Raw genomic sequence first — 46773 nt, forward strand, 5'->3', positions numbered from 1 at the left:
CTACGAACAGTCACTCACCGTGCCCGTCATGGCCGCGTGACCACTGTCCACTTTTTGGGGTGAACCTCAACGTGCGCTGCTACCACCTTGTTCTGCCACACCTTGCGGACCCATGAACTGTATAGAGCGAGCCACCGACAACCATTACTGGAGACACCATCCATCAATGGTTGGTACCTTATCCATTAGCACTGGGCGCTCAGATTAAGGGATACCGCGATGGCTGAAACCGCTGCGATGTGGTGGGAACCTGCCGACGGATTAGTCGCCCGCGACCGCCGCGGTGGCCGTTACCACGCGTATACACCCGACCTCCTGTGCACTCGGCCTCTCATGCTCCCCCAAGAACTGTCAGAGAAGGCCAGTCGAGCAGAGCGGGCAATTCGCAACCTCAGTGCAGGTCCAGGCGCTCAGCGACTGGGCGGCATCGCACGATTCCTTCTTCGGTCCGAAGCAATCGCCAGTTCCATGATTGAGGGAATTTCGCCGTCACCCGGTCAGGTCGCGCTAGCCGAATTGGCACAGGACGAGGATGTGCGCGGGTTCAGTGACCAGGCACGCCTCGTCGCCAACAACATCACAGTCCTACGACGCGCCTCTCAAGACCTAGTCGATGCCGATCTGGTCACCGTCGACGACGTCGTCACGCTGCACAGTGCACTACTACCCGATGATCGTCATCACGGCCTCCGCGAAGTCCAGAACTGGATCGGCGGGTCCAACTGGAACCCACTGGACGCAGAATTCGTGCCGCCTACATCCGACCAGGTCCATCCGTTAATGGCCGATCTCGTCTCGTATCTGAATGGATCCGCCCACGGACCACTCATCCAAGCGGGGATTCTGCACGCCCAGTTCGAGACCATCCACCCCTTCACCGACGGAAACGGCCGCGTCGGCCGAAGCCTCATCCACACCGTCCTGGCTCGCAGAGGACTTGCTCCCGGGACGGTGTTGCCCATCAGCCTGGTCCTTTCGACGCTCAGCGACCGCTACGTCGACGGGCTGACCGCATATCGATACATCGGGGACCCACTCTCCGGCGACGCCACCGTCGGCATCACGACATGGCTTGAAACATTCATCGACGCCGCCTCCATCGCCGCGGAGCACGCCGGTCGGCTAGCTGCGGATCTCGAAGAACTCCACGCGGAATGGGGCACTCGACTCCGCACGCACCGATCAGCCCAGGGACTCCGCGAAGAACCTCGTGCAGGATCGGCAACGTCGAAGATTCTGCACTACCTACCGGAAGCTCCGGTAATGACGGCAAAAACCGTGCAACGCATCCTCGGAATTTCCTTTCCGCCGGCCCGCGCGGCGCTCGAAGAGCTCGCGGATGCTCACATCCTCACGCGGAAGAGCGTGGAGAGGGGCACCACCGGGTACTTGGCATGCGAAGTTCTAGATCTCGCCGCTGCCGTCGCCCGCTCGTCCTGACTGAAGGTTTCCGCTCGCGATATGGTTCTCACCACGCACCACCTCCCTACCGATCGATAACTCGAGGAGCAAACGAAGTGGAAATCAAGGGAACCGCAGCACTGGTCACCGGCGCAGCTTCCGGACTAGGCGCAGCTACCGCCAAGCGCCTTGCCGAGGCCGGAGCCACCGTCTTCGGCTTGGACCTGCCCGCCTCCATCGAGCGGGCCGGCGACACTGTCCCCGCAGGTGTCACGCTCATCCCCACGGACGTGACCAGCGGCGAAGAGGTCGAAGCTGCAATCAAACAGATCGTCGAATCGGGCTCACCCCTGCGCATTGTCGTCAACTGCGCCGGTGTCGGCTGGGCGGGTCGCATCCTGTCCAAGAACGGCCCGCATGACCTGGAACTGTTCCGCACGGTCATCACCGTCAACCTGCTGGGCACGTTCAACGTGATGCGCCTGGCTGCCGACGCTATGTCCAAGACGGATACCGTCGACGAGTCCGGTCAGCGCGGCGTTGTCATCAACACCGCCTCCGTTGCTGCGTTCGAGGGCCAGATCGGCCAAATCGCGTACTCCGCTTCCAAGGGTGGCGTGCACGGTATGACGGTTCCCGCTGCCCGCGACCTCGCGCAGTTCGGCATCCGCGTCAACACGATTGCTCCCGGAATCATCGACACCCCCATGCTCGCAGGAGTCACGGACGAGTACCGCAAGGGCCTCGAAGCCGGCGTTCCGTTCCCGTCGCGTTTGGGCCAGCCGTCGGAGTACGCGCAGCTTGCTCAGATGATCATCGAGCACGATTACCTCAACGGTGAGACCATCCGGATGGATGGCGCACTGCGCATGACGCCGCGCTAGCCACGCACCGGCTAGTCATAAGAAGCACGCTAGGGGCCACTGCCCGGGAAACCTGCAGTGGCCCTGCTGTTTTCCAGGTAGTCCGCAACTTTGGACGCCGGAAGCGGACGGCTGATGTAGAACCCTTGGATGAGTTCACAACCGGCAGAACGAAGTTGATCGAGTTGCCCCTCCGTCTCCACTCCTTCGGCGAGGGACTTGATCCCCATCGAACGGGAAACTTCGACAAGCGATTCGACGACGGCGGAGTCGTGGTGAAGTTCCGAGACGAATAGGCGGTCGATCTTCAGCACGTCGAGAGGTAGTCGCCGGACGGTCTCGAAAGATGAATAGCCCGTACCGAAGTCGTCGAGTGCAATCGATATTCCAGATCCGCGGAACGCGACCAATTGTGCGATAGCGCGATCGTCGACGGTACCGGTTTCGGTGATCTCGAGCTGTAGTCGCGACCCCGGCAGCCCTGATCTGGCAAGTGCTTGAGCCACTGCCGCACCGAAATCCAAGGACGCCAATTGCATTGGTGAAACATTAACCGCGACCAGAATGTCGTCGGGCCAGGTCATAGCTGCGGCACACGCCATTTCCAATACCTGCACACCGAGCGGGACGATCAGTCCGGTTTCTTCGGCGACGTCAATGAAATGACCGGGCGCCAGCATTCCCCGGTCCGGATGGTTCCAGCGAAGCAACGCCTCGAACCCCTCGATTAGGCCTGTTGCCGCATGAATTTGGGGTTGGTAGTACAGTTCGAATTCACGCGCCTCGATCGCCCGCCCAAGCTCTTGCAACGCAACCGCTCGCTCGCTCGCTCGCGCTCGAAGTGCCGCCGAAAACCTGCCGACGCGATCCCGGCCCGCAGCTTTTGCGTCGTACAACGCCAAGTCCGCAAACATCACCAACCCATCCGATTCTTCGGAATCAACTGGGCTGCTGGCATATCCGATGCTTGCACGCACTTCGATTCTGTTGCCATTCACCAGGAATGGTTCACGCAATGCCTCCAGATAGTCTGCAAACCGAGCTGTGCCGACGTCTTCTGCCGGGGAACGGTGGATAAGCCCGAACTCGTCTCCACCGATGCGAGCACAGAGACCTTTCTCGGCTACTCCATCCAACCTCGCCGCGACTGCGATCAGCAATTTGTCACCGACCGAATGCCCCAGTGTGTCATTGACGGATTTGAAGTTGTCGATGTCGAGAATGGCGACGTGAACATGCTGGTCGTCCCGAGTGTTATCGAGCGCAGCGTCGAGTTCTTCGCTGAATGCTCTCCGGTTCGGCAATCCGGTCAACGCATCGGTTGCCGCCAGCCACAAGATCTTCTGTTCAAAATTGTATTTTTCCGTTATGTCCGATCCAATTCCACGCCAGCCACCGTTCGAATCATCGTGCGAAACAAGCGGATTACCTGACAACGACCACCACCGGTCAACGTCGTCAACACGAACCGGAACAACCACGTCGCGGAACGGAACCAGCGCCTCGAGGTGACCGACCAGCACCTCCAGTGCGTGCGCGCCGCCCCTGGTGGACCCGATCTCGAGCCGTTCGAGAAGTCCTCGAAATGTGAGCTCCCGCAACTCAGCGACAGGAATTCCCGATACTTGCGACAGCCGCGCCGAAGCGCGCGACATTCTGCCGTCGGTGCCGACTTCCCAGAGCCAATCGCGCGATCCACCCTCGAAGTCATCGAGGAGCAGTCCCACCGTTTCGCGCTCCGCCGCTGCCTCGAATTCTGCAAGACAACGAGCACGGAACGAAGATGACAGGTACACGGCCGCAACACACAATGCGAACGTATACATAACGAGTTGGAATGCCAGATAGCGGTATTCAACTTCCGGTCTCAGGAGTATGACGAGCAGGAGGCCTAGCCCGTGCACGAGGATCCACGCCAGACCGATCGACCGAACCGTCGACAGAGCCACGGCGCCGGCACCCATGAGCCCGGCTATCGTGGCCGTCAACACCATTCGGCGAGGGCCATCCACGACCGGAAGCATTTTTGCGGCAAATATGGTCATGAGAACCCCGAGAAGGATCACCTCGATCATCAACGCCCAGTAGTCGTACCGAGTTGTGTGCTCGCGTGCACGCCACACGGAGACATACTTACTCCGGGGCAGCCATACTCGAATCGAATTTCCTGCCACCAAAATGGCGGCGGCTCCCCAGAGTATTCGGAAGTTCTGATGGTCCGACGGTACGACGTACATCAGCAGCGCACACAAGCTGAAGATATTGGCGATGTTGGATAGTGGTGCAACAGTTGTCGCTTGGCCCATTTGCCTCGCAAAGAGATCTTGTCGCTCGATTTCCGACAATTCGGATACGGCTCCACCGGTAGCCCGGTTGCTCGACATTCAACAGTCCTCCCATACGCAGCTACCAACACAGGCGCCTACGGAAGTCAGTGTTCCAGACCTCTGACCAATTGCGGTCCCGAAAGTTATATCCATGCCCGAAACTCGGACATATCAACCAATTTGGGACTCTTAGCGACCTCGGTACACAATGCTGTCGAAAGCAGCGCCGATTCGGCTTCCACTATCAGTGCCCAGGACTCCCATCCTGGAAAACATCGTTTGACATCCTCCCCGCCCTCACGGACATGGACTCCCCGACAGCTCACGCCACCGAGACGGTTGATGCGGCACGTTTCCGTGACTGACACACCCGCTCCCCCAGAATGCCGACACAGTCGGCGGGTGCCGCCAACATGATCTTGATCGAGCTTTTTGTCCGGCAAGGTCGTGGCATTCTCCGACGCTTCTCGCTCAATGTCCTCGAAGGTCGCCTTCCGGCGGTCGTAGAGCGCACCACGCAGTGAGGTGGTATCCGTAAACGCCTCCTCTGCAGCCCTACGCATACCCAATGCCATGACGCCTCGCACTCTGCCCACCCCAGTCAGCAGTCGAGCAGATACCGGGTTGGCGATCTTGTTGACGTAGCGTCCCTCCACGGCCAACTGTTCGGCAATCATCGCCTGCTCAAATAGCACTCCAGAGTCCGGATCCATATTCATCAATGCGACAACGTTGATCGATCCGGCATACCGCTGGAGCGCCGGCGGATCAGCCCAGTCGCCCCCATCGAAGCCGGCGGTTCCTTCGGTTCAGATACACCAAGATTGATGTGCGAAACATTCTACGATCCAATCCATTCCGGATGGAGACGAGAGGTGGTGTGGCCGCGAGACCTCCCGCCATCGGTGCGGAAATCTGGATCGCCAGGCGACAGCCCGATATCTGAGTTACGTACCGCACCAAGGTAACCCGGATAGGTTGCACTAGGACCAGCCAGGTAAGTGTAGTCAACAGCTTCCTCGGTGGCACGGATCAACTCTGCTCCACGACCGAACAAATCGATACCCGGATCAGCCGACCACACCGTTGTGTACAGAATCTCCGAAACGCGCGGCACATCCGGCTCAGCCGCCGGAGTTTCGGCGCTGCCACACGCCGCCATTGTTGCCACACACGTCATGGCTAAAACTGGCGAAATCCCCACCCTCAAAATCATTTCCACGCCCGCTTACGACACATTAGCGGGACCGATCCACCCCGGGAACTGCACACCCAACGGCATCACCGGCGCCACAAAACCCTCCGGCTGACTCCGAAACTGATCAGTCGGAGACTCGTACGTCAACCCCTGAAACTGCTGCAACCACCAATCATGGCACCCCGGCGGAACACCTTCACCGTCTGCACCGGACCGTCCCGACGTGCCGAATAACCACGATCCCGATCGAATCTTCCACGACCCGAACACATCCCACGACGGCGTCCGATCGCTGATCGCCCCGAGCTCCGGATCGGAATCGACCACTCCCGGCAAACCCGGACCCTCGCCCTGATTCTCCAGCTCAATTCGGTACGCGGCGGTCGGCGGGTGCACCGATCCGTTGATTCCCTCCGATGTGCTGATCCAGTACTTGCAGATCGTGCCGGAGACAGTGCTATCGGTTGCCGAATAGTCGGTGATATGAGCAAAGAGTGTCTGACCTACTGGATCCAAAAATTCCGATCGAGTCTCGAACCTAGTGTTACCGAAGACATCACGGTCACTCCCCAGCGCCTTCGTGTATCCGGGAAAGAAGTCGTCGACTTCTTCGATGACAGACCAGTAATAGCCCGCCTCGAACGCTGCTCGCAACAATTCGGAACCGCGAGAAAACAGGTCGATATCGGTATCCGCTGACCATATATGGGGGGCAAAATTGTCGAATGCCGGAACTTTGTCAGACGCCTCACCGACATCGGAGTTCGATAAACCACAACCGGATACGATCACAACCGCAGAAATCGATAGAACCGCCCAATGCCGAAGATGCCTACCCATCGAGTCGCACCACATCTTCGTAGGTATCTCGAATCTGATGACCGTCATGCTTGCCACTCAGCATCTTGAGCATAGTCTCGTACGCGTTGTTCCGAAGCGTCGGATCCATGACCTTCGACGTAATCGAGTCCCAGTCCTTCAATGCTCCGGACTCGTCGAACAGATCCCCGTAGTCAGTCCTGAACTCCGCCGGAAGTTCCGGCACAGCACGCAGAATATTGCAGTAATCCCGATAAAAATTGGGAGGTGTCAACGTCGCATGGGCCGCCCCGTCCGGCGCCTTCCCGATAATCGACTCCTGCAAGGAATCACCCGATGCATCAACCATCAAATTAATGAACTCCCCGCCCGGAAGTTTATCTATGCCAGCCGAACCCAACGCGGAGAGCGCAGTGTACGCAGCCTCCTTGCGATCGTAGATTGCCTGCGCCTGAGCCGCCTTGTCGTCGTACTGATCCTGCACTGCCTCGAGCATGCCCCGATCCATCAGGCCGTGTAACCTGCCTGCCCCCATCAGTTCTGCCCCCGCATCCGGAGCATTCGGGGCGGCAGCATACCTACCCTCGGACGCCAATTGCTCCGCAATAGCGGCCTGAGTGAACATTCTTCCGGCCTCATCATCGGTATTCATCAAAGCGAACACGTTTGCCGAACCTTTGTACTGGTTGTTGCGATCGGCGTCCGCCCAGCCACTACTATCGAATCCGGCCACATCCGCCCCCGATCTCCCCGCCAGTTCTAGCATGTATGTGCTCAAACTTTTCGAAACTGTCTGCAAGAGATCAGGATTGAGCCGACCCGCCGATTGGCCGTCGACTTCGGGGACATTGGACAGAAGTTTCCACGAATCTTCAGCACTGACCGTCTTCGCGACAGCTTCCATAATGCTGCCGGCGTAAGTTGCAGTGGCCACGTCGGTGGGGTCATTCGGATTTTCGATCGTGGCATCGCCGTCCGCGAACTCGAAGAGCGTCGACGCCGCTTTACCGTCGTCAGTCCAGTTGTGGGACAACATATCCTTCACAAAATCACTGCGATGCTCCGGATTGCTCACGGCGGCTTCGACGGCAATCTTGTCATCTCCCACTGCGGCGAAGATCTGCTCGGTGAACCCCTTGTCCGGGGTGCCCCCGTCGGCAAAGAAGGCGGACCGATCAGAGGGCCTTAGCTGCTCCTGAGCGACCTCCGCATTCAGATATTGCCTACCCGCCTCCAACAGCGATTTGTCAAGTTCACTGCCGGTCTTGTACTGATCGTCTCCCATCGCGACTATGTCAGCGATGGCCAAATTGTCGGCAACGCCGTTGAGTTCAACTGTGCGGGTGAAGGTCTGGCCACTGACCTGAAAGTCGCCCGTCACCATGTCGTCCCGAGTCAAGGATTCACGCATCTTGTCGGGCAGTGAGTCCAGTCCGCCCTTCGTCGGAATTTCGGAATCACCTTCGACTGATGCGGTCACGTGCTCGTTGGAGAGAATCTGCAACGAGTTGGCGACCGACGCCCGCGCATCAGGTGGCAGTTTCGAGAGCAGATCTTCGATCTGCTGAGGCGATTTGCCGTCCAGCGACCTACTGAGTTGGTTGAGATATTCCATCTGCGAAGCCGGAATTGCAGCGGTATCAACACGTTCCAATGCAGCAGCCTGCTCCGGCGTCAGATGCCCACTTTCCGAGATTCGCTGCAGTTGCTCCGGCGTCATCGACCCCGGATGTTTGGCCATCGCGTCAAAATCACTGTTACCCTGCTGCCCACCCGAAGTAGCGGCCGAAATGAATTTCACGCGCAGCCCGTCTCGCGCAGCTGCCAGTGAACTTCGGATGTTGTTGTCGGCTGTTTCGGCCGCATTTGCAGCATCGGTCAATTCGCGTTGGCGCTCCTGCAACAGTGCCACGCGGGCAGCGTCCGGTTCTGCCGTCAAATCGGTGAGCGCAAGTGAGTCGGCAACCAAAAATCTGTCCGATTCGGCTGCGACGACGGCCAGTCGGGCCCTCCGCAACGGAGCGTCGATTTCGTGAAAACCCTGCTGCGCGGTCTTTGCCAGAGCCTCGAGCACGTCGATGACCTCTACTGCCGTCTTCTTGTCCGCGTTCGCTCTGTCCTGAGCCGCTTCGGCAGTCTTGCCTTCCCAGTAGGTACCGTTCACCTTGGTGACGCTGTCGACATACCGGGTGAACAGATCTTCCGACTTGCTATCCAAGGCAATCCAGGCGTCGGCAATAGCGTTCAGTGACGCTGGATTCCACGAGTCGATCTGCGCGCGCGTCGGGGTCACGCGGTGGGGTCCTGAGCGTTCCAGGTTCCGGTCGCATTGGTGTAGGTGGTGGCCAGGTCGGTAGCCGCCTGCTCGTCGCGACTCCGAAATTTTTCAGCGACGTTGACCATGATGTCTCCGGTCTCGCCCAGGCGTTCCTTCAATGCGGGAACCAGTGCGCCCTCAACAAGATCGGACGAAATGGACGCAGCTTCGAGGAGGGACTGCAAGACACCGCCGGCGCCGGACATATACGGACCCGCCGACGGTCCCACTCGCAGCAGTCCAGCTTCGTCGGCGAGCCCGTGCAGTACACCGCCCAGCATTACGAGTTCCTCGACATCTGCCGTAAACGTACCCACAAGCCCCCCTCGGACCTACGAGCCAGACCCCCCGACTCGCATAATTTCGCCCAGTATAGAACGGACGCTGCAGTTCAGAGATCCGACGCCAAAGGAATCTCCTTCACCGCCCGATCCGTCATCCATTCACGCAGGACCTTGGTAGCGATGACGTCGTCCTCGTTGTACTGCAAGATCCGTGTCCGTTGTGACTCGTCGGGCTCTCCGTCGTAGCCGACTGCTTCGCGGTACCAGGCCATGGACGCCTCACCGCCGGCTTCGGCGTCACGCCAATTGAATCCCGCGACCGGAGCAACCTTCTTGAGCCCCTTACCTTCTGGGCAAATGAACTGATCGCTGACTGCCTGGTAGATATCCACCCATTGCGGGCTGTCGATGAATTCCCGAATCTCGTCTTTGGTTGGAATTCCCGGTTCCCCGGCAAATCTCCGAGCCGAATCCAACAACCACTTGTCCTCTGCTGATCGCGAATAACAGTATGCGGCAAAGGTTTTACCGGAAGCAGCGGCAGCAGCGCGCTCCGCCATCAACCAACCCCAGAACTCGGCGAACGATCGCGCCTCGTCACGCGTCGGCAACGGATCCCACGTCGCAAAACCCCGATACATCGAGAAGCCACCAACATTGAGCAAAGTCCCCCACAGGTAGGCACCGTGCTCCTGGTAGCTCTCCATGTCCACGTCGATTTCGATATCGGCGCGAGTCACCGAAATTTCCTCGGAGCGTCGCACCAACGGAGCGCCCACCAGCCAGGCTTTCGCGATCACGACGGCGTCGTCGAAGTTCCCGTGCGGCCAATCCTCGAGCGGCTCGCCTTCCCACGCGGCAAGTTGATCGATGGTGTTGCAGCCGGCGTCACGCAGCAGTTCGGCACGCGAGCCGACGGCCACCAGACTGACATCACGGTTGCGAACCAATTCCTGCTTGCATTCCGTCCACCACGGGCACGATTTGCACTCACTGATCTGCGAAGGCGACGTCAAGATCTCACCGCGCGCCACCGCAATTCTGTCGTCGTAACGCTCATCGTAATCCTCGAGAATCGCGCTCAAGTCATACACGAGAATGCAGTCACCGTTGTAGCCGACGGCACCGGCTTGCAACGACGGACTCGCGAGGCCCCGACGCTCGAGCATCCGGTACACCTGGGCGACGCGCATCTGATCGCGGACCTGGCTTCGGACCTTGCGCTTCGGATCGGTCTCGGGCTCCCACTCGAACAATCCTGACGTGATTGCGCCCTGCCCGGGATCGGTGACTTTGTGGTTGACGACGATCACCGGGATGTAGCCGCCACCGTCGACATCGCGGATGAGCATTTCGCAACGACCCTTGCGTCCGGTGTCGCGCTCGACGGGCAGCACCGCGCCCCAGATTCTGTCCGCGCCGGCCTCACAGGCTGCAAGAGTGTCGCGGGCCTGCGCCGCCGTCGACTGATCGGAATCGATGCGCACCCACCGCTCCGGCTCCGCACCGATCACGAGGTCCGCGATCTCGGCACGCTTGGCGATCGCCGATTCCTGACGTTGCTTGACTCCGGTATCGACGGGTTCCGACGCCGCCTTCCCCGGAAATAATCCGTCGAGACGCACCCGATGACGACAACGAGTCAACGCTCCCGAATCGATCAGCGGGAGCTTGGGCGCGAGGTTGTTATCGGAACACACGATGACGAAGATTATGTGCTCCCCTAGGCTGAAGCCGAAGCGCAGGTACCTGGCAGCGCACAAACACCTGGAAACGGGGTCCTTTTCGATGGGGTTGTTCAAGAAGCGAAAGTCTCGTGCCACCCGCAAGGCAGAGGCGAAAGCTCTCAAGCACAAGGCTGAGGTCGAGGCGAAACTCAACGCCAAGAGCCAGCGCAAGCGCGACAAGGTCGAGACCAAGTCGATCAAAAAGCTGGAAAAAACCGAAATCGACTCGACACACAAGATCGAGAAAGCCCAGCTCGCAACACTGAAAGCTCAGGAAAAGGCTGCCGCGAACCAGGGCCTGACCGTCGCCAAGGTCCGTAAGTACCTCGGTGTCGCTCGCCTTCTGGCACCAGTCCTGCTGCCGATAATTTATCGAGCGGCAACCACCATTCGTGGCCAGTTGGACACCGCTCGCGCTCAGAAGATGGGCATTGCCGTCGACCAATTGGGCGACTACACCGGACACGGCGCCAAGCTGAGCGCCCGGATCGCGGGAGCCGAGAGCTCGGTCACCGAAATCCTCAGCCACAAGCCGAACGATGCCGAGACACAGCGTTTTGCCGCGGCAATCCGTGAGCGTCTGAGCGATCTGAGCACCGCAGTTCGGGCATCCGAGCAGATGCCCCAGGCACGACGCAAGGCTGCGCACCACGCCATCGCTACCGAACTCGACGGCGTCGAAGCAGATCTGCTTGCGCGCCTCGGCGTGCGCTAGAGAAAAGTGTCTTCACTCGGCGCGCCCGCGACAGCACCCCTTCGGGGCAGTGTTGTCGGGGCCGCGTCGGGTGCCCTGGCGATAGCAGCGCACGGGATTAGCGGCGGTGAGATTCCGCCGGCGTCGGCGATGACTTTGCTGATCGCCGTCTGCGTGGCAGTTGGCGCGATCACTGCAACACTCCCGTCACTGGCACGGGGCCCGTTGCCTCTGATTGCGGCACTCGGTGCCGGTCAACTGGCAGCGCACGCTGCCATGACCGTCTCCGTGCACTCTCATTCATCCGCTCCCGGCCTCACGATGCTCGGGGCGCATGCTGTGGCTACCGCGGTGTGCGCGGTAGCCGTCCTCGCCGCAGAGCGTCTGTTCGCCGTCGTCACCAATGCCGCCCGGACAGTCCTGACGACGCCGACACGGGCCGTTCGAGTTCGCAGCCTGATCCTTGCGACCAGCACCCACCCCAGCACCATCGACGCTCTCCTTCGCGCCAGCATCTCGCGGCGCGGTCCTCCTGTTCTGGATTGAAGAAACTATCCCCAAAACTTCACCAGACCGAAGAGGACACCTCCAGACATGAAGAACACCCTGATTTCGCGTGCACTTTTCACGGCAACAGCCACCGGCGGAGCCCTTCTGCTCGCCGGCGGAATTGCTTCGGCGCACGTCAGCGTCGTAGCTCCCGGAGCGGCGCAGGGCGGATACACCGTTCTGACCTTCCGCGTTCCCACCGAATCGGATGCCGCATCCACCACCAAGGTGACGGTGGCACTACCCGACCTGAAGTCGGCTCGCACCGAACCGATGCCCGGATGGACATCCGTCGTCGAGAAGGATCCGACGTCGCTGGTTGCCAAGTCCGTGACCTGGACAGCAGACCCCGGCGTCGGCGTCGGACCCGGCCAGTTCCAGCAGTTCGTCCTCTCTGCCGGCCCGCTCCCGACGCAGGACGAGGTCGAGTTCAAGGCAGTGCAGACGTACAGCGACGGCAAGGTCGTCAACTGGGATCAGGAAGCTCTCGCCGACGGCAGTGAGCCCGACAAGCCGGCACCGACACTCACATTGGCAGCTTCGACCGGCGACGCCCATGGGGCAAACACCGCAACTGCGACGGAATCTACGACAGAATCAACGAACGACAACACCGCCCGCTGGCTCGGAGGAGCCGGACTGGTGCTCGGCGCTCTCGGCGCCGCTCTCGGTCTGGGCGCACTGGTGAGGAGCAAGCGTTCATGAGTACACGCATCAAGGTAATTACGGTCGGCCTCCTCGCGATGCTCGCCTCGATGATCGGAGTGGGCACCGCCAGTGCACATTCCGCCGTGACCAGTTCCAACCCCGAGAACGGAACGTCGATCCAGGTTGCCCCGGACAACGTCTCCGTCAGCTTCAACGAAGCCTTGCAGGCGCAGTTCGCCGCGCTGACGGTCACTGGCCCCGGCGACAGTCGCGACCAGTGGACCAAGGGTGATCCCTCCGTGGAAGGTGCAACGGTGAGTGTGGATCTCGGAGATCTGGGACCCGCCGGCGTATACACGATCGCGTATCGCGTGACCTCTGCCGACGGCCACCCGGTTCAGGGAACTTTGAACTTCACGCTCACCGAACCCGGCCCGGGCACTCCTACCACTGCGGCAGCGGGGGCCGGTGACAGTTCGTCGTCATCCTCGTCGTCGAACAGCATTCCGGTGTGGGCCTTCATCGTCGCCGGTGTAGTCGTCTTCGGCGGTGCACTGTTCTTCGTGCTCCGCAAGCCCAAGTCGAGCTGATCCGGTGACCGGTACGGCAAACAGATGGTGGTTGCTGTTTGCCGTACCCACAGCTCTCCTGGGAGTGCTGATCGCCTGGTGGCTGGCAAGTCCCGCCGGCCCCGAGGCGTCGAGCACCGTCCGCGCCCTCGCCATCGGTAGTGGTTCTGTGACACTGGGAATCGCGACCTTGGCGTGGATGGGACGCGGGGAGCGCCGACCCGCAACACCCGCAGCCACCATGTGGACTCAACTCACTTCCCTTGCCGCAGTGTGGTTCGTTGCCGAAGTCGCACTCCTCGCATGGGGAGCCGCGGCCGCCGACGGAACGCCGATCACCTCTTTGACAGTCGGCAACTTCGGAACATTTGTCAGCGAAGTCAACGTCGGCCGAGTTGGTGTCGCCATCATCGTATGCGCGTTTGCCGTCGTCTGCTACGGCGTCTACGGGTTCAAGAACCCTGAAACAGTGCCCGTGGCACCGGCATTGGTTGTCACAGCGCTCGCGCTCGCCGCCCGTCCCATCACCGGCCACATGGCGCAGCAGAACTTCGGCTCCATCCTCGACGCCGTCCATGTGCTAGCGGCCGCACTGTGGTTCGGTGTCCTTGCCGCACTCGCGCTGGCAATGCCCGCCCGCGGCGCCTGGGCGCTCTGGTTGCCCAAATACTCCGAACTCGCCTGGCGATGCGTTCTTGCACTTGTCATCACGGGAACGATCAACGCTGCCGTGCGCCTCGGATCTGTAACCGCCCTCTATGACACCGCGTACGGGCGCGTCGTACTCGCCAAGATCATTGCCATCGCCTTACTGGTCGCTCTGGGGTGGTGGTGGCGTCGAACATGGGTGGTCGCGAGTGCCGCACATCGCGTAAGCGCCGACGGATCCCTGCGCCGCGCGATCGGTGAAGTTGCCTTTATGGCAATCGCTTTCGGCCTTGCTGCGGCGCTAGCGACAACTGCCTGATCCACCTTCGGGTATCAGCCGGATCGATGACGTCGTCCAACTCGAATGTTGTTGCCGCCATCAGAGCCTTACCCTGCGCATAAGCCAACTCCACGAACTGGCCGAACAGCGTCTCCCGAGCCGCGGGGTCTTCGATCGACTCCAATTCCTTCCGGAAACCCAACCGCACAGCGCCTTCCAGACCCATGGGGCCGATCTCGCCGGTCGGCCAGGCCACCGTGAACTCCGGAGCGCGGAACGATCCACCGGCCATCGCCATAGCGCCCAGCCCGTATCCCTTACGCAGGATGACGGTTCCGAACGGCACGGTAAGTCTCGCGCCCGCCACGAAGAACTTGCCGAACCTCCGAACCGTTGCCTCTTCCTCGGAATCGGGTCCCACCATGAATCCCGGTGTATCGCACAGTGTCACCAGTGGAATACGGTGGGCTTCCACCAATTCCAGGAAGTCCGACGCCTTGTCCGACGCCTCCGCGTCGATGGCTCCGCCGAGATGCTCACTACTGTTGGCGAGCACTCCGTACGCGACACCTTCGACGCGAATCAGTGCCGTCACAACCCCACGGCCGTAGTCGCGGCGCAGCTCCAAGTCCGAACCGACGTCGGCAATCGACGTGATCGCGGCGCGCACATCGTAGGAACGTAACCGGTTCTCCGGCACCACATGCCGCGACAGTCGTAGATCCGGAGCGGTCCACTCCGCCGCTGCACCCTGGAAGTAACCCAGATACTTCTTGGCCAGGGCAACCGCCTGGGCGTCGTCGTCCGCCACCAAATGTACGACGCCGTTGCGTCGTTGCACGTCGACAGGTCCGATGTCCTCGGGGCGGAAGTTTCCGAGTCCGCCGCCCTCGACCATTGCCGGGCCACCCATACCGATGTTGGCATCGGGGGTTCCGATCAGGACGTCACACGCGCCGGCCAGTGCCGCATTGCCGGCAAAACAACGCCCGGCTACCACGGCCACCAGTGGCACTCGGCCGCTCAGCGCCGCCATCGCCCGAAACGTACCCAGTTCGAGTCCTGAACCCGCTCCGGCGTCCGTATCTCCCGGGCGTCCGCCGCCGCCTTCGGCGAAGAGCACCACCGGAACTCGCTTGCGGCCCGCAATCTCGAGCAGTCGATCAGTCTTCGCATGATTGCGCAGACCCTGCGTACCGGCGAGAACCGAGTAGTCGTAGGAGATGACGACGCTCTCGCCGCCGCCGATGGTGGCGACGCCGCCGATCAACCCGTCAGCCGGAGTGTTGGCGATCAGGTCTTCTTCACTACGTCGACTACGTTGGGCCGCGAGAGCCAATGCACCGTACTCGACCAGACTGTTGTCGTCGACCAAGTCGTAGACGTTTTCGCGAGCAGTTCTGCGTCCCAGCTTGTGGCGCTTCGCCACTGCAGTGGGACGCGCCGCATCGAGCGTAACCTCTTGGCGAGCAATGATTTCGGCCAGATCTGGGCGCACCGCGTCGAGGTCAACCGTCTCGATGTCGGCCAGTTGCGCGCCGGCGGTTGCACTGCGGACGACGAGCAGTGGTTCACCGGCACTCACCGACCTTCCGGCGGACGAGAGCACCCGAACCACTTCGAGATCACCCTCGGCCGGCAGCACATGCTGCATCTTCATCGCCTCGAGTATCGCGACCTGGCCACCGGCGTGCACACCGTCACCGGCCGCAGCAAGTTCGACAACGATGCCCGCCATCTGCGCCCGTACGACAACTTCGTCGGACCCGACATCCACGCTCGGCACACGGCTGGGCGAACCGACTTCAGGAACCAAGTCCACCAGGCGAGAGCCGAGCCAGTCGACGTCGATCAGAGATTCACGGAAATCTTTGTCGGACAGTATCGCCCGCAGGAACGATATATTCGTCGAAACTCCGTCGATAGCAAAATCATCGAGAGCTGCGATCGATTTGCGCACTGCAGCAAGGAAATCAGGACGTCGGGCATGCGTGATCACCTTTGCCAGGAGGGAATCGTATCGGATGCTCGGCGTCAGTCCCGGCACACCGAAGGTATCCACCCGCACCCCCGGCCCGCTGGGTGGCGAGAATACGTCGAGCGTCCCGGAGGCCGGCAAGACGCTACCGTCGCGCGTCATGATTTCCATGTTGACCCGCGCCTGAATCGCAATTCCCGACGCCTTTGCCAACTCGCCATGATACTCGAAATCTCCTTCTGCCCAAGTGATTCCACTGGGCAGATCCAGATCCTCGAAATGCATGCCGTCCGCAATCATCAACTGCACTGCTACCAGATCTACGCCGGTAACCTCCTCGGTAACCGTGTGTTCTACCTGAATTCGCGGGTTGACCTCGAGGAAAACGAACCCGCGCTCCTCGAGCAGAAACTCGACGGTGGCAATCCCGCGATACCCGACCGCGGCACATAAGCGCGCTGCCGCCGAATGCAGACGCTCGCGCAGTGGGTCCGAAAGTCCTTGCGCTGGAGCAATTTCTATCAGTTTTTGGTGGCGGCGCTGAACACTGCAATCTCGATCGCCCAATGCCAGGGCGCGCGTTCCGCCGCCGCCGGGCGCCGCTACGACCTGCACCTCGATATGACGTGCACGTTCACTGAGCACTTCCGCGAACAGCGCCTCGGTGCCGAATCCAGCCAGCGCTTCGGCAGCACACACCCGGTAGGCCTCGCCGAGAGATCGCGCATCGGTAACAGCCCTCATCCCACGGCCACCGCCGCCGGCAAGTGCTTTGATCATGATTCCGCGAGGGTTGCGGGCAAAGAATTCTCGAACCTCGTCGAGACTTACGCCTCCTGCCGTTGCGGGCAGTACCGGAATTCCGGACCCGACGGCGGTCGCTCGTGCGCTCGCTTTGTCACCGAAAGTGCGGAGCACACCGGCATCCGGGCCGACAAAGACGACTCCCGCATCAGTACATGCCTGCGCGAAATCTGCATTCTCACTGAGAAAACCGTACCCCGGATGAATATGCGTAACACCGAAATTCGTTGCGATCTCCAACAAAGAATCCTGATCCAGGTAGGCGGCTGCGCCACTGCCTTTCAAGGGAATCGACTCGGTAGCGGCATCGACGTGCGGACTTCCCGCATCGTCTTCGGCATACACGGACACCGTTTCGATGCCGAATTCACGAGCAGTGCGAATGATGCGCAGGGCAATCTCGCCTCGGTTGGCGATCAGCAGTCTCATTCGAAAACGTCGCATTCAGTCACCGCCACAGTGTGTTTTGACATCGCCGTCAAAGTCAAGCAATAGCAACGTCCGGTGCCGAAGTGGGAGTCTTCGGCAGCCGGCGCCGGCACGTTCGGGGCACCTGAACTGACCGGCACTCCGGGGATCACCGGAATGACGGGAATGACGGGAATGATCTGGATGACAACCACATTCGGCTGCGTAATACCCGGCACAGTCACGGTGGTAGTCGGAACCGTGGTAGTCGGAACCGTGGTAGTCGGCGTAGTCGTCTTTGGTGTCGCACCCAAGGTTACCGCTGCGTCACCCCGAGTTTGTCGTGTTGCACGGTGTCGAAAGTTGCGAAGACCTGGTAGTCGGCACCGGCATTGTTCCAAGTGGATGCTCTCGTGCGAACTGGGCTCACACAGTTCGACCTCGGCGCCGGTAGGAACATTCACCGTGAGCCGCTTACCGTACAGATTGGCCGATACTGTGGAGGTGGCCTTGTCACCGTTCGCGACTGTTCCCGAGGTAGGGACTGTCAGCTCGATTCCCAAGGTGGGTTCGGCTTTCATGATCTCGAGAATCCGATCCTGCTCTGCAAATCCGAGGTCTGCGTCGCAGTCGACTATCTCGTTGCCGTCGCTGTTTGATGTACGCCGCCCCTCCAGCCGGAGATGCACCACACCAGCAGTTGGCGATTGACTCAATTTCCGCTGGTTGAATCGTCGGCAACACCGTTCAGGGTGTCGGTCGTGAACGGATGCGGATTTTGGAGGAGGTAACTGATGATCAGTTCCTGATCGTCGTCCAGGCGACTATTGCCGGAAACCGGGACTGTCGGCCCCACCGGCGGGAAGGAAGGTTCATCGTGCCGATCGTCATCAGGAGCAAAGCCTGTTCGATCGCCTTTGGTCTCATCACAGCGAGCGGGCACGGAAGTTGCCGGTCCTGCAAATCCGGCGACAATTCCACCGACCAACGTAAACGTCGCGAGTGCGGATATGGCAGTTAGTCCGATCGATTTCCGTTGCGCGACGGCCGATGGCGATGTGCTCATAGTTGATCTCCTCGAAAAGTAATCAGACGGGCAAACTGAAGACCGAGCCAGTCGATAACTGATAGATTGCCGGCTGATTGCGATGATTGCAGAATGTGGAAATATTCATGTCAACCAAGCCTCAACCGGCAAAGGGTTACATACGGTCACCCGCGTTCGGCGATCGAGGGTAACCACTGCACGAAGTTGATAAAATATGGTATATGCCGCGTATTTGATGCCAAATGTCAGATTCGTCCACACCAATTTGGGGGCGTGAGCGCCCATTGACAATCAGTCCGAATCATTCGAAGTCGATGCCACTGACTGAACCCCAAATTAGCCGAATAGTTACTAATCGATCTTCAGGTAATTCGACTATCGAACTCAACGCCACCGAATGCGTTACGGAAAGCAACACTCAAATTCTTCAATTCGGACTATTTACATAATTCGCCCAAGCGCGTTCGTGATCAGGACGCGCAATTCGCATACCGGACGCGCTGAATCAACGAGATAACCGTAATCTTTCCGACGATGGACCGACCGGTTCTGAACAGGTGCTCTACTCGTCTCTTCTGGAGCTCGGTATCCCTGTCAACTGCGCTTGCAGAAGGAGATCCACCTTATGCCTGAAAACTCAGGGCCGATGACGCCTCTTCAGATCAAGAGTGCTGCCGCAGATTTGATGCCGGCACTCAAATCCGAATTGACCGAACTGGTACGGATACCGTCGGTCGCAACAGACGGCTACCCCGCAGCGCCGCTCTTCGAAGCTCACGATCTGATCGTCTCGCTCTTGGAGAATGCCGGTGTCACCCAGATCGACCGTCTGGAGATTCCCGGCAAGACGGCGCCCGTCATCATTGCCACCGTTCCCGGCCTGGCAGACGCTCCGACCGTTCTCATGTATTCGCACTACGACGTGGTTCCCGCCGAAGATCTCGAACTCTGGGACTCACCTCCCTTCGAGCCGGCGGAACGCGACGGTGCGCTCTACGGCCGCGGAACCGCCGACTCCAAGGCGAACGTGATCGGCATGATCGGCGCACTCCGCGTATTCGACGGAAAACCGCCCGTGACGGTAAAACTCGTCATCGAGGGTCAGGAAGAATTCGGTAGCCCTTTCGACAATTACCCGCCCGAAGCGCCGGAGCTTTTTCAGTCCGACGCCATGGTGATCGCAGACGTCGGCAGTGTTCGTCCCGGCTCCCCCACTTTGACGGTCGCGCTACGTGGTTCCGCTCAGGTGATCGTGGAACTGACAACGCTGGGCGCCGACAAGCACAACGGCCTCTACGGCGGCGCCGCTCCGGATGCGCGACTCGCTCTGATCCGCGCGCTCGCGACCCTGCACGACGACAACGGTGACGTGGCCGTCGACGGTCTACTGCGTGAGCCCTGGACCGGAATCAGTTACACCGACGAAGAATTCCGCACCCTCGCCGAGGTTCGCGACGGACTTCCCTTGCTGGGCACCGGCGGAATCGGTGAACGAATCTGGTCCGGGCCGGCGATCACCGTCACCGGTATCGACGCACCTCCCGTCGACGGCGCGGTCAATGCCGTTGCCAGTACTGCTCGCGCAGTGATCAACCTTCGTGTGCACCCCCGCCAGCCGGCCGTAGAGGCCCAGACTGCACTGGTCGAACACCTGCAGGCGCTTCGCCCGTTCGGCCTCGAGTTGGACGTCAAGGCAGGCGAGACCGGCGACGGATTCGCTGCTGCCCAGGGCGGTCCGGCATTCGACGCCGCGATGTTCGCCCTGTCCGAGTCGTGGGGCGAAGAAGCGGGTCAGATGGCCGGCGGCGGGTCCATCCCCATCGTCATGGCTCTGGATACCGCTGTTCCTACCGCCGAAAAGTTGCTGTTCGGTGCCACAGACGGTTACGCGAACATCCACGGCCCCAACGAGCGGGTCCTTCTCGACGAACTCGAGAAGGCCGTCGTCGCAAAAGCACTGTTCTTCCAGGAGTACGCCCGCACATTCGAAGGGAAGAAATGAGCACCAAGACCGAAGAAGGCACCGCGCAGTCGCCGGTGAAGAAGAAATTCGAATTTCCCGGCGCCGTCACGATGCTTGCCATCGTCACGATTCTGGTTTGGGTTGCCGCACTGTTCATTCCGGCCGGACGATTCGGTGTCGACGTGGACGGCTCGCCCGTTCCCGGTAGCTTCGAAACGGTATCCTCGCCACTGACGTTCTGGGAACGCATTCAGCAGCTGATTCTCTCACCGGTGAACGGCCTCTACGGCGTTCAGGATTCTCTCACCGGATTTGTCGACACCGACAACATCGGACGGCTCTTCGGTTCCGTCGGCGTCGTACTGTTCATCATGGCGCTCGGCGCCTTCATCTCGGTCAGCTTCGCGACGCGAAGCCTCGAAACCGCTGTCTCGCAGCTTGCTACGAAGCTCAGCGACAAGGGCTGGCTGCTCATCACCGTCATCATGGTGCTGTTCTCGCTGCTCGGCTCGACGATGGGTTTCTCCGTCGAGACCTTCGGTTTCTACGCCCTTCTGATCCCGCTGATGACGGCACTCGGCTACGACCGCATGGTCGCCGCCACCATGATCATCCTCGGCGCTCTCATCGGCAACATGGCATCGACCGTCAACCCGTTCTCGATCGGTGTCGCGTCCGGTGAAGCCGGCGTCTCCATCGGCGACGGTATCGTTCTGCGTGTGATCCTGTGGATCATATTGACCGCTGTTGCAGTGGTATTCGTGCTTCGGTACGCAGCCAAGGTCAAGAAGGACCCCTCCGCATCCATCGTCGGATTCGACGTCGACGAGGACGACGAGGACGAGCCGGCCGAGCCCGTCGACGTCGACGGCAAGCTCACCGGTACGCAAAAGCTGGTCCTCGCCATCACCGGACTCACCTTCGGCCTGATGATCTTCTCGGTCATTCCGTGGTCGAGCATCTTCGGAGCCACCACCGGCCCCGCCGAGTACGACGCCTACCACCTCACCACAACCGAGCCGTACTGGTTCGAATTGAACTGGTGGTTCCCGCAACTGGCGATGCTCTTCATTCTCGCCGCAGTCCTCGTGGGCATCGTCGCCAAGATGGGTGAGAAGAAGATCGTCTCGCTGATCACCCGCGGCGCCGGCGACATGGTCGGTCCGGCCATCGTCATCCTGCTCGCTCGCGGTGTCTCGGTCATCATGACCAACACCGAAACCCTCGACACCATCCTCAATGCGATGGAGCAGTTGGTGAACGGCGCGTCCGCCGGCGTGTTCGCGATTCTCGTGATGATCGTCAACATCCCGCTGGCATTCCTCATTCCGTCCAGCTCGGGTCACGCCACCCTCGCGATGCCGCTCTTGGCGCCGCTGGGCGACTTCGCCGGAGTCAGCCGGTCTTTGGTGATCACTGCCTTCCAGATGGGCCATGGCCTGATGCTGATGGTTGCGCCCACCAATGTCGTCGTTGTCGGCGGTCTCGCGATGGCCAAGGTCGGCTACGACAAGTTCCTGCGCTTCGTCTGGCCGTTGGTGGCGATCAACTTCGTCATCGTCGTTGTCGTGATCGGTGCGGCAGCGATACTCGAATAGAGTCCGGATCAGGCGTGGTCGGCCGAACGGGCAACCTCTTCGAGGTGGTCACAGTAGTCGGCCCACCACGCCTGATCGCTCGAACCGAGATTGCTGTAATCGGGTCGCAGACCTGCACTGCCGTCGATCATTTCGCGAACGATGTCCGCGTGGCCGGCATGACGATGAGTCTCGGCGACGACGTGCACGAGGATCTGATGCAACGTCACCTCGCGTCGTTCCTCGGGCCACGGTTTGACCAAGCCCGGCGAATCCAGATCCAATTCGGAAATCGTCGTATCGGCGAAAGCCCAAGCACGACGGTATGCGTCGACGATGTCCTCGCGGGTTTCCTCGGAGGTTGCCCACATATCCACATTGGACTCGTCCGAACGCAACCACGACGGAAGATCATTTACTGCCCGGCCGAAAACCGGACCGAAGTACCCGTACTCCACACCGATCATGTGTTTCACAAGTCCCAAGAGATTGGTGCCGGTGGGTGTCATCGGCCGTCTGATGTCGTACTCCGAAAGACCATCGAGTTTCCAGAGCAAGGCATCGCGAGCCGTTTGAAGGTATTGCTGCAGATCCGCCTTGTCCTGAGTTGTCGTCACATCCGCCAGTGTTACACCTACCGAGGGGAATGAGCAGATGACTGCGGTCGAGGACCTGGCCGAGGTTGCATCCCGGGCCATCGCGGCTGAACGTGAAGCCCGTTCGGTCCGGTGGCAGAACCGAACCGCCGTGCAGAAAGCGGCAATGTCGGTTCGGGAAGCGTTGGACGACGAACGCTCGGCACTGAGCCAACCGACGTACAGCGGCCTCTCTCCGTCGCCGCACATGGCCCGCCAACTCGAGTTGATCACCCGTCTCCAACCGCCGTTGCCGGCCGACGCCACCATCGGCGCCGCAGCCCAAGCCGAAGCCGACGCGACCGCTGCGGTCACCACGGCACGGATCGCCTTGCGGGCAGCGCATCTGGCAGTCCTCGAAGCGCGAGTCGCCGCACTGGACGCCGGTGACAACGATGACGTTGCCGCGGCAATCCGCGGCTATGTCCCTCTCGCAGCGGGGAATCCGGCTGTGCGGCACTTCCAGGATCTCGGTCGGCGAATCGGCGAGGAATTCCGGCATGTCTTTGTCGGCAAACCTCGATCCATCGCCTTCCGGCTGGGCCTGAGTCTCGGACTCGGTTTCGGCTATCTCGCGTTCATCCGTATCTTCCAGTGGGACAGCAAGGAAGACCGCCTCCCCTACCTTGCGCTATACGCGTTGTCGGGCGTCATCGGAAGCGTCGTCTGTACCAATGCCCTGAGCTTCGACGCCGGACGCGTACGGGCTGCGCTCTCGGGTGGCACGCGTCTCTGGCATGTACTGGTAGCCAAGAACTTCGTCATGCTGATCTTCGTGGGTGCAGCCGGATTCCTGCTCAGCGCAGTCCTGTCGTGGCGCGCCGGAACCAGCACCGAATTGGTGAAAGCCTGCGGGCAGGTCCTGACGATGATCCTGCTCTGGCTGGGCGTAGCCAACGTGATGTCCGTCGTCTTGCCCCTACGCGCCGAACCGATGCTCGAACGCCGCTACGACGGCACCTGGAAGCCGTTTCTCATGTCCTTCGCCATCTCGTACGGCGTCGGCCTGATCGTCAATCTCATGCTCTACTGGCGTGTTTGGGCCAAGACAACCCTGCTCGAGCAGATGGGCGGACCGTGGATTCCGGTGGCCATGCTCATTGCGAGCGCCGCCGCGACCTGGCTACTGCTGACCGTGATGGCCGTGTTGCTGGCCGAGCAACCGCGGTTCCGCCGGGCACTGCAACGCGAGATGATCGTCTATCGGAGTGCTGCATCCGCAAACGAAGTCGAGACGGCTATCGTTAGCGACGAATACGCCAGCCGGACGGATGCCGAACGAATTCCCATACTCGTCGAACACACCGACCCCAAAGAAGGGTAAGAAGAAGCTGATGTCCAATCAAGGCCAGTTCGGTCCAATCGAATACATCGCTGTCGAATTTCCCGACGGCACAGTCACTGCCGATGGTTTCGAGCAGTTGCTCGCAGCCGTCGACAACGGAACCATTCGCATCCTCGATCTCGAGTTCGTCGCCAAGGCTGCGGACAGTTCACTGAGCGTGGTTCCGGCGTCGTCCTTCGACCTCACAGATTTTGATCTGTCCCAGTTCGACGGTGCCGCTTCCGGACTCCTCGACGCGGCTGACGTCGCGGCCGTCGGCGAAGACATCGCCGACGGAAGTGTTGCAGCAGTACTCGTTTACGAAGAGATGACCCTGCTGCCGGTACTCGACGCGTGGGCGCGGGCCGGTGGCCGAGTGATCACCGAAGGCCACATCTCACTCGACGAGTTGGCAACCGCTTTGAACGAGACGGAGAACGAAGCATGAGCTTTATCAGGCGAGCCAGCCGCGTAGCCGTCGCAAGCTCCATTCACGGAAATGTTCAGCGCCGTCAGCGAACCCGTTGGGCCGAAGCAGACCAGCGCGCAGAGCAGGCTCAGGCCCAGCAGGTCCCGGTGGTTCAGTCGATTCCTGATCTTCCGCCGCTTCCGGCAACGTCGGAAAATTCTATGGACGCCAAGATCGAGCAGCTCACCAAGCTCGGCGAACTGAAAGCTGCGGGCGTCCTCACCGACGCCGAGTTCGATGCACAGAAGGCTCGCATTCTCGGGTAGTCCAAGCCCGAGAACTGATCAAGCACACCACAAACGGCCCGAAATCCGCTCTTTCGGGCCGTTTGTTCTGCCCACCTCATTTTGTCCCGGTCGCTAGAGCTTCGCTCTGGAGCTAAGCTCCAATTCATGACGGGGGCAACAAGAATTACCGGGGATATTTCAGCGCGGACCAAGATCATCGAGGCAGCACGACGCGTCTTCGTGAATCCTGGTTATGCGGCAGCGACCATCAAACACCTCGCCGAGGCAGCCGAAGTTTCGGTGCAAAGTGTGTACTTCGTCTTCGGCAACAAACCGAGTGTCTTGGCGGCGCTACTCGATGATTCGGTGAGCGGCGACGAGGCAAGAGTGAACACTCTCGATCGGCCCTGGGTGGCAGCCGCGCTCGGTGCCCCACACCCGCTCGGACAACTCCGAATTCAGGTACATCACGGACGGCTCATCCTCGAAAGAACTGCAGATATCCTGCTGGCCTTGCGGGCTGCCGCATCCGCCGACGAAGACGCAGCACTTCTCTGGCACATCAATCGCGAACAGCGTCGAACTGTTCAGCAGCACCTCATGATCGGACTTGTCGAGAAAGCTCCGACCGTCGACCTCGAGACTGCGGTGAATACTGCACTCAGCTTGTCGAGCGCCGAAACCTTCACCGATCTGGTGATCGATGCGGGCTGGAGCGGTCAACGATACGAGGAGTGGGTAGTCGACACTCTCTCGGCAACCCTCGGCCTGGACCGACAACCGACATCCAGGCCGCGAAGCGGCTGATCAGCCGTTCGGATTGTCCAAGGTGTGACGCGGGTTGTTCCACAGACGCTCGGTCAGATCGTGGAGAACCGCCAGCGTGATCGTGTCGTCGTCGCGGCGAAGCAACGACTGACTGACCGTCGCACGCACCAAGGTGCTGTCTGCGTGCACAAATTCCTTGATGGACCCCGGCTCCGAACTCAACTCGCGGTGGGCCTGCTCAGCACTGACGTCGTCGGCATCCTTGTCATACAGGATGTCCTGCAAACGCAGTGCTGAGACGGCCTTTTTGGGATAACCCATCATGTCCGCGAACGACGGATTGGCAAAGACGATGCTTCCGTCACGGTGCACGGCCATCACCGGCACGGGCAATCTGTCGAGCAAGATCAGAGCCGGCATCTGCTCCAGATCAGCTATCGGTGATTGCGTCGGCGGCGCAACATTGCGGCGGCGTTCCATAACACGTCCTCTCATGTTGCCCAAGTCGACAACAGTCTAGCGTCCCAGCAAATGATCGGTTGCCTTCTGGTTCCCAAGACGTGTCGAGGCATGACGACGCAGCCGCCGAGATCAGGCTGCGAACACCGACTGATCTGTCGTCAACGCTCCGTCGACCACCCGATAGACAACATCCATCCGATGCAGATGGCCGCGATCGTGGGTGACGAGAAGGGTTGCCGCCTCTCGTTCTCGCACCACTCCGATGATCAGATCCATCACTGCGGCACCACGCTCCTGATCGAGAGCACTCGTCGGCTCGTCGACCACCAGAAGCTGCGGATCGTTCATCAATGCGCGCGCAAGGTTCACTCGCTGACGCTGCCCGCCCGACAGTTGCGCAGGCCGCTTTCCGCTCTGATCCGCCAATCCGACGGCATCGAGCAAATCCATCGCTTTCTCTTTCACGGCCTTACGCTGCGCCAGGGGCGTGAACACCGACTGACCCAGATGCGCCATCACCTCGAGCTGTTCCAGAGCCGTCAACGACGACACCAGGTTGGACTGTTGGAACACGATCCCGATCGAATTGCGTCGCAATTCAGACGCAGCCTTACGGCTGAGCGCAGCGATGTCGGTGCTGCCTTCCGGCGTACGGAAGTAGACGTGACCCGAATCAGGACGGATGAGCGTCGACGCCACCGCGAGCAGGGTGGACTTGCCCGAGCCCGACGGCCCGGTAATCGCCGCTATCTCGCCGCGGCGCAAGCTCAACGACACATCGTCGAGAGCCGTGATCCGCGACTGACCGTCGGGGAAGGTGAGGTTGACGTTCTGGAGATCGAGAACAGTGCTGCCGATTGTCATCGTGTGCTCCCTAGGGCTGTGAGTGGATCTGTGGTCACGAGGAAACGGAGGGCGAATGCTGCGCCGACCAACCCGAGGCCGATGAGCGCCAATGCGGGCACCAGTGTGGTGGAGAGACTCAGCACGAACGGCATCGCGTCACCGATGAGAGTTCCGGCGATTGCCGTCAATCCGATACCTATCGACACGCCGATCATCAGAACGATGAACGCCTGACCCAAGGCGTCGCGTACAAGCGAACCTGTTGTCGCACCAAGCGCTTTCAGCGTCGCGACGTCAGGCATGCGCTGAATGGTCCACACCGTGAAGAACGCGCCGATCACCATGGCCGAGATCGCGAAGAGCATCAGCGTCATCAGCGTCAGGGAGCCATTCTCGGACTTGTACGAACCGATGGCGTCGAGCGAACCCTTGACAGTCGTCGATGTAGTGGCTGCCGCGGTGTCGATTGCCGAAGCATCCGACGCTCCGGAAACCGCCAAAATTGTCGCTACCCCGCCGCGCGGATTTGCATCCTGCCAATCGCCAAGCGTCATCCAGACCACCGGAGTGTGGCTGTACCAGTCGTCACCGCGAACAGCCGTGACCGTGAACTGGCCCGAACCCACACTGATGTGGTCACCGGCAGCAGCACCCAAGTCACGCGCTGCGCCTTCACTGAGGACTACCGTTCCGGGTGCGCCCGGCGTCAAGTCGCCGAAACCGCTGTCCGCGCCGAACAGCGACACCGACTGCTGATTGGAACCCGCCAGTCCGGCTTTTCCGCGGGCAATTCCCACCGGGTCAACAGTCTTTGCGCCCGCCGTCCAGGCCTTCAACTGATCTGCGGTGATAGCCGATTCATCGAACGACGCTCCCGAACCGGTATCGGCGAAAACGACGGTATCGGCCTTCATGGATTCGATGGCAGACACGTTCTGATGGCGCAGTCCTGCGGTCAATCCGCTGAGAAAACTGACCAGAAGTGCAACCATCAGAACCACTACCGAGATCAACGCGAAACGACCTCGCGCTGCTCGTAAGTCCCTCATTGCAACAAACACTGTGAATTCCTTTCCTGTGCTTGCCTCTACACTCCCGCCGATCCACACTCTTTCCATCACACCTCGGACGGACATCGCGGCCACCAAAAGAACGACACTTCGTTACTACTTTTGATGGATGGCGAGCGCCCGAATCTGGTTATGCTGGGCGGGATGCATCGATCACCGCTCACACCCGTCTTCGCCGGCCTTCAACTCGGCCTGCATATACTTGTAGTCGCGCTGGCCGGTGTCGTGTTCCTACGCGCAGTCATCGACGAATCCACGCTGACGCCCTACATCGTTTCATTGTCGGTGATATTTGCTGCCGTCTATCTGTTCGGCGTGGCCAAGCGCCTACGCGGCAATGCTGCACTGTGGTGGCTGGCCGTGCTGACCTTGGTGTGGATAGTCCTGATGGCGTTGTCCGCCGAGGCTGCCTATCTCGTGTTCGGTCTGTTTTTCCTGTACGTGCACCTACTCCGACGACCCTGGAGCCTGATCGCGGTAGTCGTCACGACCGCGATCTCCGTGATCGGTACAGCCCTGCATCGGGAATGGTCTGTTGCGGGCGCGATCGGACCGATCATCGGCGCCGCGGTCGCCGTTGCGATCGGACTCGGCTATCAAGCGCTGTACCGCGAAGCAGCCGAACGTGGTCGCCTCATCGACGAATTGATGAACACACGAGAAGAATTGGCGTCGACGTCACGGGAAGCCGGCAAGTTTGCCGAGCGAGAGAGGCTTGCCGCCGAGATTCACGACACGGTGGCACAAGGACTTTCAAGTATTCAGATGTTGCTGCACGCTGCCGAGCGAGCCGATCCGGATAGTCCCGCCGTTCGGCAGATCAGCCTCGCCCGTGAAGCCGCCGCGGACAGTCTCGCCGAAACCAGGCAGCTGATAGCGGAATTGACTCCGGCAGCCCTCGACGGCCAGTCTCTGGCTGACGCACTCGGCCGCATCTGCGAACGCGCGACGAGTCCCGACTTAGAGGCTCACGCCGTTATCGAAGGTGAAGCGGTAGCGTTGCCGATGCCCCTCGAAGCCACCCTGGTCCGCATCGCGCAGGGCGCAGTCGCCAATGTGCTTCGGCACTCCGAAGCCACCAGGATGGCCGTGACCCTCACATACTCCGAAGACACCGTGAGCCTCGATATCGTCGACAACGGAATCGGTTTCGACGTAGCAGCACTCGACCGGGGCCCGGTCGAATCCTTCGGGCTCACTGCGATTCGACGACGCGTCCAACTACAGGGCGGCACCTTCGACATCGAATCCGAACCCGGTCACACTGCCGTCACCGTAACATTCCCCCTCCACGACGGTGAAGAATGATCCGGCTGCTCTTGGCCGACGATCACGCCATAGTTCGTGCCGGCCTGCGCGCCTTGCTCGAGAGTGAAACCGACATCGAGGTAATCGGCGAAGCCGGGACAGCCGAAGAGGCAATCTCGTTCTGTGCCACCACTCCAGTCGACTTGGTACTCATGGATTTACGCTTCGGCGCAGGCAAATCCGGAGTCGACGCCACCCGCGCCGTCTGCGCCCTGCCGAACCCTCCCCACGTTCTGGTCGTGACCAACTACGACACCGACGCCGATATCCTCAGTGCCATCGAGGCCGGAGCAAGTGGCTACCTTCTCAAGGACACCCCGCCTTCCGAACTGCTCGCGGCCGTCCGCTCCGCAGCCGCCGGAGACAGCGTCTTGTCCCCCTCGATCGCGTCCAAGCTGATGACCCGCGTCCGGAAGCCCGAAACCAGTCTCAGCCCAAGGGAAATCGAAGTTCTGAAACTGGTAGCTGCCGGCAAGTCGAACCGCGAAATCGGCAAGGAACTGTTCCTCAGCGAGACCACCGTGAAATCGCATCTGGTCCACATCTTCGGCAAACTGGGAGTGAAATCTCGGACCTCGGCCGTCGCCCGGGCGCGGGAGCTGGGCTCGATCTGAGGCTACCGTGACTATCTTTCGCGGTACGTCTGCAGAAGCTGGTCCAACCCAGTTACACCAAACGCCGCCTCGCTGAACGGCCCCCGCGCTACAACAATCGCACTCGCTATCGAGGTGGACAGGTCCACGATTGACATCGACGGCATTGCCGGGAAGTGAGAATGGAAAACCCGCGTTCCAGACAAATCTGCATTTCGCATGCAGCCGGGGGTTATCAAAATAGCTGCATTTCTCGAACGATCGAATATAGCTGTGCACCAACATTTCCCACTAGCACTGCTACAAGCCTGTCCGATATGTCTCTAGGAATCGAGATTCTGTTCGATGAGAATTGGCGCATGGGGAATCGGGAAGCATGGCAGTTGGACGGCGAGAGCCTCAAAGCGGAGGTTCTCGACCTGGCTCGCGCCCGCCACGACATGCAATCGCGCATGGTGCACCTCGTTGTCGAGATGTTCACCCATGACACTCTCCCCGACACCGGCTTTCGGGCTATCGCGCAGTGGCTGCACCGATCCACCAACCTCGAGATCGGCGAATGCAGCCAGCTGGTTTCCTTGGCGCGGCTGTTCATGCTCGAACCCCTAGGGGCACAGTCTTTTCACGATGGTGATGTCGATCTGCAGAAGGCACATCAGATTGGGCAGTTCTGCCAACACCCACCCAAGAATATGCACCCAGGCGCTGTCAAGGAGGCCCGCGAATTACTTTTGTCTCTGGCCTCGAAGAAGGTGTCCGACTGCGACGGAAGTCCGAGCCGCCATCCAGCGCATCGAAAAGAAGTACGGCAACCGCGCCGACGGAGTCCCCGTCGGGGAGGATTCTTCAGCGCAACGAATTCGTCGAAGGTGGCGTCAAGCCGCACCTGACCATCACCGCTACCGCGAAAGACCTGACGGATCTGCCGGCATTGAAAGACCTGTTGCCGTCCACTGAAGAACTCGGGTACGCGACCACCAACTGGGCGGGGCCGATCAGTCTCGACAGTGCCCGGGTGCTGGCCTGTGACTGCATGGTCACGCGAATCCTGCTCGACCAGAACGGCATTTCCGCGGGACTCGACGAACGAACAGCGACGGTCCCGCAGCGGCGAGCCTTGGCCGTCCGAGATGGTGGATGTGCTTTTCCTGGCTGCGGTACCCCGCCCGGATGGTGCGACGCGCACCATATTGTTCATTGGATGGACAGTGGTCCAACGGATTTCGACAACCTCATACTTTTGTGCGGCCATCACCATCGATTACTTCACCACACCGAGTGGAGTGTCGAGATCGGGATGATCGGAAAACCTGGTTCTATCCGCCGATGTCGGTCGATCCGTATCAGGTTCCTATTGCCGGGGAACAGTCCACCGACAGCAGCCTGAACTACATCTTCATAGGATGATGTGCACCGGGGCAGAAACATGCCCCGGTGCACGGCGGCGCGTGAAAGTGAAAGTACCGCGATCACTTAACTGTTGTGTCAGTGGATGTTTCAGTCGGGGTTTCGGCCGGGTCAGTTTCTGCCGGCTTCTCGGCCAGCAGTTCGAACAGTGCCCGTCGTGCTTCGGCGAGAACCGCCTCGGCCTTGGCTACCTGCTCAACCGTTCCACCGGTACCTACCGCGATAACCGCACCTCGAAGAAGTCCCATTTCCGGACGCAATTTTGCGGCGGCTTCGGTGAACTCGGGGCGACCCTGTCCACGGCGACCGGGTCCGGGGCGATCAGAGCCTCGACGGTCGGGGCGTCCGCGTCGGCCTTCGGGGCCACCTTCGAATTCACGTCCGGCACCTCGTTCAGGGCGACCTTCGGCAAATCCCCAACCTCCACGAGGTCCGTGTTCACGGCGTCCACGACGCTCGTGGCCATGTCCGCAGTCTTCGCGGCGTTCTTGCATTTCTGGGTTGTTGTGTGGGGCGTACATGTTGTCCTCCTGGACTGTTTGTGTTTACTTGACGTATCGACGATATATCGGCAATAGATCGAACGCAAGGGTTCGAAGAAAAATTCCTGCCACGTCACAAAACGTAAGCTGACACCGTGAACAAGGACCTACAAGCCCAGGCCGCCGACGTACTGCGACGTCTCGCGCTGGACGAAACGCTGAAAGCGCACACCATGGCGGACGCCACCTCGGCAGCACTCGCACGACGCGTTGCCGATCGCTATGTCGCCGGCGAAACGATGGACGAAGCCTTCGATCGCCTACCCGCAATCTTCGCCCGCGGACACAAAGGCAGCATCGAATACACCGGAGAGAGTGTCCGCGACTCCGAACTCGCGAACTCCGAAACCGACGTATTCGTCGAACTTGCCGAGCGGATCGGCACTACGAGCGTCGACAGCACCGTGTCCTTCGATCTCTCGCACATCGGTCTCGTCGTCGACCCAGAGTTGTGCTACCGCAATGTTGTTCGCCTGGCCGAGGCAACGGAGCGCGCCGGTACCGAACTGATGATCTCGGCTGAGGGTTCTGACCGCACCGATCTGGTTCTCGATATGCACGCCCGACTGGCAGAGAGATTCACCCACGTCGGCATCACCGTTCAGGCGAGACTGCACCGAACCGCCCAGGACATCACAACACTTATCGGCCGCCCCGGCCGCATTCGAGTGGTCAAAGGCGCTTTCCTGGAACCGGATTCGATCGCATACCCTCGGGGTAGTGCCGAACTACGTGACGCCTACCTGAAGTACGTCTCGCAGATCGTTGACACCGGTCATCCCGTTGCGATTGCAACACATGATCGAGACATCATCGAGGCACTGTGCGCAGAACATGATTCAGCCCTGAAAGCAGACCACGTCGAGTTCGAGATGTTGCTCGGCCTCGGAACCGAGCAACTGGATGGCCTGCGCGCGGAGGGCTTCGCCACGCGCGAATACGTGATCTTCGGAACGCAGTGGTGGCTCTACGTTCTCAATCGCATTGCCGAAGAACCCGAACGCGTCTACACAGCGCTTATCGACGCCGCCGGCTGACCTAGACAGCAACAAAGCGGGGCGGCAGTCGTACCGAGTGCCGCCCCGCTTTTATGCTGTCCTACTTTTCGAGATGCTCCTTGATGCGAGTCAGGGTAGTTTCGATCCCACTCTGCATCAGCTGATCGCGGTTGCGACCCAGCAGTCCACTTCCGGACACGACGCGCACGTAGGGACTCGTTTTCGCGAAGATCTCGCGGGTCTCGGTGAGCAGCGTGCCCGTATCGGAGGGCTCCACGAGGAACGTCCAACGCGCCTTCGAGTCGTCTACCTCGAAGGAGAACTTCTGACCGTCAACAACTTCGGCGACAGTGCAGCGAGTAGTCCACCGAACCAGACCATGCTTGTTGGTGCCCTTGAACGTCGCACCGACCGTGCCCGGTTTTCCGGAAGTCCACTTCCCGCCCGTGTTTTCGGGACTGAAGCGGCCCATTCCCTCGAGGTCGCTGATTACAGCCCAAACCTCGGACGGAGTTGCCTCGATGTACGCGCTCGCGCGGTTCACCCGTTACCGGCCCGGAACCCAGGACATGATCTTGATGGCGTGAGGCATGAGCTTGGCCCACACCTTGGCCGGAATTCCGCGCGGCCCACCGAGATTCATGATGCGAGTGGTCGCAACCGTCTGGGGTTCGGTGTACTTGGTCAAACCCTCGGGTCCGTGACGGCGTCCGATACCCGAGACACCCATGCCGCCCATCGGTGCAGCGGTGCTGCCCCAGGTGGGCGCGTAGCCTTCGTCGACGTTGACGGTGCCCGCGTGAATACGTGCGGCGATTGCCTCGCCGGCGGCCTTGCTGCCGGCCCAGACGCTGGCGTTGAGACCGTACTCGGTGTCATTGGCCTGGGCGATGGCCTCTTCGACATCCTTGACGGGGTAAATCGAGACGAGAGGCCCGAAGGTCTCGTCGCGGTAGCAGTCGGCGTCGGCGGGAACTCCGGTGAGCAGGGTGGGCTCGTAGAACAGCGGTCCGATGTCGGGGCGCGCCTTTCCGCCGGCAATAACGGTGGCGCCCTTCACAACTGCGTCGTCGACATGCGCGGAGATGGCCTTGACCTGAGCCTCGGAAACGAGGCTGCCCATCTCGATGCCGAATTCGTAACCGGCGGCAATGTTCATCTTCTTGACGCGGTCACCGAACATACGAATGAACTCGGGTGCGATGGACTCTTCGACGTAAATGCGCTCGATGGAGATGCACAGCTGGCCTGAGTTGGAGAAGCACGCACGCACGGCTGCGTCCGTGACCTCACGCAGATCAGCACCGGCAGCGACGATCATCGGGTTCTTGCCACCGAGCTCGGCGGAGAAGCCGATCAGACGGCGTCCGGCCTGCTCGGCAAGAAGCTGACCGGTGGCAGTGGAACCGGTGAACATCAGGTATTCCGTGTTCTCCACCAGCGCGGTACCCACAACGGAGCCCGGTCCGGGAACGACTGCAAACAGATCGCGCGGCAAGCCTGCCTTGTACAGCAGTTCGACGCAGGCGAGCGCACAGTACGGCGTCTGGCTGTCCGGCTTGAGAACGACGGCGTTGCCGGCGATCAGCGCAGCGATGGCGTCGGACACTGCCAGTGTCATCGGGTAATTCCACGGCGAGATGACGCCGACAACGCCCTTGGGCTGGTAGCGGACGACGGTCTTGGTCAGGCCCGGCAGCATGCCCGAGACGCGGCGCGGACGCAGCAGCTTCGGAGCGACGCGTGCATAGTGACGTGCCGTCATCGAGATGTCGAGGACTTCTTCCTGCGCCGCGGTACGCGACTTGCCGGTCTCGGCCTGAGCCATGTCCATCAGGGCGTCGCGGTTCTCGAGAATGAGGTCGCGGTAGCGGTGGAAGATGGCAGCGCGCTCGAGGACGGGACGCTTGGCCCATTCCTTCTGAGCGACACGGGCACGGGCGATGGCCGCGAGAGCATCGTCGGCGGTGCCGACGGGGATGGTCGCCAGCTCCTTGCCGGTGAACACCTCGGTAATGGACTTCGTCGGGCGATCGGCAACATTGTCGATGGCAATCAGTTCGGCGAGCCGCGAGAAGGTCGCAGCGGACGGAGCAGGCATTTCTGTACCCCTACTGGTGAGTAGTTCCTTAAGTTACACACAACCTACCCCGTCGGTGGTACCGATCACAGTGCCGATTCACACAGAGACAACTACCTCGTGTTTCGGTCGCTTCGCGATCAGCAATGACATCACCGCTGCAATCGCACACAGCCCGCCCGCCACATAGAAGGCCGAGTCGTACGAGCCGATCTGATCGCGAACCAGGCCCGCGAGGAAAGCCACGAGGCCTGCGCCGATCTGATGCGACGCCAGGACCCAGCCGAACACGATGGGAGCGTCGGCCCCGAAATGCTGCCGGCACAGCGCGACGGTCGGCGGAACCGTCGCCACCCAATCGAGTCCGTAGAAAATGACGAACGCGATCATCGGCGGATGGACTGTGTTGGCGAGGAGCAACGGCAGGAAAAGCAGCGAGATCCCGCGAAACAGGTAATAGATGCCGAGCAGTTTCCGCGAGTCCATCCGGTCCGTGAACCACCCTGACGCGATGGTCCCGACCATGTCCAAGATTCCGATCACTGCCAGGAGCGACGCGGCCGTCGTGATCGGCATGCCGTGATCGTGCGACGCCGGAACAAAATGCGTGCCGATGAGCCCGTTGGTGCTTGCACCGCAAATTGCGAAAGTGCCGGCAAGGAGCCAAAACACCTTGGTTTTCGACGCCGTCACCAGCACCGAAATTGCGCGGCCCGCAGCGCCGCCGCGTTGGTGGACGGGCAAAGTGGGAGCGACGTAATCTGCCGGCGCACCGTAAGGCGTCGTACCTACGTCGGACGGAAAGTTGCGCAGGAACAGCAGCACGAACGGCACTACGGCTAACGCCGCGAACGATACGGTGAAGGCGACGCTCTGCCAGTCGTAGGTTTCGGAGATCTTTGCCAAGACGGGCAGGAACACCAGCTGACCGGCCGCACCGCCGGCAGTCAGAATGCCGGTCACGAGTCCACGCTTCTCCACGAACCAGCGGTCGACGATGGTCGCGACAAATGCCAGGGCCATCGATCCGGTACCCAAGCCGACGAAGACACCCCACAGCAGGATGAGCTGCCAACTCGAGGTCATGAAGATGGTCAGGCCGCTGCCCAACGAGATCAGCGCCAAAGCCGAGGTGACAACTGCGCGAATCCCAAACCGCTCCATGAGGGCTGCCGCAAACGGCGACGTGAGGCCGTACAGAACAAGGTTCACCGAAACCGCGGCCGAAATACTGGCCCTCGACCAGCCGAAATCTTCGTGCAGAGGGTCGATCAGGATCGACGGGGCCGCGCGGAAGCTTGCGGCACCGACCAACGCGAGAAACGCCACGATCGCAACCGACCAGGCACGGTGAAAGCGCGGTGGGGCCGATTCAGACAGTGAGGTCTCGGAAGTCACAGGAAGGATTCTGCAGGAGCGGGACCCGGGGAGTCTCCCCGAGCGCATATCGACGCACATTCCCGGCACCGGCGTAAACCGGCCGATACCGGCAACTATCCTGGGAGTATGGCCGAACAAACCCGCCCGAGTTTCCCTCAGTACTGCGGATACCTTCTGGGTAAGACGCTCCCCGACACCTACCAGGATTGGGTTCGCAACGATCTTGTCGGTCCGGGTGCGCAGGTCCGCTACATTGTTCGTTTCACGGTTCCGGCGATGCTCATCCTCATGCTGTTCCTCTTGATCCCGGGACCCGTCTGGATTCCGTTGGCCATGATGGCTCTACTGCTCATCCCACTGGCCTATTTTGTTGTCGCATTGGGCACCATCTACCGCCGTCACCGCCTCCTGAGCCACGGTCTCGATCCCGACCTGCTGAACGAGAAAGCACAGCGACGGGCCGACAGCGACCGTGAAGACTACGAAAAGCGCCACGGTCGCTGAGTTCTGCTGCGAGAACAGCTGCTAAATGCGCCGACACCGCACAAGATCCAACGCAAAGCGCGAGTAATCCTGGGCGATCTCCTCGGGAGTTTGTCGCCCGCTCGGTCGATACCATTGTGCGACAGATACACACATCACGACAATTGCGCGCGCGGCCTGCCGAGGCCGATCCGTCTCGAACACACCGCCCGCAACCCCGTCGTCCACCTGTTTGGTCATCAACCACTGCTGATAGTTGCGCGACTCCGCTATGCGTACCCTGTTTTCCACTGTGAGACTGCGCATTTCACTAGCACCGATGAAACCTTGATCTCGACGATAGATGTGGAACAACGTCACGCATTCGACAAGAAACGCCAATCTTTCCGCAGGACTTTCACCTTCGTCGATCGCTGCCAGCGATCTCGTGTTCAATTCGGCCATGGTTCGATCGAGAATTTCGGTCAGCATCTGCTGTTTACTGGCGTAGTGGTGATATAGACCCGGAACACTCATCTGCGCACGCTTGGCGATTTCACGCATCGCGGCGCCGTGGTACCCGGTCTTCACCATCTCCGCGAGCGCGGCGGCCAACACCGAATCGAACGAACTCGGTCCGAACCTTCGCCACTCCTCCGGGCGAAAATGCTGAATCGGATCCGACCGTTCTCGGCCCCACGTCTGTTGCTCCGCCGGGCGAACCACGGCGGCCGGCAACAGAGCATCGAAACGCACGCCCAGAACGCCGCCGATCGAAGCTAACCTGTCGACACTGACCCTGGTCTTCCCGGTCTCGACGGCGCTGAGAGTGGCAGGACTGACCTCGAGCCTCCTGGCCAATTCTCGCAGCGAAAGACCACCGTCGCGTCGAGCTTGCCGGATCGACGCTCCGATCAGGACAGTATTCTCAGTTTCCGCCATAGTGTTCAGTATTTCCGAACATTGAAAATCTGACAATGCGGTGACCACGGAAATTCCTGAAGCGGTTGACTACTCATTATCGGCCTGACCATGATGTGGATCACAAAACACAAGGTCCGCCCGAGCGATCGCTCGGTTCCGGCAGCGAGAGGATCACACATCATGACCGAAGCGCCCTATCTTGGAGAACTCCTGCGCGACGCGCCCAGTAACTGGGGCAAGTGGGGAGAACTCGACGAGGTCGGTTCCCTGAACTACCTCGACGCCGCACAGGTGCTTCGAGGTGTCGGCACTATCAAGCAGGGTTCCGTGTTCACGTTGCAGCGTCTGATCGGCGACCCCAAGGGCGACCCGGTGTGGCCCGGACGCACTCCGGCCGAGCGCACTCAGATTCTCGACGAAAGTAGTTGGGACGGCGATGACGCCCCCAACTTCCCCGGCGGCCTTCACTACGCCGACGACAAGATCGACGCATTCCTCCAGGGATCGACGCAATACGACGCCCTCGGCCATGTCTGGTACGACGGCGCACTGTGGAACGGCTATTCGGCTGACACAACCATCGGCGGATTGGAGAAGGCCAGCGTCGAACCGATTGCAGACCGCGGAGTCGTCGGACGCGCAGTACTGCTCGACATGGCAAAGTTCCGCGGCAAAGAAAATCTCGACAAGGCTGAAACCTTCACGCACCATGACCTTTTGGCGTGTGCCGAAGCGCAGGGTGTGGCGATCGAAAAGCGGGACATCCTGGTTATCCGCACCAATTTCCTCAAGCTGTTCTTCGACCAGGGCGATGCCTTCTACGAAGGCTTCTGTGAGCCCGGCCTGATCTACAGCCCGGAACTCGTCCAGTGGTTCCAGGACATGGAGATTCCGAATCTCGTCACCGATACCATCGCCAACGAAGTCACGACCGATCCCGATAACGGTGTTGCATTGGTTCTCCACAATGCCCTGATGCGCAACCTCGGCGTGGTGTTCACCGAAATCTGCGATCTCGAAAAATTGGCCGCCGACTGTGCCGCCGACGGCCAGTACACGTTCCTGTACGTCGCCGCACCGCTCAAGGTTGCCAAGGCAAGCGGCTCTCCCGTGAATCCGGTTGCCATCAAATGACATATGCAGATCGACCATGGATAGCGTTGTACCGCAACGACGTTCCCTCGGACATCGAGGTCGAACATCCCACGATGCTCGCAATGCTGGCTGCCGCAGTTCGCTCCGATCCGGACGCGGCGGCCGTGAAATATTTCGACCGCCAGCTCAGCTTTCGTGAATTAGACCGTCAGAGTGACGCTCTGGCACGAGCACTTCGCGCAGGCGGACTGAAACGTGGCGACCGCGTCGCACTGTTTCTACAGAACGTTCCGCAGTTCGTTGTCGCCGTGGCCGGCATCTGGAAGGCAGGCGGTGCCGCCGTCTCGATCAATCCCATGAACCGCGAACGGGAGTTGGGGTACCAGCTCGAAGATTCCGGAGCGTCGGTGCTCATCGCCCTGGAAGGCCTGTATGACTCCGTAGGCCGCAATGTCGTCGCGAACTCTCCGGTGAAACGCGTCATCACCACCTCTGAACTCGAGTACCAGAGCCGCAACGACTCGAGGGTTTTCGAGGGGATCGTGAAGAAGAACCTCGACACCGAAGATTTCGCGACCTTGATCGAGAACCATTCCGTCGGCGACCCGATTACGACGGACATCGCGCCGGAAGATATTGCAGTACTGACCTATACGTCGGGAACCACCGGTCCACCGAAGGGAGCGATGACTTCTCACTCGAATATGACGTTCAACGCTCAGGTGTACCGGGACTGGTTGGGACTGAACTCCGAAGACACGGTGCTCGGAGTCGCGCCGTTGTTCCACATCACCGGCTTGATCGGCCACGTCGCGGCATCAATTCTGGTGCGAATGCCTCTGGTACTGGCCTACCGGTTCCATCCCGAGGTGATGCTCGACGCAATTCGCGAACATCGACCGACATTCACCGTCGGCGCGATCACGGCCTTCACCGCGCTGCTCAATACTCCGGGCTGCGTTCCCGAGGATTTCACCTCGATGCGGCTGCTCTACTCCGGTGGCGCGCCTATCTCACCGACCGCCGCGGAAGCAGTGCGCGCTATGACAGGCGTTGCACTGCACAACATCTACGGACTCACCGAGACCACGTCGCCGACTCACGCCGTCCCGGTGGGAGCTCATACACCTGTCGATCCCACCTCCGGCGCACTGTCGGTCGGAGTCCCTGTCCCGAACACTGTCGTCAGGATCGAGGACGAGAAGGGCGCTGTTCTGCCCGTGGGTGAAATCGGTGAACTCGTCGTACGCGGTCCGCAGGTTGTGCGGGGATACTGGAACAAGCCCGAGGAAAGTGCGTCGGCAATTCGCGACGGATGGTTCCACACCGGTGACGTGGGTTTCATGGACGAAGCCGGTTGGTTCTACGTCGTCGACCGGAAGAAAGACATGATCGTCGCGTCCGGCTACAAGGTGTGGCCCCGCGAAGTCGAGGACGTTCTCGCAGAACACCCGGCCGTACGTGAGGCCGCAGTTGTCGGAATCCCGGACGAATATCGAGGCGAGACGGTGAAGGCATTTGTCAGTCTCGTCGCCGGCGCTTCGGCCACCCCGGAAGATCTGATCGATCACTGCAAAAAACGTATGGCGGCGTACAAGTACCCACGATCGGTGGTGTTGGTGGAAGAACTCCCCAAGACCGTTACCGGGAAGATCTTGCGTCGCGAATTGCGTACAGTCACATAACCGCAGACGGCGGGCGGGGTAATCACCCCGCCCGCCGATCCGACTAGCCGTCGCCAGAGTTCACTGCCTGACCGGCGAGCATCCTCGTCGTGAAATCCAGTGCGTCGTCGTAGGATGCCCCAATTGCTCCGCGGTGATCAGCACCCTCGTAGGTCTTGAACTCGACCTCCGACCCCTTGCTGCAGAAATCCTTGACCGCTCCGGTTGTACTTCCCACCGAGACAGGCACATCCGTAGTTCCCTGGGCGAACAGCGTCAGCACCTTGAGTGTCACGGTCGCCAGTTCCTGCCGCTGCCTGGACACCGAGAAGGATGACCGGAACAAACGGCACCACACCCGACATAGCCGCGTTGCCGGATGAAACCAACTCCGGAATCTTGGCAGTTCTGTTTCCGGGAGCAACCGACACTGCGCCCTTGAGGTTCAGCTCCGGCGCTCGGTCCTGACCAAGCGCCGCAGTGAAGACCGCGGCTTGTCCACCCCGACTGTGCCCCATGGCAAACCAGTCCTTGCCCACCGACGGGTCCACCTGCCGCGTAGCGCGAACGATATCCGTCACGGTATTGGCCGCACTGGTCCCGTTCATATACGGATGCCCGCCGGGCGTGCCGAGCCCTTCGAAGTCGGTTTGTACCACAACATATCCATTGGCGATCCTTTTATCGAGCGTCTGGTCTACCCCGGAAAGATAGTCGTGCACCGGGCCCTTCGGGGTATCCGCCGATGGGGCACACGCATCAGCTACACCGGTAGTTCCGTGCGCCCAACTGACTACCGGCCAGCCGCCCGCCGGAGCGGGAGTGTTGGGAATGGCGACCACTCCGGACACCAGAATCGTTTCTCCGGAGGCACTTTGAGACAGATACGTGATGCGCTCGTTCTTGGCGGCATTGGGCAGCGCCGCAGATTCGGTCAGATTATGCGCAGTGATCAGTGTTCCCGGCGACACCTGGGGCGCGGCTTGAACGGACCCGAAGGAAAGAGGCCAGGTTCAACCGTTGGACGCAGTGGAAGTAAAGGCTGCTGCCGATACGGCCGCGCACAGCGTCAGAGTTCCGCTGGATAGTCGGACAACACGCTTCTTCTGAACAGCCTTCACGAAATTACCTCCACAGTAAGTTAATTGGAAACGATCAGTGCAGGGCGACTGTTGCGCCGATCAATCCTTGGGCTTCGTAGATCTTGGCGGCGACCTCGTCACGCATCGCGACGAACTCCGGCATGGAACGGATCGCGGTATCAGTCGGCTGCTGGTTGTCTCCCTTGAACCACACTGTGCGGTCGTAGATCACCCGCCCGGGGCGAGCGCCCATCACGATGACTCGGGTACCGAGGAAGATTGCCTCTTCCACACTGTGCGTCACGAAGAACACGGTTTTACGACGCTCACGCCACAGATCGAGCAACTCGAGTTGCAGCTTCTCCCGCGTCATCGCGTCGAGCGCACCGAAAGGCTCATCCATCAGGATGATTCGCGGATCGGTGATGAGAACCCGGGCTATCTGGCAGCGCTGCTGCTGACCACCGGACAGCTCGTACGGCTTGCGGTCGCCGTACAATTCCAAGCCCACCAGTTCCAACATCCGATCTGCCTCAGCGACCCGTTCCTTACGGGGAACACCCCGCATCTTGAGGCCGAACTCCACGTTCTTCCGCACCGACAACCACGGGTACAGATTCGAATGTTGAAACACCACACCACGATCCGGGTCAGGACCCTTGATGTGGGTATTGCCGACCATGATTGTTCCCTCGGTCGGCTCCTGAAAACCGGCGAGCATCTGCAAGAGCGTCGTCTTGCCGCAACCGGAAGGTCCGACGACGCACACAAATTCTTCCGGTTCGAAGGTCAAGCTGGTCGAGTCGAGCGCAAGGACCGACTCGCCGGCGGTGACGTATTCTTTCCGAACATCGGTAAGTACCACCCGGGTACTGAGATCGGTAGCGGTAGTCATGGCTGGCCTACTTTCTTCACTGCGTCCGTGTAGATTCCGCTGACGTAGGCGCTAGTGGGACTGACCGCATCGATGTTGCCCTGCTCCAGAAGGAACTTCGCAGTCCCGGACAGGCTCTGCGCAAAATCTCCACCGAGGTAGGTATTGCTCGCCTGATCAGCGGCCGACAGATACGTATAGCCGACCAACTGTGGTGTGATCAGATCCGGTGCGATACCGAGTTGCGCCGACATCGACACCGCCGCACCCGTGGGATCTGCGTTGATCCGACCAGCGGCATAGTCTTGCAACTTGGTCCACATGACCATGAATTCCGGATTGGCAGAGACAAATTCAGTGGTGGCACCGGACAGATCGAACGTGGGTGCCCCCATCTGGGAGACATCGGCACTACTCATGATGACGTGCCCGTCGGCGGTCAACTTTGACAGTGTCGGATCCCAGACCCAGGCGGCATCTATCTGCCCACCCTGCCAGGCGCCGAGCATCGCATCGGGTTTCAAGCTCATCAGAGTGACATCTGCGGCCAGGTTCGCAGCGCCGAGGGCAGCGAGGAGGCTGTAATGCGACGTACTACCGAACGGTGTGGCAATTTTCTTGCCGCGCAGTCCTTCCAGTGTCGTGATAGCCGGATCTTTCACGACCAACGATTCCGCTTCGCCGATAACGTCCTGGATCCACACCACCTGCATCGGAATGTTCAACGGGGCCGACAACGCCATTGTTGCCGGACTCGAACCCAAGGTTCCCAGATCGAGACTGCCCGAACCGAAGGCCTGCACTACATCCTGACCGGAGCTGAACTTGCTCCACGTGATGTCTGCGTTAGGCATACATGCCTCGAGCAACCCCTGGTCCTTGACTATCAGGTCACCGTTGGGAATATCCTGATACCCGATGCTGGCGGACGTCGTAACCGATTCATCTACCGCGACAGGGCAAGTCACCGAAGTGGCCATCGAACGACTCACCTCACCACGACCCGTTTCCACACAGGCGGTGAGGGTGGCTCCCAGGGCCGCAGCCGTCATCACTGCAATTGCCGTACGTCCTGAACTGCTGATCATGCCTTACCCTTCCATGGCGCTACGAGTGTTCCCACTGTCTTGATGGCCGAGTCGAGAACAAGTGCGGCACAACCGATGACGATGATGCACGCAATTGTCAGAGGAGTATTGAGCTGTGTGCCGGCCAGATACGCGAGTCCGCCGATACCGGGAATACCGTTGTTGAGTTCCGCGGCAACCACCGTCGTCCAAGCAAATCCGACAGCGATCCGAATTCCGTTGATCACTTCCGGCAACGTCGACGGAAAGACAACATTGGTGAGAACCTGAGTACGACTGGCGCCCAGGGCTTCGGCGGCATTTATCTGATCTACCTTGACGGAGGTGACGCCGTTCAGCGTCGCGATCGCGATGGGCGGAAAAGCCGCGAGAAACAGCAGCCAGATCTTGGACGTGTCACCGATTCCGAACCAGACGATCAGCAGGCCGATGTATCCGAGTGGCGGCAATGCGCGCAAGAAGTTCAGGTACGGTTCCACGAAAGTCCTGATCGGAACCGACATGCCCATCGCGAAACCGATCAGCGGTCCCACGATGACAGCCGCTCCGACACCGGCGGCGATGCGCTGCCCACTGGCAATCAGGTGCTCCCACAGGAAGTAGTTCTGCTCGCCGAGCACTTCGCGGTCGACTCCGGGTGCAACTTGGTGCCACGTATTGGCCCTGATAAACGCATCCCACACCGAACCCGGCGAGGGAAGGAACAATTCGTCGATCACACCGGCGGCGGTAATTCCCCACCAGATGACAAGAAAGGCAAACAGTGCCGCAAATCGAACTCCGATGGAACGCAGACGGTTCGGCGAAAAGTACTTCTTCTTACGCGGCCGCGACACTGCCGGTACCGGAGCACTGGGTAGCGCCTTCGTGATCACCGGTGCGGGGCTGGTAGTTGTCATGCTGTCCTCCTGTGCACACGTTGTGCGGATGTCTGATCGCGGGCGAGGACAAGCATCGAGTCGACATTGACGCGGCTCGGCCGGGTGACCACCCAGGCAACACATTCGGCGATGTCATCAGCGGTGAGCGGATCTGCGCCCGCGTACACAGCGTCAGCACGCGCTTTGTCGCCGCCGAAGCGGACCATGCTGAATTCGGTTTCCACCATGCCGGGGTCGATCTGACAAACGCGGATGGGCTCCCCCAGTAATTCGAGGCGCAGCACCCGAGTAAGTGCTGTCACAGCATGTTTCGCGGCGTTGTACCCGCCACCTCCGAGATACGGTTCACGTCCGGCGATCGACCCGATGTTGACGACGGTAGCGTTTTCACTCTCACGGAGACGTGGGAGGAGGCGCTGCGTGACGCGCAGAACACCGAGAACGTTCACATCGAACATCGCGGTCCAGTCTGCTTCGTCGGAGTCCGCGATGTTGTCTGCTCCCAATGCGCCGCCGGCGTTGTTGACCAGTACGTCGCAGCGGTCAATCTGGCTACAGAAAGCGTCGACCGATGCGACGTCGGTGACATCGAGAGGCAAAGCGCGAGCACCTGTTTCCCGAGCCAACTCGTCGAGTCGATCCATTCGGCGTGCGCCCATCACCACGTCGAACCCCTCCTTGACGAGGTGCCGCACCGTAGCGGCGCCAATGCCACTGCTGGCCCCGGTGACCACGGCAACTGGAGTTTTCATGACGGACATAGTTGGGAACTCCTCGATGAATGATGTCTCGGCCCTGAGGGATACCCAAAGGCACGGGAGAGTTGACGAACTGCTGAACTGTGCACCAGTGTTCTCCGGATCTGGCACCTACTCCAGAGCCACCTGCATGGTCATTTTCTCGGGCCAGTCGTAACGTACCGGGCTCGTGTTAACACAATAGTTCGTCCGTGTAACTGGCCCCTCGAGATTCCCCGGAATCTGGATCTGGCGGCGGACCACATCCGTTCTCCATCATTGAGTGGACGCACAGTCCCACCCCTCGATCAGGAGGCACCTGCCATGGCAGCTCCCGCAATCAGCACCGCACAACGGACGTACGAACTGGATCGGGCCCACGTCTTCCATTCGTGGTCGGCGCAAAAGTCATTGCAGCCCATGGTTGTCGAGCGAACAGACGGGTGCTATCTCTGGGACGGTGACGGCAAGGAATACCTCGACTTCTCTTCCCAACTCGTCTACACCAACGTAGGCCACCAGCATCCGAAGGTTGTTGCGGCAATTCAAGAGCAGGCCGCAAAGCTGTGCACCATCGCGCCGGCTCACGCCAACGAGGCACGGTCCGAGGCAGCGCGTCTGATCGCCGAAATTTCTCCCGAAGGGATGGAACGGGTCTTCTTCACGAGTGGCGGTGCAGATGCCAACGAGCACGCAATTCGTATGGCGCGCTTACACACCGGCCGATACAAGGTGCTCTCGGCCTACCGCTCCTATCACGGCGCTACCGCCGAGACGATCAATCTCTCCGGAGACCACCGACGGTGGCCGAACGATTACGGCAACTCCGGCGCCGTCCGCTTCCACGGCCCCTTCCTCTATCGCTCCGAGTTCCGTTCCGAGACACAGGAACAGGAATGTGAGCGCGCTCTGGAGCACCTCGAGACCTTGATCCGGTTCGAGGGACCGGCCGCGTTTGCCGCACTCATCGTCGAATCCGTCCCGGGTACGTCCGGGATCATGCCGCCGCCGCCCGGATACATGGCAGGCGTTCGCGACATCTGCGATCGGTACGGCATTGTCATGATCTGCGACGAGGTCATGTCCGGCTTCGGCCGTACCGGCGCGTGGATGGCCATCGACCACTACGACGCAATTCCTGATCTGATCACCTTCGCCAAGGGCGTCAACTCGGGCTACGTACCTCTCGGCGGAGTCATCATCGGTGAGAAGATCTACAACTCGTTTGCCGAGCGTCCGTACCCCGGCGGGCTGACGTACTCCGGCCACCCACTGGCCTGTGCTGCGGCCGTCGCCACGATCACCACGATGCACGAGGAGTCCATCGTCGAGAACGCCGAGTTCATCGGCCGCACGTCACTCGGCCCCGGCCTACGTGCACTTGCCGAGAGGCACCCCAGCGTCGGCGACGTCCGTGGACTTGGCGTCTTCTGGGCACTCGATCTGGTGACAGACCGTGAAACCCGAGAGCCACTCTCTCCGTACGGCGGAACCAATGCCGCCATTGGTCAGACGATGGCCGCCGCGCGCGAGGCCGGTCTGCTCGTCTTCAACAACTACCACCGCATCCACGTCGTCCCTCCGTGCACTGTGACGCCCACACAGGTCGACGCCGCGATGGCGATGCTTGACACCGCACTCGACGTGGCTGACTCGTACTACGACGGCCCGCGGTGAACGCCGTGACCGTCCACTCCGGTGCGCTCGACGATGCGCGCACCCAACTCGCGGAGGCGGTGACGGCTTTGGGCTATC

45 protein-coding genes are annotated in these 46773 nt (G+C 60.5%); 22 read left to right on the top strand and 23 right to left on the bottom strand.

Annotated features, from left to right (window positions below):
* The first annotated feature begins 219 nt into the window (after nucleotides 1-219).
* Entirely contained in the window at nucleotides 220-1440 is a 1221-nt protein-coding gene (locus tag QM600_RS18410; protein ID WP_283262941.1) for a Fic family protein, read from the top strand.
* A gap of 77 nt (nucleotides 1441-1517) precedes the next feature.
* Nucleotides 1518-2285, top strand: a complete 768-nt coding sequence (locus tag QM600_RS18415) for an SDR family NAD(P)-dependent oxidoreductase (RefSeq protein WP_283262942.1) — start codon at nucleotides 1518-1520, stop codon at nucleotides 2283-2285.
* A gap of 29 nt (nucleotides 2286-2314) precedes the next feature.
* Here QM600_RS18415 and QM600_RS18420 read toward each other — a convergent pair whose 3' ends face one another.
* From QM600_RS18420 to QM600_RS18445, 6 genes are all read right to left on the bottom strand, one after another.
* Complete coding sequence (locus QM600_RS18420; RefSeq protein WP_283262943.1) at nucleotides 2315-4648, bottom strand: putative bifunctional diguanylate cyclase/phosphodiesterase; 2334 nt, start codon at nucleotides 4646-4648, stop codon at nucleotides 2315-2317.
* Between the two features lie 86 nt (nucleotides 4649-4734).
* Nucleotides 4735-5286, bottom strand: a complete 552-nt coding sequence (locus tag QM600_RS18425) for a hypothetical protein (RefSeq protein WP_283262944.1) — start codon at nucleotides 5284-5286, stop codon at nucleotides 4735-4737.
* 533 nt (nucleotides 5287-5819) lie between these two features.
* Nucleotides 5820-6629 (bottom strand): hypothetical protein, encoded by an 810-nt coding sequence (locus QM600_RS18430; protein WP_283262945.1) that lies wholly within the window; start codon nucleotides 6627-6629, stop codon nucleotides 5820-5822.
* Nucleotides 6622-8901 carry a TPR repeat domain-containing protein gene (locus QM600_RS18435; protein WP_283262946.1) on the bottom strand — a complete coding sequence of 760 codons (2280 nt, stop codon included), beginning with the start codon at nucleotides 8899-8901 and terminating at the stop codon, nucleotides 6622-6624. The genes QM600_RS18430 and QM600_RS18435 overlap by 8 nt, the downstream gene beginning before the upstream one ends.
* Entirely contained in the window at nucleotides 8898-9242 is a 345-nt protein-coding gene (locus QM600_RS18440; RefSeq protein ID WP_283262947.1) for a hypothetical protein, read from the bottom strand. The genes QM600_RS18435 and QM600_RS18440 overlap by 4 nt, the downstream gene beginning before the upstream one ends.
* Nucleotides 9243-9316: 74 nt before the next feature.
* Nucleotides 9317-10873 carry a TM0106 family RecB-like putative nuclease gene (locus tag QM600_RS18445; RefSeq protein WP_283262993.1) on the bottom strand — a complete coding sequence of 519 codons (1557 nt, stop codon included), beginning with the start codon at nucleotides 10871-10873 and terminating at the stop codon, nucleotides 9317-9319.
* A 124-nt stretch (nucleotides 10874-10997) separates the two neighbouring features.
* On the opposite strand from QM600_RS18445, the gene QM600_RS18450 reads away from it, so the two are divergent.
* Genes QM600_RS18450 through QM600_RS18470 form a run of 5 tightly spaced genes read left to right on the top strand, consistent with a single transcriptional unit; the run spans nucleotide 10998 to nucleotide 14363 of the window.
* On the top strand, nucleotides 10998-11651 hold the full coding sequence (locus QM600_RS18450; protein WP_283262948.1) for a DUF6474 family protein: 654 nt from the start codon (nucleotides 10998-11000) through the stop codon (nucleotides 11649-11651).
* A gap of 6 nt (nucleotides 11652-11657) precedes the next feature.
* On the top strand, nucleotides 11658-12176 hold the full coding sequence (locus tag QM600_RS18455; protein ID WP_283262949.1) for a hypothetical protein: 519 nt from the start codon (nucleotides 11658-11660) through the stop codon (nucleotides 12174-12176).
* 48 nt (nucleotides 12177-12224) lie between these two features.
* Nucleotides 12225-12884, top strand: a complete 660-nt coding sequence (locus tag QM600_RS18460) for a YcnI family copper-binding membrane protein (RefSeq protein WP_283262950.1) — start codon at nucleotides 12225-12227, stop codon at nucleotides 12882-12884.
* Nucleotides 12881-13417, top strand: coding sequence for a copper resistance CopC family protein (locus tag QM600_RS18465; RefSeq protein ID WP_283262951.1), 537 nt, complete (start codon nucleotides 12881-12883; stop codon nucleotides 13415-13417). Before QM600_RS18460 ends, QM600_RS18465 begins: the two co-directional genes overlap by 4 nt.
* Before the next feature lie 4 nt (nucleotides 13418-13421).
* Nucleotides 13422-14363 carry a CopD family protein gene (locus QM600_RS18470; protein ID WP_283262953.1) on the top strand — a complete coding sequence of 314 codons (942 nt, stop codon included), beginning with the start codon at nucleotides 13422-13424 and terminating at the stop codon, nucleotides 14361-14363.
* On the opposite strand, the gene QM600_RS18475 is transcribed toward QM600_RS18470, so the two are convergent.
* The 3 genes from QM600_RS18475 to QM600_RS18485 are packed head-to-tail and all read right to left on the bottom strand — an operon-like array spanning nucleotide 14314 to nucleotide 18580.
* Entirely contained in the window at nucleotides 14314-17535 is a 3222-nt protein-coding gene (locus tag QM600_RS18475; RefSeq protein WP_283262955.1) for an acetyl-CoA carboxylase family protein, read from the bottom strand. The two genes, QM600_RS18470 and QM600_RS18475, sit on opposite strands and share 50 nt — an antisense overlap.
* The gene (locus tag QM600_RS18480; protein ID WP_283262956.1) at nucleotides 17532-18206 is read right to left on the bottom strand and encodes a hypothetical protein; all 675 of its coding nucleotides are present in this window, start codon (nucleotides 18204-18206) and stop codon (nucleotides 17532-17534) included. Before QM600_RS18480 ends, QM600_RS18475 begins: the two co-directional genes overlap by 4 nt.
* A 20-nt stretch (nucleotides 18207-18226) precedes the next feature.
* On the bottom strand, nucleotides 18227-18580 hold the full coding sequence (locus tag QM600_RS18485; RefSeq protein ID WP_283262957.1) for a hypothetical protein: 354 nt from the start codon (nucleotides 18578-18580) through the stop codon (nucleotides 18227-18229).
* A 607-nt stretch (nucleotides 18581-19187) separates the two neighbouring features.
* On the opposite strand from QM600_RS18485, the gene QM600_RS18490 reads away from it, so the two are divergent.
* Entirely contained in the window at nucleotides 19188-20564 is a 1377-nt protein-coding gene (locus QM600_RS18490) for a M20/M25/M40 family metallo-hydrolase (RefSeq protein WP_283262958.1), read from the top strand.
* Entirely contained in the window at nucleotides 20561-22123 is a 1563-nt protein-coding gene (locus tag QM600_RS18495) for a YfcC family protein (RefSeq protein WP_283262959.1), read from the top strand. The genes QM600_RS18490 and QM600_RS18495 overlap by 4 nt, the downstream gene beginning before the upstream one ends.
* An 8-nt stretch (nucleotides 22124-22131) precedes the next feature.
* Here QM600_RS18495 and QM600_RS18500 read toward each other — a convergent pair whose 3' ends face one another.
* Entirely contained in the window at nucleotides 22132-22719 is a 588-nt protein-coding gene (locus tag QM600_RS18500; RefSeq protein ID WP_283262960.1) for a DinB family protein, read from the bottom strand.
* 37 nt (nucleotides 22720-22756) lie between these two features.
* Here QM600_RS18500 and QM600_RS18505 point away from each other — a divergent pair, with 37 nt between their 5' ends.
* From QM600_RS18505 to QM600_RS18520, 4 genes are all read left to right on the top strand, one after another.
* Complete coding sequence (locus QM600_RS18505; protein ID WP_283262962.1) at nucleotides 22757-24061, top strand: hypothetical protein; 1305 nt, start codon at nucleotides 22757-22759, stop codon at nucleotides 24059-24061.
* Nucleotides 24062-24071: 10 nt separating this feature from the next.
* On the top strand, nucleotides 24072-24509 hold the full coding sequence (locus QM600_RS18510) for a DUF6325 family protein (protein ID WP_283262963.1): 438 nt from the start codon (nucleotides 24072-24074) through the stop codon (nucleotides 24507-24509).
* Nucleotides 24506-24796 carry an SHOCT domain-containing protein gene (locus QM600_RS18515; RefSeq protein ID WP_283262964.1) on the top strand — a complete coding sequence of 97 codons (291 nt, stop codon included), beginning with the start codon at nucleotides 24506-24508 and terminating at the stop codon, nucleotides 24794-24796. The genes QM600_RS18510 and QM600_RS18515 overlap by 4 nt, the downstream gene beginning before the upstream one ends.
* Before the next feature lie 126 nt (nucleotides 24797-24922).
* On the top strand, nucleotides 24923-25564 hold the full coding sequence (locus QM600_RS18520; RefSeq protein ID WP_283262965.1) for a TetR/AcrR family transcriptional regulator: 642 nt from the start codon (nucleotides 24923-24925) through the stop codon (nucleotides 25562-25564).
* Here the strand turns inward: QM600_RS18520 and QM600_RS18525 are convergent, their stop codons facing one another.
* From QM600_RS18525 to QM600_RS18535, 3 genes are all read right to left on the bottom strand, one after another.
* A complete protein-coding gene (locus tag QM600_RS18525; protein WP_254922716.1) occupies nucleotides 25565-26020 on the bottom strand; it encodes a PAS domain S-box protein in 456 nt (151 codons plus the stop codon).
* Between the two features lie 96 nt (nucleotides 26021-26116).
* Nucleotides 26117-26851, bottom strand: coding sequence for an ABC transporter ATP-binding protein (locus QM600_RS18530; protein ID WP_283262966.1), 735 nt, complete (start codon nucleotides 26849-26851; stop codon nucleotides 26117-26119).
* The gene (locus tag QM600_RS18535; protein WP_283262967.1) at nucleotides 26848-27894 is read right to left on the bottom strand and encodes an ABC transporter permease; all 1047 of its coding nucleotides are present in this window, start codon (nucleotides 27892-27894) and stop codon (nucleotides 26848-26850) included. The genes QM600_RS18530 and QM600_RS18535 overlap by 4 nt, the downstream gene beginning before the upstream one ends.
* A 114-nt stretch (nucleotides 27895-28008) precedes the next feature.
* Here QM600_RS18535 and QM600_RS18540 point away from each other — a divergent pair, with 114 nt between their 5' ends.
* From QM600_RS18540 to QM600_RS29670, 4 genes are all read left to right on the top strand, one after another.
* Nucleotides 28009-29211, top strand: a complete 1203-nt coding sequence (locus QM600_RS18540) for a sensor histidine kinase (protein ID WP_283262968.1) — start codon at nucleotides 28009-28011, stop codon at nucleotides 29209-29211.
* Nucleotides 29208-29825 carry a LuxR C-terminal-related transcriptional regulator gene (locus QM600_RS18545; RefSeq protein WP_283262969.1) on the top strand — a complete coding sequence of 206 codons (618 nt, stop codon included), beginning with the start codon at nucleotides 29208-29210 and terminating at the stop codon, nucleotides 29823-29825. Before QM600_RS18540 ends, QM600_RS18545 begins: the two co-directional genes overlap by 4 nt.
* 296 nt (nucleotides 29826-30121) lie before the next feature.
* Nucleotides 30122-30694: a hypothetical protein gene (locus QM600_RS18550; RefSeq protein ID WP_283262970.1), complete on the top strand. Its 573-nt coding sequence runs from the start codon at nucleotides 30122-30124 to the stop codon at nucleotides 30692-30694.
* Between the two features lie 143 nt (nucleotides 30695-30837).
* Nucleotides 30838-31191, top strand: coding sequence for an HNH endonuclease signature motif containing protein (locus tag QM600_RS29670; RefSeq protein WP_349307276.1), 354 nt, complete (start codon nucleotides 30838-30840; stop codon nucleotides 31189-31191).
* Nucleotides 31192-31273: 82 nt separating this feature from the next.
* Here the strand turns inward: QM600_RS29670 and QM600_RS18560 are convergent, their stop codons facing one another.
* The gene (locus QM600_RS18560) at nucleotides 31274-31732 is read right to left on the bottom strand and encodes a hypothetical protein (RefSeq protein WP_283262972.1); all 459 of its coding nucleotides are present in this window, start codon (nucleotides 31730-31732) and stop codon (nucleotides 31274-31276) included.
* A gap of 116 nt (nucleotides 31733-31848) precedes the next feature.
* Here QM600_RS18560 and QM600_RS18565 point away from each other — a divergent pair, with 116 nt between their 5' ends.
* Nucleotides 31849-32790 (top strand): proline dehydrogenase family protein, encoded by a 942-nt coding sequence (locus tag QM600_RS18565; protein ID WP_283262973.1) that lies wholly within the window; start codon nucleotides 31849-31851, stop codon nucleotides 32788-32790.
* Nucleotides 32791-32851: 61 nt separating this feature from the next.
* On the opposite strand, the gene QM600_RS18570 is transcribed toward QM600_RS18565, so the two are convergent.
* From QM600_RS18570 to QM600_RS18580, 3 genes are all read right to left on the bottom strand, one after another.
* Entirely contained in the window at nucleotides 32852-33295 is a 444-nt protein-coding gene (locus QM600_RS18570) for an SRPBCC family protein (protein ID WP_283262974.1), read from the bottom strand.
* A 3-nt stretch (nucleotides 33296-33298) separates the two neighbouring features.
* Nucleotides 33299-34852, bottom strand: coding sequence for a succinic semialdehyde dehydrogenase (locus QM600_RS18575; protein WP_283262975.1), 1554 nt, complete (start codon nucleotides 34850-34852; stop codon nucleotides 33299-33301).
* A gap of 78 nt (nucleotides 34853-34930) precedes the next feature.
* A complete protein-coding gene (locus QM600_RS18580) occupies nucleotides 34931-36229 on the bottom strand; it encodes an MFS transporter (protein WP_283262976.1) in 1299 nt (432 codons plus the stop codon).
* A gap of 108 nt (nucleotides 36230-36337) precedes the next feature.
* Between QM600_RS18580 and QM600_RS18585 the strand changes: the two genes are divergently transcribed.
* Nucleotides 36338-36715 carry a DUF5313 family protein gene (locus QM600_RS18585; RefSeq protein ID WP_283262977.1) on the top strand — a complete coding sequence of 126 codons (378 nt, stop codon included), beginning with the start codon at nucleotides 36338-36340 and terminating at the stop codon, nucleotides 36713-36715.
* Between the two features lie 21 nt (nucleotides 36716-36736).
* Here the strand turns inward: QM600_RS18585 and QM600_RS18590 are convergent, their stop codons facing one another.
* Nucleotides 36737-37615, bottom strand: a complete 879-nt coding sequence (locus tag QM600_RS18590) for a TetR-type transcription factor C-terminal domain-containing protein (protein ID WP_283262978.1) — start codon at nucleotides 37613-37615, stop codon at nucleotides 36737-36739.
* Nucleotides 37616-37777: 162 nt separating this feature from the next.
* Here QM600_RS18590 and QM600_RS18595 point away from each other — a divergent pair, with 162 nt between their 5' ends.
* Together QM600_RS18595 and QM600_RS18600 are read left to right on the top strand one after the other, a co-directional pair.
* Nucleotides 37778-38731, top strand: a complete 954-nt coding sequence (locus QM600_RS18595; protein ID WP_283262979.1) for a cyclase family protein — start codon at nucleotides 37778-37780, stop codon at nucleotides 38729-38731.
* On the top strand, nucleotides 38728-40377 hold the full coding sequence (locus tag QM600_RS18600) for a class I adenylate-forming enzyme family protein (RefSeq protein WP_283262980.1): 1650 nt from the start codon (nucleotides 38728-38730) through the stop codon (nucleotides 40375-40377). Before QM600_RS18595 ends, QM600_RS18600 begins: the two co-directional genes overlap by 4 nt.
* Before the next feature lie 137 nt (nucleotides 40378-40514).
* Here the strand turns inward: QM600_RS18600 and QM600_RS18605 are convergent, their stop codons facing one another.
* The 5 genes from QM600_RS18605 to QM600_RS18625 form a co-directional block, all read right to left on the bottom strand.
* A complete protein-coding gene (locus QM600_RS18605) occupies nucleotides 40515-41327 on the bottom strand; it encodes an alpha/beta hydrolase family protein (protein ID WP_283262982.1) in 813 nt (270 codons plus the stop codon).
* Between the two features lie 184 nt (nucleotides 41328-41511).
* Complete coding sequence (locus tag QM600_RS18610; protein ID WP_283262984.1) at nucleotides 41512-42333, bottom strand: ABC transporter ATP-binding protein; 822 nt, start codon at nucleotides 42331-42333, stop codon at nucleotides 41512-41514.
* Nucleotides 42330-43400: a taurine ABC transporter substrate-binding protein gene (locus tag QM600_RS18615; RefSeq protein WP_283262986.1), complete on the bottom strand. Its 1071-nt coding sequence runs from the start codon at nucleotides 43398-43400 to the stop codon at nucleotides 42330-42332. The genes QM600_RS18610 and QM600_RS18615 overlap by 4 nt, the downstream gene beginning before the upstream one ends.
* Nucleotides 43397-44299, bottom strand: a complete 903-nt coding sequence (locus tag QM600_RS18620) for an ABC transporter permease (protein WP_283262988.1) — start codon at nucleotides 44297-44299, stop codon at nucleotides 43397-43399. Before QM600_RS18620 ends, QM600_RS18615 begins: the two co-directional genes overlap by 4 nt.
* Complete coding sequence (locus QM600_RS18625; RefSeq protein ID WP_283262989.1) at nucleotides 44296-45033, bottom strand: SDR family NAD(P)-dependent oxidoreductase; 738 nt, start codon at nucleotides 45031-45033, stop codon at nucleotides 44296-44298. Before QM600_RS18625 ends, QM600_RS18620 begins: the two co-directional genes overlap by 4 nt.
* A gap of 309 nt (nucleotides 45034-45342) precedes the next feature.
* On the opposite strand from QM600_RS18625, the gene QM600_RS18630 reads away from it, so the two are divergent.
* On the top strand, nucleotides 45343-46695 hold the full coding sequence (locus QM600_RS18630; RefSeq protein ID WP_283262991.1) for an aspartate aminotransferase family protein: 1353 nt from the start codon (nucleotides 45343-45345) through the stop codon (nucleotides 46693-46695).
* The last annotated feature ends 78 nt before the right edge of the window (nucleotides 46696-46773 follow it).

This window comes from Rhodococcus sp. IEGM 1379 (assembly GCF_030056815.1).
In the GTDB taxonomy this organism is placed as follows: Bacteria; Actinomycetota; Actinomycetes; order Mycobacteriales; family Mycobacteriaceae; genus Rhodococcus_F.

What these genes read in the sequence shown, in the direction of transcription:
- QM600_RS18410 (WP_283262941.1), top strand. Translation starts at nt 220, where the DNA reads ATGGCTGAAACCGCTGCGATGTGGTGGGAACCTGCCGACGGATTAGTC.
- QM600_RS18420 (WP_283262943.1), bottom strand. Translation starts at nt 4,648, where the DNA reads ATGTCGAGCAACCGGGCTACCGGTGGAGCCGTATCCGAATTGTCGGAA.
- QM600_RS18430 (WP_283262945.1), bottom strand. Translation starts at nt 6,629, where the DNA reads ATGGGTAGGCATCTTCGGCATTGGGCGGTTCTATCGATTTCTGCGGTT.
- QM600_RS18450 (WP_283262948.1), top strand. Translation starts at nt 10,998, where the DNA reads ATGGGGTTGTTCAAGAAGCGAAAGTCTCGTGCCACCCGCAAGGCAGAG.
- QM600_RS18460 (WP_283262950.1), top strand. Translation starts at nt 12,225, where the DNA reads ATGAAGAACACCCTGATTTCGCGTGCACTTTTCACGGCAACAGCCACC.
- QM600_RS18465 (WP_283262951.1), top strand. Translation starts at nt 12,881, where the DNA reads ATGAGTACACGCATCAAGGTAATTACGGTCGGCCTCCTCGCGATGCTC.
- QM600_RS18475 (WP_283262955.1), bottom strand. Translation starts at nt 17,535, where the DNA reads ATGAGACTGCTGATCGCCAACCGAGGCGAGATTGCCCTGCGCATCATT.
- QM600_RS18485 (WP_283262957.1), bottom strand. Translation starts at nt 18,580, where the DNA reads ATGAGCACATCGCCATCGGCCGTCGCGCAACGGAAATCGATCGGACTA.
- QM600_RS18490 (WP_283262958.1), top strand. Translation starts at nt 19,188, where the DNA reads ATGCCTGAAAACTCAGGGCCGATGACGCCTCTTCAGATCAAGAGTGCT.
- QM600_RS18495 (WP_283262959.1), top strand. Translation starts at nt 20,561, where the DNA reads ATGAGCACCAAGACCGAAGAAGGCACCGCGCAGTCGCCGGTGAAGAAG.
- QM600_RS18505 (WP_283262962.1), top strand. Translation starts at nt 22,757, where the DNA reads ATGACTGCGGTCGAGGACCTGGCCGAGGTTGCATCCCGGGCCATCGCG.
- QM600_RS18510 (WP_283262963.1), top strand. Translation starts at nt 24,072, where the DNA reads ATGTCCAATCAAGGCCAGTTCGGTCCAATCGAATACATCGCTGTCGAA.
- QM600_RS18515 (WP_283262964.1), top strand. Translation starts at nt 24,506, where the DNA reads ATGAGCTTTATCAGGCGAGCCAGCCGCGTAGCCGTCGCAAGCTCCATT.
- QM600_RS18520 (WP_283262965.1), top strand. Translation starts at nt 24,923, where the DNA reads ATGACGGGGGCAACAAGAATTACCGGGGATATTTCAGCGCGGACCAAG.
- QM600_RS18525 (WP_254922716.1), bottom strand. Translation starts at nt 26,020, where the DNA reads ATGAGAGGACGTGTTATGGAACGCCGCCGCAATGTTGCGCCGCCGACG.
- QM600_RS18530 (WP_283262966.1), bottom strand. Translation starts at nt 26,851, where the DNA reads ATGACAATCGGCAGCACTGTTCTCGATCTCCAGAACGTCAACCTCACC.
- QM600_RS18540 (WP_283262968.1), top strand. Translation starts at nt 28,009, where the DNA reads ATGGATGGCGAGCGCCCGAATCTGGTTATGCTGGGCGGGATGCATCGA.
- QM600_RS18545 (WP_283262969.1), top strand. Translation starts at nt 29,208, where the DNA reads ATGATCCGGCTGCTCTTGGCCGACGATCACGCCATAGTTCGTGCCGGC.
- QM600_RS18550 (WP_283262970.1), top strand. Translation starts at nt 30,122, where the DNA reads ATGTCTCTAGGAATCGAGATTCTGTTCGATGAGAATTGGCGCATGGGG.
- QM600_RS29670 (WP_349307276.1), top strand. Translation starts at nt 30,838, where the DNA reads ATGGTCACGCGAATCCTGCTCGACCAGAACGGCATTTCCGCGGGACTC.
- QM600_RS18560 (WP_283262972.1), bottom strand. Translation starts at nt 31,732, where the DNA reads ATGTACGCCCCACACAACAACCCAGAAATGCAAGAACGCCGCGAAGAC.
- QM600_RS18575 (WP_283262975.1), bottom strand. Translation starts at nt 34,852, where the DNA reads ATGCCTGCTCCGTCCGCTGCGACCTTCTCGCGGCTCGCCGAACTGATT.
- QM600_RS18585 (WP_283262977.1), top strand. Translation starts at nt 36,338, where the DNA reads ATGGCCGAACAAACCCGCCCGAGTTTCCCTCAGTACTGCGGATACCTT.
- QM600_RS18590 (WP_283262978.1), bottom strand. Translation starts at nt 37,615, where the DNA reads ATGGCGGAAACTGAGAATACTGTCCTGATCGGAGCGTCGATCCGGCAA.
- QM600_RS18595 (WP_283262979.1), top strand. Translation starts at nt 37,778, where the DNA reads ATGACCGAAGCGCCCTATCTTGGAGAACTCCTGCGCGACGCGCCCAGT.
- QM600_RS18600 (WP_283262980.1), top strand. Translation starts at nt 38,728, where the DNA reads ATGACATATGCAGATCGACCATGGATAGCGTTGTACCGCAACGACGTT.
- QM600_RS18610 (WP_283262984.1), bottom strand. Translation starts at nt 42,333, where the DNA reads ATGACTACCGCTACCGATCTCAGTACCCGGGTGGTACTTACCGATGTT.
- QM600_RS18615 (WP_283262986.1), bottom strand. Translation starts at nt 43,400, where the DNA reads ATGATCAGCAGTTCAGGACGTACGGCAATTGCAGTGATGACGGCTGCG.
- QM600_RS18620 (WP_283262988.1), bottom strand. Translation starts at nt 44,299, where the DNA reads ATGACAACTACCAGCCCCGCACCGGTGATCACGAAGGCGCTACCCAGT.
- QM600_RS18625 (WP_283262989.1), bottom strand. Translation starts at nt 45,033, where the DNA reads ATGAAAACTCCAGTTGCCGTGGTCACCGGGGCCAGCAGTGGCATTGGC.
- QM600_RS18630 (WP_283262991.1), top strand. Translation starts at nt 45,343, where the DNA reads ATGGCAGCTCCCGCAATCAGCACCGCACAACGGACGTACGAACTGGAT.